Annotated in this window: 51 protein-coding genes (1 of these 51 cut by a window edge); 28 read left to right on the forward strand and 23 right to left on the reverse strand. The window is 66.5% G+C overall.

Going from position 1 to position 51462, the window contains the following annotated elements:
* From FM111_RS12505 to FM111_RS12520, 4 genes are all read left to right on the forward strand, one after another.
* A protein-coding gene (locus FM111_RS12505) for a glutathione S-transferase family protein (RefSeq protein WP_087141270.1) crosses the window boundary here: on the forward strand, positions 1–598 show its 3' portion. 17 nt of this gene lie to the left of the window's left edge; the window shows 598 of its 615 coding nt (coding positions 18–615); its start codon lies beyond the left edge, outside the window; the stop codon is at positions 596–598.
* Positions 595–2124, forward strand: a complete 1530-nt coding sequence (locus FM111_RS12510; protein WP_087141271.1) for a VOC family protein — start codon at positions 595–597, stop codon at positions 2122–2124. The genes FM111_RS12505 and FM111_RS12510 overlap by 4 nt, the downstream gene beginning before the upstream one ends.
* Positions 2125–2382: 258 nt before the next feature.
* Positions 2383–4176 carry an ABC transporter ATP-binding protein gene (locus FM111_RS12515; RefSeq protein ID WP_087141272.1) on the forward strand — a complete coding sequence of 598 codons (1794 nt, stop codon included), beginning with the start codon at positions 2383–2385 and terminating at the stop codon, positions 4174–4176.
* A gap of 219 nt (positions 4177–4395) precedes the next feature.
* Entirely contained in the window at positions 4396–7422 is a 3027-nt protein-coding gene (locus FM111_RS12520; RefSeq protein ID WP_179205099.1) for a DUF3857 domain-containing protein, read from the forward strand.
* Positions 7423–7438: 16 nt separating this feature from the next.
* Here FM111_RS12520 and FM111_RS12525 read toward each other — a convergent pair whose 3' ends face one another.
* Positions 7439–8611: a sensor histidine kinase gene (locus FM111_RS12525; RefSeq protein WP_087141274.1), complete on the reverse strand. Its 1173-nt coding sequence runs from the start codon at positions 8609–8611 to the stop codon at positions 7439–7441.
* Positions 8601–9908 carry a sigma-54-dependent transcriptional regulator gene (locus tag FM111_RS12530; protein ID WP_087141275.1) on the reverse strand — a complete coding sequence of 436 codons (1308 nt, stop codon included), beginning with the start codon at positions 9906–9908 and terminating at the stop codon, positions 8601–8603. Before FM111_RS12530 ends, FM111_RS12525 begins: the two co-directional genes overlap by 11 nt.
* Positions 9909–9953: 45 nt before the next feature.
* Here FM111_RS12530 and FM111_RS12535 point away from each other — a divergent pair, with 45 nt between their 5' ends.
* The 4 genes from FM111_RS12535 (at position 9954) to FM111_RS12550 (ending at position 15054) form a co-directional block, all read left to right on the forward strand.
* On the forward strand, positions 9954–11267 hold the full coding sequence (locus FM111_RS12535) for an efflux RND transporter periplasmic adaptor subunit (protein ID WP_256968262.1): 1314 nt from the start codon (positions 9954–9956) through the stop codon (positions 11265–11267).
* A complete protein-coding gene (locus FM111_RS12540; protein ID WP_087141277.1) occupies positions 11264–11944 on the forward strand; it encodes an ABC transporter ATP-binding protein in 681 nt (226 codons plus the stop codon). The genes FM111_RS12535 and FM111_RS12540 overlap by 4 nt, the downstream gene beginning before the upstream one ends.
* A 17-nt stretch (positions 11945–11961) precedes the next feature.
* On the forward strand, positions 11962–14376 hold the full coding sequence (locus FM111_RS12545) for an ABC transporter permease (RefSeq protein ID WP_087141278.1): 2415 nt from the start codon (positions 11962–11964) through the stop codon (positions 14374–14376).
* A gap of 315 nt (positions 14377–14691) precedes the next feature.
* Positions 14692–15054 (forward strand): hypothetical protein, encoded by a 363-nt coding sequence (locus tag FM111_RS12550; protein WP_143276116.1) that lies wholly within the window; start codon positions 14692–14694, stop codon positions 15052–15054.
* 52 nt (positions 15055–15106) lie between these two features.
* Here the strand turns inward: FM111_RS12550 and FM111_RS12555 are convergent, their stop codons facing one another.
* Positions 15107–15664, reverse strand: coding sequence for a TetR/AcrR family transcriptional regulator (locus FM111_RS12555; RefSeq protein ID WP_218779218.1), 558 nt, complete (start codon positions 15662–15664; stop codon positions 15107–15109).
* A 99-nt stretch (positions 15665–15763) separates the two neighbouring features.
* On the opposite strand from FM111_RS12555, the gene FM111_RS12560 reads away from it, so the two are divergent.
* Positions 15764–16351, forward strand: a complete 588-nt coding sequence (locus FM111_RS12560; RefSeq protein WP_087141280.1) for an NAD(P)H-dependent oxidoreductase — start codon at positions 15764–15766, stop codon at positions 16349–16351.
* Between the two features lie 87 nt (positions 16352–16438).
* Here the strand turns inward: FM111_RS12560 and FM111_RS16405 are convergent, their stop codons facing one another.
* The 7 genes from FM111_RS16405 to FM111_RS12590 form a co-directional block, all read right to left on the reverse strand.
* Entirely contained in the window at positions 16439–16603 is a 165-nt protein-coding gene (locus FM111_RS16405; protein ID WP_179205100.1) for a hypothetical protein, read from the reverse strand.
* 487 nt (positions 16604–17090) lie between these two features.
* On the reverse strand, positions 17091–18518 hold the full coding sequence (locus FM111_RS12565; protein WP_087141281.1) for a UdgX family uracil-DNA binding protein: 1428 nt from the start codon (positions 18516–18518) through the stop codon (positions 17091–17093).
* A complete protein-coding gene (locus FM111_RS12570; RefSeq protein ID WP_087141282.1) occupies positions 18518–19759 on the reverse strand; it encodes a putative DNA modification/repair radical SAM protein in 1242 nt (413 codons plus the stop codon). The genes FM111_RS12565 and FM111_RS12570 overlap by 1 nt, the downstream gene beginning before the upstream one ends.
* Positions 19760–19813: 54 nt before the next feature.
* The gene (locus FM111_RS12575) at positions 19814–20110 is read right to left on the reverse strand and encodes a hypothetical protein (protein WP_087141283.1); all 297 of its coding nucleotides are present in this window, start codon (positions 20108–20110) and stop codon (positions 19814–19816) included.
* Positions 20107–22653, reverse strand: a complete 2547-nt coding sequence (locus FM111_RS12580) for a cbb3-type cytochrome c oxidase subunit I (protein WP_087141284.1) — start codon at positions 22651–22653, stop codon at positions 20107–20109. The genes FM111_RS12575 and FM111_RS12580 overlap by 4 nt, the downstream gene beginning before the upstream one ends.
* Positions 22650–23600 (reverse strand): cytochrome c oxidase subunit II, encoded by a 951-nt coding sequence (gene coxB / locus FM111_RS12585; protein WP_087141285.1) that lies wholly within the window; start codon positions 23598–23600, stop codon positions 22650–22652. Before coxB ends, FM111_RS12580 begins: the two co-directional genes overlap by 4 nt.
* Complete coding sequence (locus FM111_RS12590; protein WP_256968264.1) at positions 23590–23949, reverse strand: c-type cytochrome; 360 nt, start codon at positions 23947–23949, stop codon at positions 23590–23592. Before FM111_RS12590 ends, coxB begins: the two co-directional genes overlap by 11 nt.
* A 128-nt stretch (positions 23950–24077) precedes the next feature.
* Between FM111_RS12590 and FM111_RS12595 the strand changes: the two genes are divergently transcribed.
* Positions 24078–24818: a c-type cytochrome gene (locus FM111_RS12595; protein WP_087141287.1), complete on the forward strand. Its 741-nt coding sequence runs from the start codon at positions 24078–24080 to the stop codon at positions 24816–24818.
* Between the two features lie 72 nt (positions 24819–24890).
* On the forward strand, positions 24891–25337 hold the full coding sequence (locus FM111_RS12600) for a DUF305 domain-containing protein (RefSeq protein WP_087141288.1): 447 nt from the start codon (positions 24891–24893) through the stop codon (positions 25335–25337).
* Here the strand turns inward: FM111_RS12600 and FM111_RS12605 are convergent.
* Positions 25334–26050, reverse strand: coding sequence for a cytochrome b (locus FM111_RS12605; RefSeq protein ID WP_087141289.1), 717 nt, complete (start codon positions 26048–26050; stop codon positions 25334–25336). The two genes, FM111_RS12600 and FM111_RS12605, sit on opposite strands and share 4 nt — an antisense overlap.
* Positions 26047–26769, reverse strand: coding sequence for a cytochrome c oxidase assembly protein (locus FM111_RS12610; RefSeq protein WP_087141290.1), 723 nt, complete (start codon positions 26767–26769; stop codon positions 26047–26049). The genes FM111_RS12605 and FM111_RS12610 overlap by 4 nt, the downstream gene beginning before the upstream one ends.
* Before the next feature lie 112 nt (positions 26770–26881).
* Here FM111_RS12610 and FM111_RS12615 point away from each other — a divergent pair, with 112 nt between their 5' ends.
* Together FM111_RS12615 and FM111_RS12620 are read left to right on the forward strand one after the other, a co-directional pair.
* Positions 26882–27661 carry a nucleotidyltransferase family protein gene (locus FM111_RS12615; RefSeq protein WP_087141291.1) on the forward strand — a complete coding sequence of 260 codons (780 nt, stop codon included), beginning with the start codon at positions 26882–26884 and terminating at the stop codon, positions 27659–27661.
* Positions 27645–28436, forward strand: a complete 792-nt coding sequence (locus tag FM111_RS12620; RefSeq protein ID WP_218779219.1) for a metallophosphoesterase family protein — start codon at positions 27645–27647, stop codon at positions 28434–28436. Before FM111_RS12615 ends, FM111_RS12620 begins: the two co-directional genes overlap by 17 nt.
* Positions 28437–28440: 4 nt before the next feature.
* On the opposite strand, the gene FM111_RS12625 is transcribed toward FM111_RS12620, so the two are convergent.
* Positions 28441–29334, reverse strand: a complete 894-nt coding sequence (locus tag FM111_RS12625; protein ID WP_087141292.1) for an SDR family oxidoreductase — start codon at positions 29332–29334, stop codon at positions 28441–28443.
* Between the two features lie 129 nt (positions 29335–29463).
* On the opposite strand from FM111_RS12625, the gene FM111_RS12630 reads away from it, so the two are divergent.
* The 4 genes from FM111_RS12630 to FM111_RS12645 all read left to right on the forward strand — a co-directional run bounded on the left by FM111_RS12630 (position 29464) and on the right by FM111_RS12645 (position 31815).
* Positions 29464–30567 (forward strand): flavodoxin family protein, encoded by a 1104-nt coding sequence (locus FM111_RS12630; protein ID WP_179205101.1) that lies wholly within the window; start codon positions 29464–29466, stop codon positions 30565–30567.
* A 73-nt stretch (positions 30568–30640) separates the two neighbouring features.
* The gene (locus FM111_RS12635; protein ID WP_087141294.1) at positions 30641–30835 is read left to right on the forward strand and encodes a hypothetical protein; all 195 of its coding nucleotides are present in this window, start codon (positions 30641–30643) and stop codon (positions 30833–30835) included.
* A gap of 232 nt (positions 30836–31067) precedes the next feature.
* Positions 31068–31202: a hypothetical protein gene (locus tag FM111_RS16570; RefSeq protein WP_256968266.1), complete on the forward strand. Its 135-nt coding sequence runs from the start codon at positions 31068–31070 to the stop codon at positions 31200–31202.
* A 22-nt stretch (positions 31203–31224) separates the two neighbouring features.
* On the forward strand, positions 31225–31815 hold the full coding sequence (locus FM111_RS12645) for a DUF4142 domain-containing protein (RefSeq protein WP_256968267.1): 591 nt from the start codon (positions 31225–31227) through the stop codon (positions 31813–31815).
* A gap of 56 nt (positions 31816–31871) precedes the next feature.
* Here the strand turns inward: FM111_RS12645 and FM111_RS12650 are convergent, their stop codons facing one another.
* Complete coding sequence (locus FM111_RS12650) at positions 31872–32291, reverse strand: DUF6766 family protein (RefSeq protein ID WP_087141317.1); 420 nt, start codon at positions 32289–32291, stop codon at positions 31872–31874.
* A gap of 146 nt (positions 32292–32437) precedes the next feature.
* Between FM111_RS12650 and FM111_RS12655 the strand changes: the two genes are divergently transcribed.
* Complete coding sequence (locus FM111_RS12655) at positions 32438–32938, forward strand: YciE/YciF ferroxidase family protein (RefSeq protein ID WP_087141296.1); 501 nt, start codon at positions 32438–32440, stop codon at positions 32936–32938.
* Positions 32939–32987: 49 nt separating this feature from the next.
* On the opposite strand, the gene FM111_RS12660 is transcribed toward FM111_RS12655, so the two are convergent.
* Positions 32988–33716 carry a Crp/Fnr family transcriptional regulator gene (locus FM111_RS12660; protein WP_087141297.1) on the reverse strand — a complete coding sequence of 243 codons (729 nt, stop codon included), beginning with the start codon at positions 33714–33716 and terminating at the stop codon, positions 32988–32990.
* 156 nt (positions 33717–33872) lie between these two features.
* Here FM111_RS12660 and FM111_RS12665 point away from each other — a divergent pair, with 156 nt between their 5' ends.
* From FM111_RS12665 to FM111_RS12680, 4 genes are all read left to right on the forward strand, one after another.
* A complete protein-coding gene (locus FM111_RS12665) occupies positions 33873–34061 on the forward strand; it encodes a hypothetical protein (RefSeq protein WP_087141298.1) in 189 nt (62 codons plus the stop codon).
* Positions 34062–34215: 154 nt separating this feature from the next.
* A complete protein-coding gene (locus tag FM111_RS12670; RefSeq protein WP_256968268.1) occupies positions 34216–34920 on the forward strand; it encodes a Crp/Fnr family transcriptional regulator in 705 nt (234 codons plus the stop codon).
* 56 nt (positions 34921–34976) lie between these two features.
* A complete protein-coding gene (locus tag FM111_RS12675; RefSeq protein WP_087141300.1) occupies positions 34977–35681 on the forward strand; it encodes a Crp/Fnr family transcriptional regulator in 705 nt (234 codons plus the stop codon).
* Between the two features lie 78 nt (positions 35682–35759).
* Positions 35760–36773: a DNA topoisomerase IB gene (locus FM111_RS12680; RefSeq protein ID WP_087141301.1), complete on the forward strand. Its 1014-nt coding sequence runs from the start codon at positions 35760–35762 to the stop codon at positions 36771–36773.
* Here the strand turns inward: FM111_RS12680 and FM111_RS12685 are convergent.
* Positions 36770–37375 carry a cysteine hydrolase family protein gene (locus FM111_RS12685; RefSeq protein ID WP_087141302.1) on the reverse strand — a complete coding sequence of 202 codons (606 nt, stop codon included), beginning with the start codon at positions 37373–37375 and terminating at the stop codon, positions 36770–36772. The two genes, FM111_RS12680 and FM111_RS12685, sit on opposite strands and share 4 nt — an antisense overlap.
* 93 nt (positions 37376–37468) lie before the next feature.
* Complete coding sequence (locus FM111_RS12690) at positions 37469–37672, reverse strand: helix-turn-helix domain-containing protein (RefSeq protein WP_256968270.1); 204 nt, start codon at positions 37670–37672, stop codon at positions 37469–37471.
* A 545-nt stretch (positions 37673–38217) separates the two neighbouring features.
* Here FM111_RS12690 and FM111_RS12695 point away from each other — a divergent pair.
* The gene (locus FM111_RS12695) at positions 38218–38940 is read left to right on the forward strand and encodes a hypothetical protein (RefSeq protein ID WP_143276117.1); all 723 of its coding nucleotides are present in this window, start codon (positions 38218–38220) and stop codon (positions 38938–38940) included.
* A gap of 38 nt (positions 38941–38978) precedes the next feature.
* Here the strand turns inward: FM111_RS12695 and FM111_RS12700 are convergent, their stop codons facing one another.
* Positions 38979–39353 (reverse strand): hypothetical protein, encoded by a 375-nt coding sequence (locus FM111_RS12700; RefSeq protein ID WP_087141305.1) that lies wholly within the window; start codon positions 39351–39353, stop codon positions 38979–38981.
* Between the two features lie 172 nt (positions 39354–39525).
* Here FM111_RS12700 and FM111_RS12705 point away from each other — a divergent pair, with 172 nt between their 5' ends.
* Genes FM111_RS12705 through FM111_RS12715 form a run of 3 tightly spaced genes read left to right on the forward strand, consistent with a single transcriptional unit; the run spans position 39526 to position 45150 of the window.
* On the forward strand, positions 39526–40314 hold the full coding sequence (locus FM111_RS12705; RefSeq protein ID WP_087141306.1) for an ImuA family protein: 789 nt from the start codon (positions 39526–39528) through the stop codon (positions 40312–40314).
* Positions 40205–41764 (forward strand): Y-family DNA polymerase, encoded by a 1560-nt coding sequence (locus FM111_RS12710; protein WP_143276118.1) that lies wholly within the window; start codon positions 40205–40207, stop codon positions 41762–41764. The genes FM111_RS12705 and FM111_RS12710 overlap by 110 nt, the downstream gene beginning before the upstream one ends.
* Positions 41761–45150 (forward strand): error-prone DNA polymerase, encoded by a 3390-nt coding sequence (locus tag FM111_RS12715; protein WP_087141307.1) that lies wholly within the window; start codon positions 41761–41763, stop codon positions 45148–45150. The genes FM111_RS12710 and FM111_RS12715 overlap by 4 nt, the downstream gene beginning before the upstream one ends.
* A 57-nt stretch (positions 45151–45207) precedes the next feature.
* Here the strand turns inward: FM111_RS12715 and FM111_RS12720 are convergent, their stop codons facing one another.
* From FM111_RS12720 to FM111_RS12740, 5 genes are all read right to left on the reverse strand, one after another.
* Positions 45208–46002: a DUF3313 family protein gene (locus FM111_RS12720; protein ID WP_087141308.1), complete on the reverse strand. Its 795-nt coding sequence runs from the start codon at positions 46000–46002 to the stop codon at positions 45208–45210.
* Positions 46003–46053: 51 nt separating this feature from the next.
* Positions 46054–46617 (reverse strand): lipocalin family protein, encoded by a 564-nt coding sequence (locus FM111_RS12725; RefSeq protein WP_087141319.1) that lies wholly within the window; start codon positions 46615–46617, stop codon positions 46054–46056.
* Positions 46618–46662: 45 nt separating this feature from the next.
* Positions 46663–47847 carry an SAM-dependent methyltransferase gene (locus FM111_RS12730; RefSeq protein ID WP_256968273.1) on the reverse strand — a complete coding sequence of 395 codons (1185 nt, stop codon included), beginning with the start codon at positions 47845–47847 and terminating at the stop codon, positions 46663–46665.
* A gap of 76 nt (positions 47848–47923) precedes the next feature.
* The gene (locus FM111_RS12735; protein WP_087141310.1) at positions 47924–48727 is read right to left on the reverse strand and encodes a DUF1365 domain-containing protein; all 804 of its coding nucleotides are present in this window, start codon (positions 48725–48727) and stop codon (positions 47924–47926) included.
* On the reverse strand, positions 48724–50061 hold the full coding sequence (locus FM111_RS12740; protein WP_087141311.1) for an NAD(P)/FAD-dependent oxidoreductase: 1338 nt from the start codon (positions 50059–50061) through the stop codon (positions 48724–48726). Before FM111_RS12740 ends, FM111_RS12735 begins: the two co-directional genes overlap by 4 nt.
* Before the next feature lie 163 nt (positions 50062–50224).
* On the opposite strand from FM111_RS12740, the gene FM111_RS12745 reads away from it, so the two are divergent.
* Both FM111_RS12745 and chrR read left to right on the forward strand, forming a co-directional pair.
* A complete protein-coding gene (locus tag FM111_RS12745) occupies positions 50225–50803 on the forward strand; it encodes a sigma-70 family RNA polymerase sigma factor (RefSeq protein ID WP_256968271.1) in 579 nt (192 codons plus the stop codon).
* On the forward strand, positions 50800–51438 hold the full coding sequence (gene chrR, locus FM111_RS12750; protein ID WP_087141313.1) for a cadmium/peroxide/UV radiation responsive anti-sigma factor ChrR: 639 nt from the start codon (positions 50800–50802) through the stop codon (positions 51436–51438). The genes FM111_RS12745 and chrR overlap by 4 nt, the downstream gene beginning before the upstream one ends.
* Positions 51439–51462 lie beyond the last annotated feature (24 nt).

Below are 51462 nucleotides of genomic sequence, written 5' to 3' on the forward strand. Positions count from 1 at the left end.
CGCTCCAGGCGCCTGCTCGCTGGCTCCGCATATCGTTCTGGAATGGATAGGCGCGCCCTATTCGGCGGTGAAAGTGGGCTATGGCTCGCCCGAACTGCTGGCCGTGAACCCGGCCGGCGCGGTGCCGACGCTGATCGAGGACGATGGCTGGCTGCTGACCCAGGCTGGAGCCGTTCTGGACTACCTCGCCGCCAAGCACCCCGAGGCGGACCTGGCCGGCGGCCACAGCCTGCGCGAAGTCGCTGAATCCCACCGCTGGTCGTCCTTCTTCACGGGCGACCTTCACCCGGCCTTCTTCCCGGTCTTCATGCCCTACCGCTACACCACCGGCGGCGAGGCTGAACGCGCGCAAGCGGTAGAGGCCGGCCACGCCCTGGTGCGCAAGCAACTGACGATCCTGAACAACCACCTGACCGATAAGGAATGGGTGCTGGGCCGCCGTTCGGTGATCGACGCCTATGCCTTCCCGATGATCCGCTGGGCCATCGCGCGCGTCCCAGGCGGATTGGCCGACTTCCCACACGTCCAGGCTCTGCACGATCGCCTGGCCGCCGACCCCGCCGTTCAGAAGGTTCTGGCCGACGAGGCCGCTGCGTGACCACGGGCCTGCACCACGTCACCGCCATCACCGCGTGCGTCCAGGCCAATGTCGACTTCTATGTCGGCTTTCTGGGGTTGAAACTGATCAAGCGAACCGGCGGCTATGAAGACGCTGAACAGCTTCACCTCTTCTATGGCGACGCCGTCGGCAGCCCCGGCAGCGTCGTCACCTTCCTGGTCTGGGAAGCCGGCGCTTCGGGCCGCGTCGGCCATGGCCTGGCGGCCGAGATCGCCTTCGCCGTGCCGGCCGCCAGCATCGGCGACTGGCTGACTCGCGCCATGAGCGCCCGCATCCCTGTCGAAGGCCCGACGCGCGAGTTCGGCGAGCCGGTGCTGAGGCTGAAAGACCCGGACGGCGTCATCATCAAGCTAGTGGGCGCCGCCCTGCCCGCCGCCGCGCCCCTGGCCGATCCGATCGCGCCGACGCGTCTGCGCGCCGTTACCCTGTTCACCGAAAAACCGGAAGAGACCGCCGACTTCGTGGCCCGTTTCGGCTACCGCCGCGGCCCGGTCGAGGGCGCCGTCCAGCGCATGATCTCGGACACGGATGTCGTCGATGTGCGCGCCGTCACCGGCTATGTGCCGGGCGTTCCGGGCGCTGGAACCATCGACCACACCGCCTTCCGCGCGCCGGACGTGGACGCCGTTCGCGCCATGCGCCTGTCGCTGGGCAAGGCCAACGGCGTCACCAACGTCCATGACCGGCAGTATTTCCTCTCGCTATATGTCCGCGACCCGGCCGGTCTGTTGATGGAATACGCCACCGACGCCCCCGGCTACACGGCCGACGAACCGCTGGAGACTTTGGGCGAGGCCCTGCTCATGCCGCCCGGCGACGCCGCGCGCGCCGAAGACCTGAAGGTCATGCTGCCGCAGTTCGCCTTGCCGGGAGAACCGCGCCCGCCGCACCGAGACCTGCCCTTCGTACACCGCTTTCACACGCCCGAAGATCCCGACGGTTCGGTGATCGTCCTGCTGCATGGCACGGGCGGCAATGAAGCGGACTTGATGCCGCTGGCCCATCGGCTGAACCCGCGCGCCACCCTTCTGGGCGTGCGCGGCCGCGCGACCGAGGAAGGCGTCAACCGCTGGTTCCGGCGCTTCGAGCCGACTCGCTACGACCAGGCTGACATCCGCGCGGAGGCCGGAGCCTTTGTCGCCTTCGTCGACGGCGCCGTCAGCGGCTATGGCCTGGATGCCGACCGCCTGACGTTCCTCGGCTTCTCCAACGGGGCCAACCTGCTGGGCGCCATCCTGCAACTGCACCCCGGCCTCGTTCGCCGCGCCATTCTGATCCGCGCCATTCAGGTGTTGGAGGCGGCCCCGGCGGCGGACCTGGCCGGAGCCCGTGTGCTGCTGTTGACCGGCGCGCGCGATCCCTTCGCCGAAATGGCCGCGGGGCTGGAGACCGCCTTGCGCCAGGATGGAGCCGAACTCGACGCCCGCATCATCGAAGCCAATCATGCTCTGGCTCCAGATGACCTCGTCGCCGCGCGGGATTGGCTTTCGACCTTCGCGCCCTGATGACGGCCCTCGGGCCAGACAAAAGGCCAGAGCGTCGGAAAGCATTGTCGTCGAAATCTGGACCTGCTACTTGTGAAGCGTCCAGTTGTTCTTGGGAAAAGGAGGGCATGATGATCGACAAGACCACGCCCGCCTGCGGGTTCCCGATGGTCTTCGGCCGCCGCGGCCGCTGACGCCCCCCTTGCGGCTCTGTGTTGAGCTGCTCCCCTGATCGTTGCTGACACAAGGACCGCGCGGATCTGCGCGGTTGTTCTTTTCATGACCGACTATGATGACGCCGACGCGCGCCTGCGCGCGTCCGTGCTGCGCAAGGTGCTCGCCTTCACCTTCCGCCTGTGGCGCCGAACCCCATTGCTGGCCGTCGCCTGCGCCGGGACGATGTTGCTGGCGACCCTCACGGAAGTCTTCGCCCCGCTATACGCCGGGCGCATCATCGACGCAGCGGGACGCGGCGACGTCGGCGCCGCCTGGGCGGCCTTCGCCGTCATCACCGCCCTGGGCGCCGCGATGGTCGTGCTGCGCCACCTCGGCTGGTGGGCGATCACGCCCCTGACCCTGAAGATGATGCAAGACGTGACGCAGGAAGGCTTCGCCCGCGTCCAGCGACTGTCGACCGACTGGCACGCCAACGCCTTCTCGGGCTCGACCGTCCGTCGGATCACGCGGGGCATGTGGGCGCTCGACACGCTGAACGACGTGTTGCTGCTCTCGCTTCTGCCGTCGCTGACGGTGCTGGCGGGGACGGTCATCCTGCTGGCGCTGCACTGGCCGATCCTGGGCCTCGTGATGGGCGTCGGCGCGATCGCCTATATCGCCCTGACCGTCGGCCTGGCGACGCAGGTGCTCGCGCCGACCGCGCGGCTGTCGAACCAGTGGGACACCCGGATCGGAGGCGTATTGGCCGATGCGATCGGCGCCAACGCCGTGGTCAAGGCTTTCGGCGGCGAGGCGCGCGAAGAGGCCCTGCTGGCGAAGACCGTGGCCAAATGGCGCAAGCGAACGCATCGGACCTGGATGGCCTTCACCTGGGCCGGCTCGGGACAGATCGCGCTTCTGTGGTTGATCCGGCTGGCGGTCACGGGCGTGGCGCTGTGGCTGTGGATGCGCGGTCAGGCCAGCGCCGGCGACATGGCCTATGTCATCACCAGCTATCTGGTCCTGAACGGCTATCTGCGCGACATCGGCATGCACATTCACCAGCTTCAGCGTTCGGTGAACGAGATGGAGGAGTTGGTTCAGCTTCATCAGGAGCCGCTGGGCGTCCCCGACCAGACCGATGCGCAGCCGATCCAGGTCAGAGACGGCGCCATCCGTTTCGACGGCGTCACCTTCCACTACGCCGGACAGGAAAGGCCGCTGTTCCGAAATCTCGACGTCGCCGTTCCTGCGGGACAGCGCGTCGGACTGGTGGGACGCTCGGGCTCCGGCAAAACCAGCTTCGTCAAGCTGGTCCAGCGGCTCTATGACGTCGATGAAGGCCGAGTGACGATCGACGGACAGGACGTGGCCCACGCGACCCAGGCGTCCCTGCGCCGTCAGGTCGCGATCGTGCCGCAGGAGCCGATCCTCTTCCATCGGTCGATCGCCGACAACATCGGCTATGGCCGCCCCGGCGCCACGCCCGAAGACATCGAACGGGCCGCGCGCCTCGCCAATGCGCACGACTTCATCGCCCGCCTGCCGAAGGGGTATCAGACCCTGGTGGGCGAGCGGGGGGTCAAGCTGTCCGGCGGCGAACGCCAGCGCGTGGCTATCGCGCGGGCCTTCCTGGCGGACGCGCCGATCCTGATCCTGGACGAAGCGACGTCCAGCCTCGATTCCGAGAGCGAGGCGGCGATCCAGGAGGCGATGGAGCGGCTGCTGCTCGGCCGCACCGCCATCGTCATCGCCCACCGGCTGTCGACCGTCCGGGCGCTGGACCGCATCCTTGTCTTCTCAGGCGGCGAGATCGTCGAAGATGGAACCCATGACGCCCTGCTCCAGACCGGCCACGGCCACTATCGGCGACTGTTCGAGCGCCAGTCAGGAAAGACGCCCGAGATCATGGAGTAGGACAAGGCGACGAGGGCGAGATTTCACCAGACGCCCGACGTTTGTCGGAGAGCATCAGGCCCCGCAGTCTCGGCTGTGGGGCCGCACCTACCCAAAGACTCTCTGTTCCCTTCCCGCTCCGCCTGCTACATAGATTTCGACGGTATGCGGAAGGAATGAAACGCGTTGAAAAACAAGCTAATGCTGACCACTTTGGCCTGGTTTTTGAGCACCTCCGCCATGGCTGGCGACACGATCTTGCGCGGCCCAGCGCCCGACTGGATTCCGGCCGTAACCCCGCATTTGTCCAACAGGCCGGACAACCCCTCTCAACATGTCCGCTATGAAGTGGTCGAGCGCCATGTGCGCGCCTTCGGCGATCATACCGAAACCTATGTCCGCATGCGGCTGCGGGTGCTGTCGCCCCTGGGTCTGCAACAGGCTTCGCAGTTGGGGGTGGAATGGAACCCGGCCTTGCAGACGCCGACCGTCCACCACGCCCGCATCATCCGCGCAGGCGAAACCACCGACATTCTGGACAAGGCCGACTTCACCATACTCCGTCGCGAAACGGCGCTGGAGCAATCGCTACAGATCAATGGCGTCCTGACGGGCGTCCTGGTGAACCCCGACATCCGCGTCGGCGACACCATCGACTTTGCCTATTCCTTCCGCACGCAGTTCGACGTCTTCAACAACCCGCTCGAAACGCTGGCCTATTCCCACTCCCCGCTTCCTCTGGATCTGGGCGCGACGACGATCAGTTGGCCGGCGTCAATGAACGTGCAGACCCGCGCCGGGCGCCACGCCGTCCTTCCTCCGATCACCGAAGAGGGCGACTTCAAAGTCCTGAGCAATCGCGTGACCGACGCTGAGGGAGAAATCTATCCAGACACCCTCGCCCCCCGCTCCTATCCCAACTACGGCTGGCAGATCAGCAGCATCCCACAATGGGGGATGATCGCGGACCACATTCGCGCCTCCTTTGATCAAGCTAGCGCCCTACCCGATGCCGCCGATATGGCCGCGCACGTTGCGCGAATAAAATCCGAGCACGTCACCCCGGAAGCCCGCGCTTTAGCGGCGCTGCGGCTGGTTCAGGACGAGGTGCGCTACATGGCCCTGACGCTCGGCGAGGGCGGTTGGCTGCCGGTCTCAGCCGGCGAAGTCTGGGCAAAGCGGCAAGGCGACTGCAAGGGCAAGACCGTGCTTCTGGTCGCCCTGCTGAGAGAGTTGGGGATCGACGCGGTCCCGGTGCTGGTGTCTTCGGAAAACCTGCCCCTCGATAGATATCTGCCAATGGTCAGTGCATTCGACCATGTGATCGTGAAGGCCCGCATCAATGGGGAGACCTATCTGATGGATGGGGCGCGTATCGGCGATCGTAGCCTGACGCCGGACCGTCCTCTGGTTCACGAATATGTTCTGCCCATCGTGGAGCGCGCCCGCCTGGAGCAGATCCCACTCAAACTGCCCCCCCGTCCGACCGGCGCGCTGCATGTTGAGATCGACTTTTCCGACGGCGTCTACGGCCCTGCAAGGGTGACGCTGACCGATATCGAGCGTGGCCACAGCGCCACTGAAATGCAGGCTGGCGTAGCTCAGGTTCCCGCCGCCGAACTGACCCGCCTGTATGACCAACGCTGGAACAACTTCCTGAAGGATTACGGCCAGGTTTCGGACATCAAGAGCCGGTGGGAGTACCGCGAGGACACCCACGAGTTTGTCGCCAGTGCGACAGCTCGCGTCGCCTTCGACTGGAGCGGCGGCCCCGTCGAAATCCCCTTGGCTCACGTCACCTGGAAAGGTTTTGAGCTGCATAAGGACGAGAGATTCAAGGACGCCGATTACGGCAAGAAATTCCCCAGTTCGTCCTCATTCCGCACCACCGTCATCGTGCCTGAAGGCGAGGATGTCCTTGACCTGTCGGTCCAGCCCTATGAGGTCGAGGCTGGCGCGACCCGCTACTTCCGCACCGTCCAACGCGACGGCAATCGGCTGGAGACCGATCGTGGCTCGATCACTCTTCGCCCCTACGCCACAGCGGCGGAGGTCCAGGCCGAACAGGCGGGCATGGACAGCTTCAAAGACCTGAAGGCCACCATGCAGGTGAAGCGAGGCTACACCCTGACGGCAGCTGACCGACAGACGCTGACGACAGCCCCCGAGGGCGATCCCGAGGTGGCTTTGCGTCGCGCCTACTCTCTTTACGACGAAGGCGATCATGTCGGCGCCATCGCCCAGTTCGACGCCGCCATCGCGAGCTTTCCTTCGCCCCATGCCAACGCCCTATCTAATCGCGCTCTAGCCTATCTGGCGCTGGGCGACCTGGAAAAAGCCCGCGCCGACATCGCCGCTGGGGAAGCCGTCGATCCGAACGAAACGATACTGTTCCACGCAAAGGGGCGTCTGGCTGAAATCGAAGAAGATGATCTGGAGGCCGTTCTAGCCTTCACCGGCGCGCTTCGGTCGTGGCCCGAGAACAGCCACGCCCTTTACCGCCGCGCCGCCGCCTATGAACGCATGGGCCAGTCCGCTCGCGCCCTCGCCGATCTGGAGCGGATCGTCACATTGGAGCCGCAGGAAATTGAAGCCAAGGGCGCCTTGGCGACCCAGCTGCTCCGAATGGGCCGCACCGAACAGGCCTATGAACAGGCTGGCCTGATGGCGCAGACCGCCGGCTATCCCGACGCCAAGGTCCAAATTTTCATCGGTATGGCACAGGCTCTGGCGTCCAATCTCAAGGCGTCAGATCCCGCCAAAGCCGAGACAGCGCTGACCAACGCCCTGTCGATGGAAAGCGACTTCCCCGCCCTGCTGATCGATCGTGCAGGCATCCGCGCGATGCAGGGCGACAGTCAGGGCGCCGCCGCCGATATGGCGCGCTTCAAGCAACTGACCCGCATCAACCTTGATGACCCCGCGCAGGCCTGCGTCTCGCAGTCCCTATTCCGGCACAGCCGCGATGCCGCACTGGCCATGTGCGACAAAGCCATTGAGCGAAAAGAGAACGACGCTGTCCTGCACATACGACGCGGCTATCTGCTGCATGCCCTGGACCGCGAGAATGAGGCCGTCGCCGCCTATCGCACAGCGACGGAACTGGCCCCTTCCAACCCGAAGGCCAAATACGGTCTCGGTAAAATGCTCAAGGGCGCCGGCCAAGCCGCAGAGGGCGATGCCCTCATGGCTGAAGCATTGAGCTCCGATCCAAGGGCCAACGAAGATTTTGACACGCCTCTATATGAGGTCAGCGGCAGCGCGTAGGCTAGCATACAGCGTGCTAACGGACCGATGCTGACGAATGAGAGGCATGCGACGGCAAGCTCAACCGGAACGCGGTCGCCGGAGTCTGCTCAAGGGTCAGGGCGCCGCCGTGGGCGTGGGCGATCTGGCGGGCCAGGCTGAGGCCGATGCCCGAACCGTTCGGCTTGGTGGTCACGAAGGGGCGGAAGATGCGTTCGGCGTCTGCTGGCGATACGCCGGGGCCGTCGTCGGCGACCTCGATCACCAGCGCCTCGTCAGCCCGCTTGACCGATAGCCGAACCGTGCCGGACGGCGCGCCATCGATCTGCTTCGCCTCGGCGGCGTTCTGAAGCAGCGCCCACACAGCCTGATGCATCTGATCCCGATCCAGGGACCAGGATAGGTCTTCCTTCGCGTCCACATGCAACCTCGCCGTTGGCCAGCGGCTGGCGAACAGGCGCGCCAGATCATCCGCCATCTCTCTCACCGGCACGAGCCGCCGGACCGGCTCCGGCAGGCGAGCCAGCGTACGATAGGCCTCGGCGAACCGCTGCAGGCCGTCGGCGCGGCGCGCCAGGACGCCCAGAATTTCGCGCAGAAGGGCCGGATCATCATGCGCCCCGTCCAGAACGTCGAGAGCGCTTTCCGAGAGGGAGGCGATCGGCGCCAGGCCGTTGAGCAGTTCGTGGCCCAGCACCTCGACCAGTTCGGCCGTCACACGCGCTTCAGCAGCGCGTTCTTCCTGCTCCACGTCGATCAAGGCCGCCAAAGACGACATGCCTACCCCGGACGTCAGCTCGACGCGATCCAGGCGCCAACGTCGACCGGATTGGCGGAAATGGGCGACCTCGCGATCGAACAGAGCCGGCGGCGGCGGAAGGATGCGGTCCTCGGCGCCGAAAAGGTCGCGCGCCGCACGGTTCAAGGCCCTGGCCGTCGCCCCCTCGACGCCGACCAGCGGCGTCGGCGCGGCGTCCAGCAACACCCGCAGCGCCATCGCCTCCGCCTCTTCGGGAGACGCCGCCGCAACGGGCGAAGGCGGGCGCCTGTCCCACATCCGCGCGTTCCACACGCTGAGCCAGACCGCCACCAGCGCCGCGCCGGTCAGCGCGCCCCACATGCCGGATCGCCCGGCCAGCACGCCCGCCGCGCCGCTGGCCGCCAGGCCGAACGCGCAAGCGACAGCTGACGCCGCCCGCCTAGAGACCATGACGCGCCATGCGCCGATAGAGCGCCCCCCGGCTCAGTCCCAGGGCCGCCGCGGCCTGCGAGATGTTGTGCCGATGCTCACGCAACGCCGCCGCGATGATCGCCTTCTCAGCGTCGCCGAGATCGAAGGCATTTTCCGCGGGCGCGTCCGGCGTATCCAGTGCGGGCGACGGCGGAGCAACGACGGCCGCCGCCTCGATCTTACCGTCCTCCGACAACAGCACCGCACGCTCGACCGCCAGGGCCAGACCTCGCGCCTCGTCCGGCCACGAGGCTGCGCGGATCGCCGCCTCCGCCCCAGGGGTCAGTTGCGCGGTCGGGCGGCCGAACCGTTCGGACGCCTCGCGCGCGAAGTGGCGGGCGAGGATGACGGCGTCGTCCTGGCGCTCGGCCAGTGGAGGAATGACCGCCTCGACCGTCGCCAGCCGCCGCCGCAAGGCCGCAGACAAACCAGCGGCTCCCCCCAGCAAGGTAAAGCAGCGCAGCGTCGCGGGCAGATGATCCAGCAACCGCGACTGCGCCACGTCATCCAGCGCCTCCACATGACGCAGGATGACCGCCCCCTCTTCAGGATCGAAGCGCCAAGCGGCCGGATCACGCAGGTCGATCTTTCGCAGCGGCTGATCGGCCAGAGGAGAGGCCGCGTGGATCGCGTTGGCCGTCAAGGTGCGGCCCGCCCCCGACGGCCCCACCACCGCGACGCTGGCCGATGTCGGACCGATGCGGCGGATCAGATCGCGTAATCGTTGAACGGCGGCGCTGTCGCCCAGAAGCCGAGCGGGAGCGGCCTCGCCCACGACGAACGACGCCGACGGCGCTTCAACAGGCGCGCGGCGGGCGATGGCGGCCTCGACCTTGGCGATCAGGTCGCGATTTCGCCAGGGCTTCATGACGAAATCGCGCGCCCCCGCCTGCATGGCCGCCACCGCGATGCCGACGCCGCTGTGGGCGGTGATCACCACGACGCAGGCCGCCGGGTCATCCGCCACGACCCGCCGCAGACAGGCCAAGCCCTCTTCGCCGCTGGTCTCCCCAGGACTGAAATTCATGTCCAGCAGCACGGCGTCGTATCGCGCGGACGCCAGACGCGACAGCGCCTCCTGCGGTCCCGACGCGAACTCCAGGCGATGCCCCGCCACCTGAAAAGCGATCTCCATCGCCCGAGCCACCACCGTATTGTCGTCCACCAGCAGGACAGCCGCGCCGCTTGACGCGCTCTGCGACTGTCCATTGCCGGACACTGTGGCCGGACGCGGACGCACGTCGCCCTGCTGATCCTCAAAAACATCTTTGATCATAAGAGCTTAGGCTTCTCCGCTGCGTCGGGCGAGACTGAAACCATAATGTCCGAACACGCAAAGCACGCAACCTCGTCAATCGGCCCCGCAGGCGGCGCCGCCATGGACCGCCGCCTGGAGCGACAACGCCCGCCGTGGTGGCGACGGCGCGCTGTGCTGGCCGTCCTGGCCCTGATCGTCGTCGGCGGCGCGGCCTGGCGCCTGGCGCCCTCGAGCGGCTCGACCAATATCGCCGCCGCCGATGTCGAGACGGGCGTGATCCAGCGCGCCGCCTTCGACGACTACATCCCCGTGCGGGCCGTCGCCGCGCCGCGCCTCAGCACCCTGGTCGGCGCCCTGACCGGCGGACAGGTCGAGCGCCTGCTGGTCGAAGACGGCGTGATGGTCGCCGAGGGCCAACCCCTCGCCGTCCTGTCCAATCCCGAGCTGAAGCTGGAGGTCCTGACCCGCGAGGCCCAGATCGTCGGTCAACTGGGTGACGCCTCGGCGCAGGATCTGGGCCTCCAGCGCAACCGTCTGGACCGCGAGGCCCAGATCGATCAGGCCAGCTATGACCTTCTGCGAGCGCGCCGCGAACACGACATCCGCCGCCAGTTGTACGAACGGGGCTTCCTGTCCGAGGCCGGCGTCCGCTCCTTCGCCGAAGAGGCGGGGTATCAGGAGAACCGGCTGAAACAGCTTCAGGCCGGACAGGCGACGGAATCCCGCATCACCGCCGCCCAGGCGAACCGCTTGGCGGAGGTGCGCCAACGACTGGCAGGCAATCTGGAAGCGGTGCGAGCCGGCCTCGACGCCCTGGTGATCCGCGCGCCGGTGGAAGGGCGGTTGACCAACTTCAGCCTTCAACCCGGCCAGGCCCTGAAGGCCGGCGATCCGGCCGGCCAGATCGACAGCGAAGGCGCCTGGAAACTGGAAGCCGACGTCGATGAATACTACCTGGGCCGCATCGCCGTAGGCCAGAAGGCCCGAACGTCAGAGGGAGCGACGTTGACGGTCTCTCGGGTTCTGCCCGCCGTGTCCGAAGGTCGTTTCAAGGTCGAGCTGACCTTTGACGGGCGCACGCCGAACGGGCTGCACCGCGGCCAGACGCTGGACCTGCGCATTACGCTCGGCGCCGCACGTTCGGCCCTCGTCGCCCCGGTCGGCGGCTGGCTGGAAGGCGCTGGCGACGCAGCCAACGTCTTCGTGGTGGACAAGGACGGCCGCCACGCCCGCCGCCGCCCGATCGAATTGGGCCGCCGCAACCCGACGCAGGTAGAGATCCTGTCCGGCCTGTCGCCCGGCGACCGTATCGTCACCTCCAACACCGCCTCCGTCAGGGGCGACAAGCTGAACATCCGTGGAAAGGGCCACCTGTGATCCGTCTCGAGAACATCCAGCGCCGCTACGTCTCCGACGATGTCGAAACCACCGCGCTTCACGACATCGATCTCGAGGTCGCCCAGGGCGAATTCCTCGCCATCATGGGGCCGTCGGGATGCGGCAAGTCCACCCTGCTGAACACCCTGGGCGCCGTCGATCGGCCCAGCGGCGGGCGCTACCTGTTCGGTGAGCGCGACCTGGCGACCTTGAGTGAATCGGCCCTGGCCCGCTTCCGCGGCGAGACCTTGGGTTTCGTCTTTCAGAGCTTCAACCTGATCGACGAACTGACCATCGCCGAGAACATCGAACTGGGCCTGATCTACCGCAAGGAGCGCCAGACCGATCGGCGCGCCCGCGTCGCCGCCGCCATGGACAAGGTCGGCATCGCCCACCGCGCCCAGCACTATCCGCATCAGCTGTCCGGCGGTCAGCAGCAGCGCGCGGCCATCGCCCGCGCCATCGTCGGCGCCCCCAGACTGATCCTGGCGGACGAACCCACCGGCAACCTCGACACCCAGAACGGCCAGCAGGTGATGGACATCCTGAGCGGGCTGAACGCCGAAGGGGCCACCATCGTCATGGTCACCCACTCGCCCAGCCATGCGGACATGGCCAAGCGCCGCATCGACATGCTGGACGGCCGGATCGTCGCCTCCGCCTCGCGCGCCATCTGAACTCGAGAGACACGCTGATGAACCGTTTCGCGCTTGTGTCGCTCTATCGCAGCCTGATCCGCCACCCGCTGTATACGGCGGTGAATGTCGGCGGACTCGCGATGGGCATCGCCGTCTTCATCCTGCTCGGCCTCTATGTGCGGTTCGAGACCAGCTTCGAGACCTGGCTGCCCGAGCACCAGAGCATCTATCAGGTCCAGAGCGAATGGAACCTGCCCGGCAGCCCATTCAACGGCGTCATGCAAAACACGCCCGGCGGATTGCTGGACATGATGCAGGAGGACTTCCCCGAACTGAAAGGGACGCGGATCCTGACCAGCGGGAAGATCATCCATAACGGCGTCGCCATGTCCGAGAACATCGCCCACGTCGATCCCGACTTCCTGGACATCTTCCGCCTGGAGATGGTGCGCGGCGATGCGCGCACGGCGATGCGCGATCCGGCCAACCTGGTGCTCAGCGAAACGGCCGCCTCGCGCTATTTCGGATCAGCGGACCCGATCGGCCGCACCCTGACGCTGTCCGACGGCGAGAACGCCGATCTGCGCAAGGTCGTCGGCGTGTTCCGTGACCTGCCCGCCAACACCGATTTCAACTTCACTGCCGTGACGCCGATGAAGCCGCCCGCGCCTGACGACATGAAGATGTGGCGCAACCTCGGCGCACTTAGCGTGTCGACCTATCTGCGTTTCGACACCCCCGGCCAGGCCCGCGCCTTCATCGACAAACTGCCCGCCTTCGTCGAGCGTCACGGCGCCGACCTGGGCGAGAAGCCGGCGGAAACGCTGCGCTATCCGCTGACGCCGATCGCCGACCTGCGCCTCGCCTCGGGCGACAAGGGCTCGGACAACCGTCGCCTGACCATCGCCATGCTCGGGCTGGTCGGTCTGCTGGCCCTGGTCATCGCCATCGTCAACTATGTGAACCTCGCTGTGGCCCGCGCCGGACTGCGAGCACGTGAAGTGGCGATGCGCAAGGTGGTCGGCGCCTCGCGCGGAGCCCTCATCCAACAGTTCCTGGGCGAGGCGATAGTGCTGGTCGCCCTGGCCGCCCTGGTCGGGCTGATCCTGGCGGAGCTGGGACTGCCGCTGATCAACGCCGCCGCGGACCTGTCCCTGACCCTGCCCTACGGCGTGGTTCTGCCCGTTCTGGCGCTTTTGATCGTCGTCATCGGCGCAGTGGCGGGCTTTTACCCGGCCGTCCTGCTGTCGCGCTATCCGGCCGCCCTGGTGCTGGCCTCAGCCCGTTCGCCCGGCGGCGGACGCGCAGGAGCCCGCGTCCGAGAAGCCCTGGTCGTCCTGCAGTTCACCCTGGCCACCGGCTTCATCATCGCCGCCGGCGTGCTGTTCGCCCAGATGCAGCACGTCCGCAGCGTCGACCTGGGCTTCCAGCGCGAGGGCCTGCTGATCGTGCCCGCCATGACGGATTCCAGTCTAACGGAGAGCCAGCGCCTGGCCCTTCTGGCCGCTCTGCGCGACGTGCGCGGCGTCACCCATGTGACCACGGCCACCCTCGCCGCCGGCGGCTCCAACAGCCATGCGGCCGAGAACATGCCCGTGCCCGGCACGCCTGGCGACGGCCCGACCCTGCGCAAGATCTCCGTCGGACCGGATTTCTTCGCGACCTACGGCATGACGCCGGTCGCCGGCCGGGTGTTCGACCCGAACTACCGGAGCGATGATTCCACCGAGACCGAACGGGCCGGCGGCTTCAACATCGTCATCAACCGCAAGGCAGCCGAAGCCCTCGGCTTCGCCTTACCCCAGGACGCGATCGGCAAGACGGTCGGCGGCCACCGCGCCCGCACCATCGTCGGCGTGGTCGAGGACGCTCGCTTCTTTTCGCCCCGCACGCCCATCGATCCGGCGGTCTACGTCTACAAGGCGCGCATTCCCGACTGGCCGATGGTGACCATGCGCTATCAGGGCGATCCCCGTCAGGTGATGGAGCAGACTCGCACCGTCTGGCGGCGCATCGCGCCCAGCGCGCCTTTCAACGGCGCCCACGCCGACCGACGCCTGACCGAGCTCTACGCCGCCGACGACCGCGCCGCGCGCCTGTTCGGCATGGGCGCCGGGCTGGCGATCCTGATCGGCTGCGTCGGCCTGTGGGGGCTCGCCTCCTTCAGCACCCAGCAGCGGGTGAAGGAGATCGGCATCCGCAAGACGCTGGGCGCTTCCTCTTCGGACATCGTCAAGCTGCTGGTGGCCCAGTTCCTGCGGCCGGTGCTGATCGCCAACCTGTTCGCCTGGCCGCTGGCCTTCTTCGCGGCGCGCACCTGGCTGGCGGGCTTTGACGACCGCATCGCCCTTTCGCCGCTCTACTTCATCGGCGCCAGCGTCGTGGCCGTCCTCATCGCCGTGCTGACCGTGCTCAGTCAGTCCATTCGGGCCAGCCGCGCGGCCCCAGCCTGGGCGCTGCGCCATGACTAGAGCGCGCCTCGCCACGTCACGCGGGTTGGCGGACGACCAGTCAATCGTCCGAGCATTACCCGATCTCCAAACTTGGAACGTATGACAAAGTCTCCTGATCGGCACAGCCCGCAGGCGCTCCATCACACTATTGCTTCCAGCCTGGCCTTTGCTGAACGCCGCGCGAGTTCGAACGGCGATGTCTTCGTCATGTCCTCAAATGTCGTCGCCGTTCAACCCGGCTCAACCTTCGCATAGGAACCTCATGCTACCGCGTCGCAGGCTTGCCTGGCCATCGCCCCGACGCCCGCTTACTCGACAACCGGAGAGCCGATTTTGACATACGCGGTGCTGGCGTCGATTTTCGATATCGGCTTCAGTCTCTTTCACTTGATGTTCTGGCGACTGTTCGGCTGGCCGTCGACGCTTGCGTCATCCGGAAAGATCAACACAGCCGTCACTCAAACGCTCAATGTGATGCTGACCTATTGCTTCTTCGCGTACGGCGCCGCTCTGTTCTGGTGGCGAGAAGATGAGAATTCGGGCGCCCTGGCCCTGGCCGGCGCGGGATTCTGGTTGCTCAGGGCCATCCTGCAACCGGTCCTGTTCTCCGCCCGGCACCGCCTCTCCGTCGTGCTGACCATAGCCTTCCTCGTCGGCGCCGCCTTGCACGCAGCCGCCGTCTTGGTTCATCCGTAGTCTCGCGAGAACGGCTAGGTTTCTGGCCCCGTAAGCAAAGCCAACGCTTGCCTCAACCCCGTTTCACCACGTCGATGATGACGCCGGTCAATGCGCCGCACGCCTCCTCGCGGGAGAGCCGATACTGAACCGCCGCGCTGGACAAGGCATCCGCAGCGCCTTGAAGGGCGAGCAGGCCAGCGGCGGACACGGGGGCGCTTGAGAAAGGCGCCAGGAGTTCGCGGCAACGCGCCTGCCAGGCCTCGTCGTACTGCTGCTTCTGCGTTTCAAGCTCGGGCGCGCCGGACAGGGCGGCGCCGACACCTGGGATTTCGACGCCCTGCCCCAGAACGCAATCGACATAGGTTTCCGCAATCGCAGAAGAGACGGCCTGGAGCGTCGCAGGCGCGGCGGCGAAGATCTGCTCCATCCTTAGCGCCTGCTGCTCATCATATTGGGCGTAGAGCGCCAACAGCAGGGCGTTCCGATCATCGAAATGGCTGTAGACGACCGGCTTCGTGACGCCCGCCTCCTCCGCCAGTCTCCCCAGCGTCAGGGCGTTCACGCCCGAGGCGCGGATCATGCGCCTGGCGGTCTCCAGCAACTGCCCGCCACGCGCGCCGCGCTCCATTCTCTGTCGAGACGCCTTCGCGGAAACGGAAGAGATTGACGACATCAAAGCTATATACCACTAGTAACTTACTATAAGTATATAGAGAAAGTCCTCCCCATGAAAGCGCTCGTCGTCGCGGTCCACCCGGACCCTTCATCCCTTACCCACGCAGCCGCCGCCGCCATTGCGCGCGGGATCGACAGATCCGGAGGAACCAGCGAGATCGCCGATCTCGTCAAGGAAGGCTTTGACCCGCGCTATCGCCTGGACGACAGGGCCGTTCACCACCGCCGATCGGCGCCGCCGCCGGACGTGGTGCGCGAGCAACAAAGGCTCGAGAACGCGAACGCCCTGGTGCTGGTCTACCCGGTCTTCTGGTGGAGCATGCCCGCCTATCTGAAGGGTTGGATCGAACGGGTCTTTTCGAACGGCTGGGCCTTTGAAGACGGCCCCGGCGGAAAGGGGCTGATCAAGAAGCTCGACTGGCTTCCGGTTCATCTCCTTGGTCTCGCCGGAGCAGATCAGGCCGTTTACGAACGGCGTGGATACCGTGACGCGATGATCACCCAGGCCGAACTGGGCGTCTTCAACTACTGCGGCGCGCCGGTTCGTTCTTCCGAGATCCTGTACGCCTCTGAGACGAGCAGCGCCTCGATTGCACTGGAGGCCGCAGAACGCTTCGGAGAGCGCATCTTCCAACCCTGACCGTAGGCGCTCTGTGTCGGCGCCCCAGCAGACCGGGAGACGTCAGCGGCCGAAGAGGCTTCCGTCTTCCGGCCGCTGCGCTTGATGTCAGGCTGAGGCTCTAAAACGGCGCGGCATCAGGGTGACGAGACCGAACAGCGCCAGCGCGACCCCGATCCACAAGGGGGACCGCAAGCCATAGCCGGCCATGATTCCTGCACCGCCGAACCAGGCGCCGGCCGCCAGGCCGACATTGATGACCGAGGTGTGCACCGTATTGACCAGGCGACCAGGATGGGAATGGCGTACCGATCGGCGAAGCGGCCGACCACCATGTTGCCGACTGTTTTTTGATCGGGCGCCGCTTGAGCGCGAACTGACTGAGATCGAGCGCAAACTGAAGATGATCAGCGCGCCGCTGGAGGCCCGCCGGAGCGAGATCCAGGCCCGACTTGTGGTCGCAGCCGCCCCGTCAGTGATCCAGTTGCACCAGGCGATCGAGGATCGAGAACGGCGAGGAGGCGCGCACGTAAACTACGCAAACTGATCGACCGCGTGGATTTCATCCCGATGGATGGGCTTGGGCAAGTTCCGGTTGGAAGTGCACGGCAGCCTGGCCGCGCTGCTGGCGGCGGGCTAGGTCCAGACAGCAGAAAGCCCCGCGGCGTAGGCCATCGGGGCTTTGTAAGCTTGGGTGCGGGAGCTGGATTTGGGCGATACCTCACACTTAACTTCCTCGCCTGAGCTTCGCCGACAGACTCTAAAACTGGGCCGATGCGGCCGCGAGGTCCGCCAGGAATCTGGCGCGTTCGCTATCCCTCCTAGCCGGATCAGGCAGGCGCAGCAGATATGCGGGATGCACCGTAAGAAGCACACGCGCGCCGTCTGCCGTCGTCATGACCCGACCGCGCTCGGCCTGCACGGCAGGCTTCCGGCCAAGCACCGCCAGACCCGCCGTCGCGCCCAGCGCCAGGATCAACCGGGGCTTCACCAGGCGCCGCTCGTGATCCAGCCACCAGCGGCAGGCCTGGACCTCGCCCGCATTGGGCGTCTTGTGCAAGCGGCGCTTGCCGCGCGGCTCGTGCTTGAAGTGCTTCACCGCATTGGTGAGGTAAAGATCGCGTCGGTTCAGTCCCACCTCTTCAAACGCCGCGCCCAGAAGACGGCCCGCTGGTCCAACGAACGGTCGCCCGACCAGATCCTCCTGATCCCCCGGCTGCTCGCCCACCACCATCAAAGCGGCGCGCTTCGGCCCCTCGCCGCAAACGCCCTGGGTGGCGTCACGCCATAGCGGACAGCGGCGGCACCCCTGAACGCCGCGCGCCAATTCATCCAGGCTTTCGGGAGCCAGATCGTCGGTCGCCGCGCGATCGACCACCGGCGCGCGGACGCGCCGGAACCTGTCGTTGGGTCGAGACGTGGGGCGGGTCACCATGGCTTCGGTGCGAACCGACGCGGCGGCCATCAGTTCCGGGATCAGCGCCGCCTCAGGCAGGTTCTTCCAATAGCGCTTAGGCATTTCCGACTGCATCGCCTGAGGCCGCAGCCGCGCCGGATTGAAGGTCGAGGCGTAGTAGGTGCGCCAGAGATCCTCCATGGCGTCCTCGGTCGGGGCCTGCGCCAGCTCGGCGGCGGGGCGGTAGGCCAACGCCTGGCCGTTCCAATGAGCTGAGCCGTCCGGCGTCAGGATCGTCCATCGCATGGCGCTGAATCGACGGACAAAGAAAGGAGCCGTCGCCTGCAACACGCGATGCGCCGGCTCGAACCAGGCGATCCAGTGTTCGCCTGCCTCATCCTCGGCCTGTCGGAAGCGGACGAAGGCCTTCATCTTGTGGGCGGCGCGGCGCACCGCCTTCACCCGATCAGCCGCCTCGGCCACGTCCCGATCAGACAGGACGTTCAGCAGGTCAGGCTGATCCTTCAAGCGCCACAGCAGGCGATACATCAGACCAAAACGATCCTCGGATCGATGCTGTATCAACTGCGCCGCCGTCTCCATGAAGGCGCGCGGGGCGTTGAATGCGCCCTCGACTTCGGGAAGAGCCGCCGCCTCGTCGAACAGGTCGCCGCGCGAATGGGCCACGACGAACCGCACCTGTGCCGGCTCAACGCCCGCCAACCGCAAACGCCGCGCCGCCTCGCGCCAGCCGTCGAAATCAAGCGGATCGGCCAGGACAAAACTCCGCATCAGAACAGACTCAACTGTTCGGCCTTGCGCCGGGGGGCCAGGCGCGCACGCAGGTCCGCCGCATCGGTCAGGCCGCCGGGCGTCCAATCCAGCGCCGTGATCCACGGCCGTACCGCCTCGATAGAGCGCGTCAGCCGCCCCACGTCCTCCAACCGCAAGGTCCGATGGCGTCGCACAGATAGGATGCGGTCAACCGCCTTCACGCCTAGGCCCGGCACCCGCAGCAGCGTCTCACGCGCTGCACGGTTCACGTCGACGGGAAAGCCCTCGCGCCGCCGCAGCGCCCAGGCCAGTTTGGGATCGACGGCCAGATCCAGCATTCCATCGTCCGCCCCCTCCCCGATCTCGGGCGCGGTGAAGCCGTAGAATCGCATCAGCCAATCGGCCTGATAAAGTCGGTGTTCGCGCATCAGCGGCGGCTTGGTGGGCGGCAACAGGCTGGAGCCGTCGGGAATGGGGCTGAAGGCGGAATAATAGACCCGACGCAGGCCGTAACCGCCATACAGGGCGGCGCTGCGCGCCATGATCTCCGTGTCCGGCGCCCCGTCGGCGCCGACGATCAATTGGGTTGACTGTCCCGCTGGGGCGAAGGCGGGCGGGCGTTTTCGGTCGTTCTTTTCGGGCCGGGCTGCTTCCAGCTTCAGCCGCACCTGCCCCATGGCCTTGCGGATTGTCCGCGCGTCCTTTTCGGGCGCCAGTCGGCCCAGGGCCTCGTCGCGTGGCAGTTCGATGTTGGCGGACAAGCGATCGGCATAGAGGCCCGCCAGCTCGACCAGCCGCGCGTCCGCCTCCGGGATCAGCTTCAGATGGATGTAACCGCGAAAGTGGTGGTCTTCGCGCAATCGCCGCGCGACCTCGACCAATTGCTCCATGGTGTAGTCGCCGTTGCGGATCACCCCCGACGACAGGAACAAGCCCTCGACATAGTTGCGCTTGTAGAAGGCCAGGGTCAGGTCCACGACCTCCTGCACCGTGAAACGCGCCCGCTCGACGTTCGATGACACCCGGTTGATGCAATAGGCGCAGTCGTAGATGCAGAAGTTGGTCAGCAGGATTTTCAGCAGGCTGACGCACCGGCCGTCCGGCGTATAGGCGTGACAGATGCCCATGCCCTCGGTCGAGCCGATCCCGCGACCTCCCAAGGAATCTCGTTTGGCCGAACCCGATGAGGCGCATGAAGCGTCATACTTCGCCGCATCCGCCAGCACCGCCAGCTTTCGTCTCAAATCAATCTGCGCCATTTGTTCATGATATGTTCCGGCCGTGGGATGATCCAGCTTGGCTGGAGCGATTTCTCAGAACGCCAGCGGTGCGGTCTGCCAGGTCACGCCGACGGCGGCGACCAGAGCGCCGGTCAGGGCGACACGCCGCTCCCAAAGAGCCGGCTCATCCGGCGCCGGACGCCGCGCCATGGCGAAGGACGCGACGGCGATCAGCGTCAGACACAGAAGGCTGAAACCCAATCCGATCCAGCGACCAGCGGCCGCCTCGGTCGAGGACGACACGTCTGCGGCGCTGGCCAACAGGTAAAGCCCCAGAAAATGCGCGGCCCAGATCAGCAGCCCCGCCGTCATCGCCAGCCAGCGCCTCATGCGCCGGAGCTCGGAAACAGTCGGATCAGCAGCACCACGATCACCGCCTGCGCCGCCGTATAGGTCATGAAGAGGCCGATCAGGTCTACCGTCGACGGCCGCTCGGCCGACAGCCGCCTGAACGCCCGTCGCAGCAAGATGTAGAGTCCCATTAACATCCCGATCCCGGCAAACGTCGCCGACCACCCGAGCAGGGCGAAGACCGCGGCGCCCTGGCTGGTAGCGTCAGGCTTGAGCCCAGCGGTCCACCAGGCCTGGAGCTCAAGCCCTATCGCCGTCGCGGCGGCGATGGCGCTGATGACCAGAAGAACCGTAGCGAGCGTCTCCGCTCCCTTCCCGGTCCGTCGCAAAACGTGCGGCGCCGCTGCGGCGCAAAGCCCCCCCAGGGCCAGAACGCCGAGGTGCAGCATCATCGACGCCGTCTCCGGCGGCGCCTGCCACAGATCCGGCCGCCGGCTCCACAGAAAGACATAGGAGAAGCCCGCCAGCAGGCAGACCATGCCGCCGACAATCAGCACGATCACAATGGCCCACCAGCCGTGGCTGGACGGACCCGAAACATAGTTGGGTACGCGGACACCCGCTCCGATGTCGGTCGTCCTGCGACTGTGCGGCGCATCCAGGAACCAGCACCAGCGCATGATGCAGTAGATCGCCAGCACGCCGCTGACCACGGCGGCGACATAGGCCTGGATGGTCAGGATCAGGAAGAAGCCTGCCGTGAAGAGGGCGCCGAACACGTGCCAGGGTGACGGACGCGGGAGGCGCAAGACATACTGCGGCTCAGCGTTCAGAGGGCCGGTGACCAGGGTCTGGCGCTCGCCTCCCGCCGCGCCGGGCAGGAACCAGCGCCCCTCCTCCACCTCCTTCGCCAAGCTCTTCTGTTCCCACAGCGGATAGAGGCTCTTCACCACGGGGACGGAGCGCAGAGAATAATAGCCGCTGGGCAGCCACTCTAGTCCTGGGCCGTCGTGGATGTTGCCCGCCTCGCGCGGGCCGAAGGGGCGGAAGTTGCGGATCATGTCGACGACCCACAGCAGGACCGCCAGGCCGAACAGGAAGGCCCCGACGGTGGAGATGAAGTTGGGTAGATCCCAGCCCCGCCCCGGCAGATAGGTGTAGACCCGACGCGGCATCCCCATCAGCCCCGTCAGATGCATCGGCATGAAAGCGATGTTGTGCCCAGCGAACATCAGCCAGAAGATCCATCTGCCCATGCGTTCGCTCAGCGGCCGGACGCTGGACATCGGCAGCCAATAGTAGATGGCCGCGAACATCGGAAAGACCATGCCGCCGATCAGGACATAGTGCAGGTGGGCGACGATGAAATAGCTGTCGTGGGCCTGCCAGTCGAAGGGCACCATGGCGACCATCACCCCGGTCAGCCCGCCCATGACGAAGATGACCAGGCCGCCCACGGCGAACAGGCCGGGCGTGGTGAAGCGCATCTTTCCGGCCGCTATGGTGGCGATCCAGGCGAAGACCTGCACGCCCGCAGGGACACTGACCGCCATGGAGGCGGCGCTGAAGTAGTTGATGCTGATCTGCGGCATGCCGGTGGTGAACATGTGGTGCGCCCACACGCCAAAGCTGATGAAGCCGGTCGCCAGCATGGCCATGACCACCAGGGGATGCCCGACCAGCTTGGTCCGCGCCATGGCGGGTATGATGGTCGACATGGCGCCCGCCGCCGGCAGGAAGATGATGTAGACCTCCGGGTGGCCGAAGAACCAGAACAGGTGCTGCCACAGCATGGGATCGCCGCCCTTCAGCGGATCGAAGAAGGGCCAGCCCAGCGCCCGTTCCAGCTCCAGCAGCAAGGTCGCCAGGATCACCGATGGAAAGGCGATGATGATCATGCAGGCGAAGATCAGCATCGCCCAGGCGAAAACCGGCAGCTTGTCCAGCGTCATGCCGGGCGCGCGCGTCTTCAGCACCCCGACGATGATCTCGATCGCTCCGGCGATGGCCGAGATCTCGATAAAGCCGATACCCAGCAGCCAGAAGTCGGCGTTGATCCCCGGCGAATAGGTCATGCCCGTCAGCGGTGGGTACATGAACCATCCCCCGTCCGGTGCCAGGCCGAAGAACAGAGAGCAGAAGAAGGCCAGGCCGCCGATCAGATAGGCCCAGAAGGCGTAGGCCCCGAGGCGCGGAAACGGCAGGTCGCGCGCCCCCAGCATCTGCGGCAGCAGCAGCACGCCCAGCGCCTCGACCGCTGGCACGGCGAACAGGAACATCATCACCGTACCGTGCATGGTGAAGATCTGGTTGTAGGTTTCCTGCGGCAGGAAGCCCGTCATCGGTAGGGCCAGCTGGGTGCGCATCAGCAGCGCCAGCACCCCCGCAAGCACGAAGAACAGCATGGCCGCGCCGACGTAATAGACGCCGATGATGTTGTTGTTGATCGCCGTGATCCACTCGCCGGGACGGCGCGGACCGCACCAGGCGGCTTCCAGCTGCTCCAGCTCGCCGTCCGGACGCGGCTCCTCGGTGGGAAAGCGATCGTATTTGCGGACGTCGAAGCCGGTTTCCGACGTCATTTCAGACTGTCCAGATAGGCGGCCAGATCCCGCAGCTCGCGCCCGGTCAGCACCGGATAGGACGGCATCCGATTGCCCGGCTTGATCCCCTGGCTGTCGGCGATCCATCCCGCCATCGTCCCCTGATTGTTGGGCAGGATGCCCGCGCCCAGCGTCTGGCGCGAACCGACATGGGTCAGGTCCGGCCCGGCCAGGCCGTTGGCCTCGGTTCCGCGTAGGGTATGGCAGGCGCCGCAGCCCGAGACGCTGAACACCCCCGCGCCGGGCAGGGCGGACGGCGCGGCGGGCGCGGCTTGCCTGGCCCGCCAGGCTTCGAAGTCGGCCTCCGCATGGGCGACGACGACGAAGCCCATCAGGGCGTGAGGGCCGCCGCAGTATTCGGCGCACTGTCCCGCATAAACGCCCGGCTTGTCAGCCTGCAGGCGCATGAAGTTGCGGCGGCCTGGGATCATGTCCGTCTTGCCGCCCAGGCGCGGCACCCACAAGCTATGGATGACGTCGGCGCTCTCCAGTTCGACCACCACCGGACGGCCGACGGGGATGTGAACCTCATTGGCGTCCTGGACCGTTTCGCGGCCCTGGTCGTCCAGATAGGCCACGCGCCACCACCACATCTCGCCGGTGACGCGCACGCGCATCTCGCCGTCACGCGGCGCATCCGACACGCGCGCGGTGACGTTGAGGCCGTAGATCAGCAGGCCCGTCAGCACGACCACCGGAAAGGCCAGGCCGCCGATCCAGACCAGGCGCTCGCCGCCAACGCGACGTTTCCACGTCCTCGGCCCGAACAAGGCCACGCCCAGGGCGATCAGGACAACGGCCAGCACGACCGCGCCCATGACAAACAGCACCCAGGCAACCACCGTCACCGGCCCGGCGAACGGTCCGGCCGGGTCCAGAACCGGCGGCGGCCAGCCGCCCAGCATGTCCGGCGTCTCAGTCGTCATCGAGCGTATAGAGATAGGCCGCTATGTCGCGGGCTTCGGCTTCGCTCAGGGGCATGGGCGGCATGCCGGCGTCGGGCAGCAACGACGGCGCGTCGCGCACGAAGGCTGCCATGACCACGGGCTGGTTCGGCAGCCTCCCGGCGATCATCGGCCGCGCCCCCACGCCCGCCAGCGATCCGCCGGTCCGCCCCTCGGGCCAGGCCACGCCGGGAATGACGTGGCAGGCGCCGCAGCCCTGGGTCCGGATCAGGCGCAGCCCCACGGCCGCGTCGGCGCCCGCCAGGTCGCGCGGCGCTCTGGCATTGTCCGCGCAGGCGGCCAGGCCCAGCAGGCCGGCGGCCGAAACCACAGCGCCTATCTTCCCCATCGTCGCGACATGACGGCATACGGCCCCTTTCCGCTTCGCCAGAACCAATCCGCCGGGCGGCCAGGGGTTCCGAGGCGGAACCGGCACCGCAAAGCCGGTGTTGGATCGGGGTGCGCGCCCTGCTCCTCGCTTTTCTGGGACTGACCCTCGCCGCCTGCGACGCGACGCCAGGCGCGACCGACCGCGCCTTTCAGGCGTCCGGCGAGGTGATCGCCATGAGCGGGGGCGCGGGCGGCGCGGCCAACGCCTGCTTCACCTGTCACGGCCTGAAGGGCGAAGGCGACGGCGTCTCGACGCCGCGCCTCGCCGGTCTGGACCAGGGCTATCTGCAGAAACAGATGGAGGATTACGCCAGCGGCCTGCGTCCCGACGACGTGATGACCCGCGTGGCCAAGGGCCTGAATCAGGACGCGCGCAGGGCCGTCGCGGCCTGGTACGCCGAACTGCCCCCGCCCGCCGTTCAGACTTCAACCGCCTCTCCGCCCCAGATCTGGTTGACCGGCGACACGGCGCGCGGAATCACGGCCTGCGCCGCCTGTCATGGCGTTGAAGGCCAAGGTGCGGGCGAAGGGCAGCCGATCGTCGCCGGGCAGCCCGCGGCCTATACGCTGGAACAGATTTACCGCTGGAAGTCCGGCGAGCGGCGAAACGACCCGCGTGGCGTCATGGCCGCCGCCGTACAACGGCTGACGGACGACGAAGCCCGCGCCATCGCCGCCTGGCTATCGACCCAGCCGCCCTCCCCGGTCCGCGCCGAAGCGTCGGTCGCCAGCGCCGCCTCGGTCGCCGCTGCGGCGCGCCCGGCCGCGTCGCGCGAAATCCGCCGCCCCGCTCGTTCCGACGGCGACTGAACTCCTCGGGAACAGGCCACGCGCACAGCGATTGGTTGTCTCACGACTAGAACAACCCGGTGGAGGCCGTTGATGCACGCCCACAGCTATCGCAATCTCGCAATCGAACTGCTGATCGACTTCGTCATCATGTATCTGGTGATGTTCACCATGATCGCGACGCTCGATCATTTCCGCTTCAACCTGAACAACGTCTATATGACGCTGATGATGGTCGCGCCCATGGCCGTGGTGATGCTGCTGTCGATGCGTTCGATGTTCCAGAACAGGCGCAACAACTGGATCATCATCGGAATCGCCGCCGTCGTATTCGCCACTAGCTTCTACGCCATGCGCACCCAGGCGGCCATTAACGACCAGGAGCTGATCCGCGGCATGATCCCCCATCATTCCGGGGCGATCCTGATGTGCGGAAAGGCCAAGCTGACCGACCCTGAGCTCATCGCCCTGTGCGACGAAATCATCGTCGCTCAAGAGCGGGAGATCGCCCAGATGCAGGCGATCCTGGACCGACTCTAGACCTGGAAGCGGGTGCGGCCGCGCCGCAGCCTCCGAACAGTCGTCACGACCCTTTTCTCCAACGCCCGCCATCGCCGCTGCCATCGCGTGCGTCGGGGCCGTAGCTGGGGAACAACCGGCAGCATGGCGTGGAAGACGTCGTCGCGGTCAATCAGATGGTGCTTCAGCGCGGCCCCCGCATGGATCGGGATCATCAGCAGAAGGGCGATGACGAGGCCCCAGTGCATCCACTCGGCCGCCGCCTCGACCGCCCAGAGCTGACGATTCGACAGATCCTGCATCGGCAGCATCGGCCAGGGAATGAAGCCCGCCGCCGCCAGTTGGGCGTCTCGCGCTGTGGCCGATATCATCGCCCAACCCGACAACGGCAGGCCGAACAGGCAGAGATAGAAGACATAGTGGGTGACGTGGGCGGCCGTGCTTTCCCATCCCGGCTTGTCCGCGTCATTGATCAGATCCGGCGCGACCAGCCGCCAGGTCAGACGGCCGATCACCAGCAACAACATCAGCACGCCGACGGCGAAATGGACCTCATAGGCCGCGACCTTCTCGCCGCCGACCGGCAGCCGACCCATCCACCAGCCCCACCCCAACTGGAACACGACCAGACCTGCCATGATCCAGTGAAACCAGATGGCCACGGGGGAATAGCGCCCCTCGTCATGATGACCGGCGGCCCACTCCAGCGCCTGGGCGATCAGCCGGTCGATCATGCCGCCGCCTCGCCCGCCGGCTTCAGCAGACCGTGAATCCGCCATAGAGCGGCCAGGAGGTAGGCCGCCGCCGCCGGCGCCCACATGATGAGCCCGGCCGCCTGCTGGTCCTCCAGCGGCGTCATGTTCCAGGCCATGGTGCTGGCGAAATGCGGCGCATAGAGCGGCTGGCCCGCGAACACGATCAAAGCGCCCAGAAGCCCCATCAACAGCATGGCCGCCAGCAGGGCCGCGACGGCCGCATGCCCCCTTGCGCTGCGAACCGCCGCCCAGAACCAGACGGCGCTTCCCAGGATGCTGATCTGCATCAGCCAATAGATTCCGTCATGCGACAGAGCCTGAGCGTAGGGCTCCGGCGCATGCCAGGCCCAAAAGACCACCGCCTGCACCGCCGTCGCCGCCGCCAGACGCGGCGATTTCAGCCGAGGCAGGCACAAGGCCAGCAGGGGCGCCGCCGCCAAAACCAACAGCAGGTGATGCAGGGTCCGCGCCATGAACAGGGCGGAGCTCAAGGCGCACAGCGGCGAGATGAAGCCGACCGCCAGCACCGCCATCGCCGCGCTGAAGCGTCCCCTCTGCTGTTCACGCAGCAGGATCAATCCGGCCGTCGTCGCCACCGCCATCACAGACAACAGGATTAGATCGCCGTTCCACCGCCCGAGCGCCTCGGCGGGATCGGGCGCAGGCCCGCAATAGGGTGTCCAGGCGACGTCGACCATCCTAGGCCAACGCCTCCACGCCGCGACGGTTCACCGGCATTCGGTCGCGCACAGAAACGGAACCGCGTTTCTCCGCACGCCGTTTCTCTGCCCTGTTCAGGAACTTGATCCCATGTCCGACACGGTCGCCTATCCCTCCTTTGAACCACCGCCCGAGGCCCGCGCCTTCTATGAGGAGGCCCTGCGCCTGCTCAAGGAGTCCGGCGTGCCCTTCCTGCTATCGGGCACCTACGCCGTCACGGCCTATACAGGCATCCGGCGCCCCACCAAGGATCTGGACGTCTTCTGCAAGCCCGGCGACTATCCCCGGATTCTGGCCTTCTTCCAGGCGCGCGGCTATCGCACCGACGTCGAGGACGAGCGCTGGATCGCCAAGGTCTGGCAGGACGACAGGCACTTCTTCGACGTCATCTTCGCCATGTCGAACGGCACCATCGCCGTGTCCGACAGCTGGTTCGGGCCGGATCGCATCACCGTGTACGGGCATGAGGTGACGATCACGCCGCCGACCGCCCTGATCCTGTCCAAGGCCTTCATCCAGGACCGCTATCGCTACGACGGCGCCGATGTGAACCACGTCATCCTGAAGCAGGCCGAGGCCATCGACTGGAAGTCGCTGCTGGATCAGATGGATCTCTATTGGGAGGTGCTGATGGCGCATCTGCTCAACTTCCGCTTCGCCTATCCGACCGAGCGCGGCCTGGTGCCGGCGTGGCTGATGACGGAGTTGATCGGCCGCCTACAGGCCCAGGTCGATCTGCCGGCGCCGCGCGTGAAGGTCTGCCGGGGCCGCCTGTTCAGCCCGCGCGACTACATCGCCGACATCTCCGAATGGGGTTTCGGCGACGTGGTGGGCAAGGGCCTGGAGGAACGCCATGACCCCGTCGCCTGAAACCGCCGCCTCCGCCGCTGAAGGCCAGACGCCTCAACCGGGCATGGAAGCCGGACCGAAGAAGAAGCTGCGCGTCGCCGCCGTCGGCGACCTGCATGTCGGCGAGACCTCGCATCGCGCCTATCGCGACCTGTTCGACCGGGTGCATGAAGACGCGGACGTGCTGTGCCTGTGCGGCGACCTGGTCAATTTCGGGAAGACGGTCGAGGTGGAGAACCTGCTGGAGGATCTGCGCGCCTGCCGCATCCCCATGGTCGGCGTGCTCGGCAATCACGAGCATGAGTGCGGCCAACCGCAGGAAGTCATCCGCATGCTGAGCGAGGCCGGGGTCAAGATGCTGACCGGCGAGGCCTATGAGATCGACGGCGTCGGCTTCGCCGGAGGCAAGGGCTTCGTCGGCGGCTTCGGCCGCTACATGCTCAGCTCCTTCGGCGAGGCCTCTATCAAGACCTTCGTCAACGAGGCGGTTGAGGACGCCAATCTCATCGAAAATTCGATCCGAACGCTGCGGACCGAGAGGAGCGTGGTTCTGCTCCACTACGCCCCGGTGGTGGATACGGTGATCGGCGAGCCGCCGGAGATCCACGCCTTCCTCGGCTCGTCGCGCCTGGCCGAGGTCGTCGATCGCTATGAGAACGTCAAGCTGGTGCTGCACGGCCATGCGCATCGCGGCGCGCCGGAAGGCCGCACGGCGCGCGGCGTCCCGGTCTACAATGTCGCCCTGCCCGTGCTGCGGACGATGGGCGATACGCCCTATCGCGTGTTCGAGGTCTGAAAGCTCAGGCGATCCCGGCGCCGCCGGTGACGCCCCAGACCTCGCCCGTGACGAAGCTCGCCTCCTGCGAGGCCAGCAACACGTAGACCGGCGCGATCTCGACCGGCTGACCCGGACGTCCGAAGGCGCTGTGAGCTCCGAATTTCTCGACCTTCTCCTGCGGCTGGCCGCCGCTGGGCTGCAGAACCGTCCAGAAGGGGCCCGGCGCCACGACGTTCACCCGCACGCCCTTCTCGATCAGCTGCTTCGCCAGGGCCTTGGTGTAGGTGACGATCCCGCCCTTGGTGGTGGCGTAGTCCAACAGGATGTCCGACGGCTCATAGCCCTGGATCGAGGCGGTGGTGATGACCGCCGCGCCCGGCGGCAGATGGGGCGCCGCCGCCTGACACAGCCAGTGCAGGGCGTAGAGGTTGGTCTTCAGCGTAGCGTCGAAATCCTCGGTCCAGACTTCGCCCACGTCCTCGCGAAACTGCTGTCGGCCCGCGTTGACGACCAGGATGTCCAGACCGCCGAAGGCCTCGAGCGTGCGCGCCACCATGGTCGCATTCCACGCCTCGTCACGCACGTCGCCGGGCAAGGCCAGCGCCTTGACGCCTTCGGCCTCGACCAGGGCGATCACCTCGCGCGCGTCGGCCTCCTCTGAGGGAAGATAGGAAATCGCGACATCGGCGCCTTCGCGGGCGTAGGCGACAGCGATCGCGCGACCGATGCCGGAATCGGCCCCGGTTATCAGGGCGCGGCGCCCCTTCAACCGCCCATGGCCTCGATAACTTTCCTCGCCATGATCGGGCTTGGGCTCCATCTTCGCGACCAGACCCGGCGCCGGCTGCGGCTGCCGTGGAAACGGCGGACGCGGATACTGATGGCGAGGATCCTGCATTGTCAGGCGGTCGGACATGACGGCTCCTGTAGACGTGTGAAGGGCATGCCTTCCTAAGTCGCCCCCTGTCCGCGCGTTCCCCTCCTGCGGCGGAACGTCGTGTTCAGCCGCGACGTTTCCGACGCACCCGAGCCGGAAAGAAGCCGCATGCCAGATCCCGCTCCCCAAGCTCTAGCCGTTCCTGAGCCGCGCAAGGGCATGCCCAGCCCAGAACTGGACCGCACAACCTTTGAAACCCGCTTCCGCAGCCGGTTCGCGGACCCCGCCTTCGATCCTCTGCGCGACGAGATCGACCGCTTGGCCGCCGCAGCCTGGGACGGCTACATCGGGGGTCGAAAATCGCCGCTGACGCGCCCCGCCGGTCCGAGCTTCGCCGAGCCGGACTATGAGCTGGCGCTGGACTGGCTGGACGCGCACGCGGCCCTCCGCGCCGCCGAGGCGCAACATGACGACGCCGCCGGGCCCGCGCGCATCCTGATCATCAACGCCTCCAGCCGTTCCGAGCACACCTGTCCCGGTGAAATGTCCAAGAGTTGGCGCCTCGTCCAGATCGCCCGCGAGGTGGTGGAGAGGCGCGCGGGCATGGCGGCAGAAATCCTCGACCTGTCGCGGTTGGCGTCGGAATACGGCCGGGAAATTCATCCCTGCAAGGCCTGCTTCTCCACCGCAGCGGCCCTCTGCCATTGGCCGTGCAGCTGCTATCCCAACTACAGCCTGGGCCAGGTCCACGACTGGATGAACGACATCTATCCGATGTGGGTCCGCGCGCATGGCGTCCTGATCGTCACCCCGGTCAACTGGTATCACGCCTCCAGCCCTTTCAAGCTGATGATGGACCGGCTGGTCTGCGCCGACGGCGGCAATCCAGATCCCACGACGACGCATGGCAAGACCGTCGCCCTGGCCAAGGCGCTTGAACTGGCCGACTGGCCCTATCCCCGTCACCTGGCGGGCCGGCGTTTCGCCCTGGTCGTCCATGGCGATGTAGAAGGCGCGGAAAACGTGCGCCGCTCCCTGTCCGACTGGCTGGTCTCGATGAAGCTGTCGCCCGCCGGCGCCGACGCGGAGATCGACCGCTACATCGGCTATTGGGAGCCCTACGCCACCAGCCACGACGCCCTCGACCGCGACCGGGCCGTTCAGGATGAGGTGCGGCTGGCGGCGGAAGAGCTGGCGAAGGCTGTTCTGGCCCAGCGCAACGACGCCTCAAAGCCTCCTGAGCCAGCCCACGAGCCCCCGCGCCAGAAATAAAGAGCCGACCGGAGCCGTATGGAACAGGCCCCGCTCCCTTTCCTTCTGCTTCGAGTACGAAAGGAGTTCGCTCTTGCCCCTCGCGAACAAGGAAAAGCCCCCGATCCTGCGACGCCCCAGACGGCTGCTGATCCTTGTCGGCGTCCTCCTGGTCCTGTTGTTCATCGTCTATCTAGCCGCGGCGGCGACCGGTTTTCTCCGCACCGAAACCAAGGTTCCCGATCCACGAATGACGGGAGCCGAGGCGCCGCTGGAGCGTGTCATGTAACGGCGTGTTCAGGCTTGAGCGTTTGGAACACCGCCTCGCCCCGCCGCTTAACTTCCTGTCACAGGGAGGAAAAGACATGACCGATTGCCCTCGCCGCCCACCGCACGTCCCTACCCTGGGAGGCCGCCATGCGTTTCTATGAAGTCGTGGTCGGCAGCGACAGCGGCCCTCAGCGACGTCTGCGAGTCGCTTCGCCCACCGATGTCCAGGCCGCCGACGCCGCCGCCCCCTGATGCGCACGCAGGAGGCCATTCTATCAATCCGCGAAACGCCGGATGACGGCCTGCAACAGGTCGATGCGCCTCCGCCTCAGACCCAGGCGCAAGAATTGGCGCCCGTCACCCCCGGCGTGGCCGCCAAGCCCTGATCATACCCAAGGAGTTCAAGTGATGATGAAGCAAACCGTCGCCGTCCTGGCCGTATCAGCCGCCGCCCTCACCCTCGCCGCCTGCAACCAGCAGCAAGGTTCCAAAGCCGTCGATAAGGCGCAGGACGCCGTTTCCGAACCGGTCGGTCAGACCTCGGCCGCGACCATGGGCGCCAATATGGTCAGCGCCTATGTGCCCAACGCCGCCATGGGCGACATGTACGAGATCCAGGCCGCCGACATCGCCATGGAGAGATCGAAAAACGCCCAGGTCAAAGAACTGGCCCAGATGATCAAGACCGACCACACGGCCGCCTCCACCGGCCTGAGGGCCGCCGCCGGACAGGCTGCGCCCGACACGACCTTGCCGACCGAGCTCGATCAACGCCGCAAGGGGCTGATCGACAACCTGCGCTCAGCCTCGACTGCGGACTTCGATAAGGTCTACGTCGATCAGCAGGTCGCCGCCCATGAGGAGGCCGTCACCCTTCACCGCGGCTTCTCCGACAAGGCGGACGTTCCCGCCTTGGCGGAACATGCGCGCAACGTCCTGCCCAAGATCGAAGCCCATCTTGAGCGGGCCAAGCAGTTGCAAGCCAGCTTGGGCGCCTGACGCCGGGCCTTGGTGCACGGCGCTATCAGGGGCGGACGACAGTCCGCCCCTTCTTCCTATTCGGCAGCGGGCTTCCGCACCGCATAAGGCGGGTCCAGATGAATGCTCGCGTGGCCGTGACGACGCAGATGGCTGGCGTCGATCTCCTCGATCAGGGCCGCGCCGCTTTCACGCCCCACCAATTCTAGCAAGGCGTCGATCTTGGCCTCCATCCGGTCGTCGTTCTCCTTGGACGACGGCGAGCCGACATAAAGAAAGTAGGCCAGCCCCACGACCTGCCAGATCAGTTGCAGGAACTCGGACTGCCAGTTCTCGAAGGTGTCCCTCCCCATCTCCATCAAATAGGGCGTCAGTTGCGCCGCCTGTCCGTGGTCGCGGGCCTCGTTCACATAGGCAGCCCAGCCGAAGCCCCAATGCAAGACGATGGAAATGGTGAAGAAGGCCAGAGTGATCCAGCCATAGGCGTACTCCTTCATGTCGCGCTCCAACACTCTGAAATCGGCAGAAGAGTTCGTGGGCCTGTGCGTTCCGTGGCGCCCAGCCCTGTCCATATCCGAACACTAGGAACGCGCTTGTGCGCCCGCCGCTTCGCAGGCTCCCCCATTCTTTTCAGGAGAGTCCCATGGCCGAGAAAACGCTGCAAACCCTCTTCCACGAGACCTTGCGCGACATCTATTACGCCGAGCGCAAGATCCTGAAGTCCCTGCCGAAGATGGCGCGCGCCGCCCAGTCGCCCGACCTCAAGGCGGCCTTCGAAAAGCACCGCGAGCAGACTGAAGGCCAGATCGAACGCCTGCAGCAGGTGTTCGAGATCATCGGTAAGCCCGCACGCGGCAAGACCTGCGACGCCATCGAAGGCATCCTGGCCGAAGGCGACGAAATCGCCGAGGAGTACAAGGACACGGCAGCGCTCGACGCCGGTCTGCTGGCCGCCGCCCAGGCGGTCGAGCACTATGAGATCACCCGCTATGGCACGCTCAAGCGCTGGGCCGAGGTGATGGGACTGAAGGACGCCGTCAAACTGCTGGACGAGACCCTTCAGGAAGAAAGCCAGACGGATGAGGATCTGACGGCCATCGCCGACGCCGTAATCAACGCCGAGGCGTTGCAGCCCGCCGCCTGAGCTCCATCCGGCCCTGCCGCCTGATCAGCGGCGGGGCCGTAACCCTGCGCTAAACCGGCAGTCGTTCCAGCCGCAGATAGGAGGGATTGAACTCGGCCGCGCTCGCCAGACGATCCCACGCGAGAATACGAACTTCCGATCCTGTCCACTCCAGCCAGCCCGCCTCGCGCATGACCTTCAGCGTACGGTTCACATGCACGGCGGACATGCCGAGCAGATCCGCAATCTCCGCCTGGATAATGGGAAAATGAAAGACGCCGTCGCGCGCCAGGCCCACGGCTTTCAAGCGCGCGTAGATTTCGCAGACCAACAAGGCGGTCCGCTCCAGCGCCTCCTGTCGACCTAGGGCCAGCAGCCATTCACGGTGCATGGCGGCGTCCACCACCGTCTCCAGCCATAACAAGCGCGTCAAATGCGGGTGCTCTTCCGTCAGTTTGCGCAGGCGTTCATGCGGCGCCTCGGCGATGAGACAGTCGGACAGCGCGCGCACGCCATGGTCGACGCGCTTCAGAACAAAGCCGTGCAGGTCGATGAAGTCTCCGGGAAGATTGATCTGGGTGTACTGCCGCCGTCCGTCGCTCAGATCGCGATAGCGCGCGCAGAAGCCGTCGATGACGAGGCTGGAATGATCGACCAACGCATCCTGAGTGACGATGTCGCTGCCGGCGGGCTTCAACACGACATGGGTCAGCACGCTCCTGAGCGCCTGCCTTTCGCCATCCGTAATGACGTCGCGTCGTTGCAGCTTGTTTTCCAGCAAACGGCTGTGGTCGTGCATTGTGGTTCCCTGAGGCTTGGCGCGACCACAACGCCGGATCTTCGCGAATGGTGCCATCGGCTCGAACAGCCAAGGTTCCACAGCGCCTCAAAGGCGACACAATGAACCCATCAGGGCGCAACCGCATTGCCTTCCCGTAACAGGGGATTTTGTACCATGAATAGAACACCAGTCATCGAGCGGGCCTTCGAACTCGCGCGCAGCGGCCGCTTCCGCATACCCAGCGAAGTCCGCAAGGCCTTGATCTCGGATCGTTATACCCAGGCCGAACTTTTCCAGCTCGAGGGCAAGGCCACGTGGCGCCAACTGCGCACCCTCTGCTCAGATTCCTATTACCGCGCCTGACGGCTTCCGCTCCCGGCGCCGCAAGCATCACCGTCAAGCCCTTGGACTAACCTATGTAAAGAACGAAACACCCTCGGCCGTGCTGTTGGTCAGAGGGATGAAGAATCAGTCTTATCAAGATGATGTAGACATAGCCGCGGCGTCGCTGGAGCGGATGCTGTTCAGCTTCGCCGTGCTGTCGCCTGGCGACATCGAATGCATCCGTAGCTGGTTTCACGGTCCTGCCATGGTTCACCCGCCCGGCGGCGCCGTTTCCCTTCATCCGGAACGCAAAGACGCCCGTGTGGTGGCGCGCGGCTGGATCGCCCGCGGCGCGATGTTGGAAGACGGCCGTCGCCAGATCGTCGGTCTCAGCCTGCCCGGCGACGTCATCCTGGCCGCCGACGTCGTGGACGCCGACATGGCGGTCTGGGCCCTGACCGACGCCTCTACCCTTGACGCCTCCCTGCTGTGGGCGGCGATTTCCGAAGGCGTAGACGTCAGCCCGCGTCTTCTGGAAGCCTGGCGGCATTTTCGCTCGGCAGAGCGCCTGCGGCTGGCGCGGCATGTCATTCGGCTGGGTCGGCTCAGCGCCTATGAGCGAACGGCGCACCTTCTGTTGGAGCTGTACGAGCGGCAAAGCCGTCTCGGCGCAGCCGAACCCGGCGTCCTTCACCTGCCTCTCACCCAGGACATGCTCGCAGACATCCTGGGCCTCAGCGCCGTGCACATGAACCGGACGCTACAGCAACTTCGGCGAGCAGGCCTGGTCGACTACCGGACGGGACGGGCCGTCCTGCCTGACCTGCAGGGCCTGGCCTTGGCCGCAGGCCTCAGCATCGCCGACGATCTCGCGGATGCGCCGCCCAGCCGCGACTAACCCATGTGAGTGGCGATCTGCGGCAGCCATGGCAGGGCTTCTGGTTAGGAGGCCCCATGTCTGCAGATTCCGCCGCCATTCTATCCCCGTCCGCCCCTCCTCACGGCCGCCCCCCGCCCAGCATCCGTGATCACCCGGTCTATCGCGTCCTGCCGCCGGATGCGCAGCAGCGCCTGACCGCCGAGGGAACAGAGGTTGATCTCCCAGGCGACGCGCAGGCTCCTCTGGACAGGGAGCATCTCTGGTTCGTCCTGTCCGGGGTTCTCGGCGCCTTTCCAACCGGAAGTGAAGTCTGTGTCGCACCTATCGTATCGGGCGCCGTCTACGGTTGGGATCACGCTCTGGGCTCTAGCGGCAGCCGCGCCGACGTGCGGCCGCTGCTGGATGTTCGGCTGTTCCGCGTTCCCGCCGCCGCCGCCCGCGAGGCGCTCGGTCATGATTGGCTATCGCGCTTCATCGCCCTTCAGGCGGTTCAACGCCTGACGCTTCTGGAACAGGAAGCCGCCTGCAACGCCTCCCATCGCGTGTCGGAGCGTCTGGCCAAGTGGCTGCTTCGTCTGCACCATGGCGGCAACGGCGCGCCGCTTCGCTTGAAGCAGGCCCAGCTAGCCGCCATGCTCGGCGTCCAGAGAACCAGCATCAACGCCGCCGCCAGCAACCTGCAAGCGATAGGCGCGGTGCGCTTCAGCCGCGGCAAGGCGTCGATTCTGGACGCGGGTAGTCTCTCCGACCTTTCATGCCGGTGCGGCGCGATGAACTGAGAGCACGGCCGCGCGCAGAAGGGAGCCGGAGGCAGGACCTGGTGTTGCCTAGACTTAGACCCAGCAAGGGCCGTGACGATGTCGACAAACGTGATCAATCCGCCGCCTTCCGGCGGACTCGTCTGGTCCAGCAACGAGAGCCCAGGCCTTACGCGCCGCCGGAGCGGGAGGGGCTTTTGCTATCTTGATCCAAAGGGGTGCCTGATCCGTGAGCGGAACATCCTGATGCGGATCGACGCCCTAGCCATTCCGCCGGCGTGGCAGGACGTCTGGATTTGTCCCGACCCAAACGGCCATATCCAGGCGACCGGGCGCGATGCGCGCGGTCGCAAGCAGTACCGCTATCATGCCGATTGGACGGCCCGCGCCGCCTCGCACAAATTTGCGCGTTTGCCAGATTTCGCCCGACGCCTGCCGCGACTGCACGACCGGGTGGAGAACGACCTTTCGCGACGTGGCCCGTGCAAGGAAAAGGTGCTGGCCTCGGCGGTTCGTTTGCTGGAAGTCACCCTCATCCGCGTCGGCAACGCCGCCTATGCCCGCCAGAACCGCAGTTTCGGCCTGACGACCCTGCGCAAGCGGCACTTGGAGGTCGACGGCTCGGCCCTAACCTTTGAGTTCAGGGGCAAGAGCGGCAAGGAACACCGGGTCAAGGTCAGCGACCGTCGACTGGCGCGCGTCATGCGCGGCCTTGAAGGCCTGCCGGGCCAGCATCTGTTCAAATACCGCGACGCAGAGGGCGAGCTGTGGGCGATCAGTTCAGACGACGTGAACGCCTATATCCGCGAGGCCATGGGCGATGAGTTCTCCGCCAAGGACTTCCGCACCTGGGCGGCCACCGTCGCCGCCGCCCGCGCCTTCTACGAAATGGCCCCGCCCACGTCCCAGACCGAGGCGCGGCGAAACATCTCGACCTGCATGAAGGCGGTCGCGAGCCTGCTGGGCAACACGCCGACGGTCTGTCGGGCGTCCTATGTCCATCCGCGCGTGATTGAGCTTTATGAATCCGGAACCATCACGACCTGTCTGCCGGATCCAAACGCCCAGAGTTTCGATTCAAGGCTGTCGCGACTGCTGAGCGAACCTTCCTAGGCCCACATCTCGAGCACCTCGTCGCACTCCGCCGTCTCGATCTGCTGGCCGAAGCGGTCATGATAGAGAGCCAACAAGGCGTCGTGCGACTGGTCCGAGGAACTGCACAGGGCGTCCGAAACCACCACCACGCGAAAGCCCATATCCACGGCGCCGAGGACAGTCGCCAGCACGCACATATCGGTCTCGGCGCCCGTCACCACCAGGGTGTCGACCCGGCTGGCCATCAGAGCCGACGCCAGACCCGTGTTGAGCCAGGGGGAATAGCGGGACTTGTCCAACACCCTGGCGGGCGGGGTGAAGACCTGCAGTTCGGGCAGAAGCTCCACACGTCCTTCACCCAGATTCTCAAGCGTCATCGACGCCCATCGCCGCCAGTACCGCCTCCACGTCCCCTCCCCCTCTCTCGGCGAACGGGCGGGGATGAACCGGGTGAAACAGGTGCGTTCGGCCTTGCGCTCGCACAGACGCACGACGACTGGCAGGACACGCGCCATCCACGGCGTGCGCCATGCCGTGTCCTCCGCGAATAGTCTTTGCATGTCCACGCACAGATGGACGGCGTTTGCGGCTATGGGGCCGAAATGGATACCGGAAACCATACCGCCCCAAAGCCCAGGCCTCTGGCAGGTTCCCAGTCTTAGGGCCAGACTTCCTGCCTATCTCCGCCATGCCCCCTGCCGCGACCGAGCAGGTTAGTCATGCATCAGCAAATGAATCGGCTCCACCTTCAAGATATCTGCGATCCGCTCGACAACCTCCAGCGTTGGGTTCCTTTGCCCACGCTCTAACTGCCCCATATAGCTGTAGGAGAGGCCCACATCATGAGCGAGCGTTTCCAGGGTCACTCCCCGCTCGCGCCGGATACGCCGTACATTTTCGCCGAGAACTTGGGCCATTCGCATCGCCCCAAGCGCAAGGAAATCTTCACCTTCATCCAGTCACTATAATAACCATTCAGGGAGAGCGTGATGGATGTCGTGTTGACGGTTGGTGTTGTCGTCATTGCAGGAGCATGCTGGCAGTTGTTCCAGCGACTGCTAGCCATTGAGAGAGAGACTGTCGATCTGCGCCAAGAGGTCTACCGCTTAGCCGAAATGCGCCTGGCGGATCCCGAAAAGCCATTCGGACGCAGGTCGCACCCGCCAAAATGAAAATACAATGGCCTCCAACCGGCGCACCTAGAATGCGACGAGGCTGAGACGAGGTTCCGTCCTCGTTTAGAAGGTGTGGCTTTCAGCGCAGCGTTGGTCTTGTGGCGTCGAATTCGGCTTCGCTAGACGGCGCATTCCCCTTGGCCGGTTCGGCTGCTGGAATGGAACGAGTTACGGGACAGCTAGGGAGGGGGGTGATGAGGATAATCGGCGGATGGAGTTTAGGCGTCCTGGCGCTTGTGCTGTGCGCTCCAACAGCGGCCAGGGCGGAAGGCCGGGAGTGCGGGGACGTGGCGGCGATCGTACGCCAAGCCTACCCCGACGCCGTCGTGCAGGGTGGGCGCGCGGTGCGGGTCCGCGACCGCACCCTTACCCTCCCATCCGAAACCTCCATCGATCCTCACGCCATGGTCTGTCGGCGCTGGCGAGGCCGACCAGGGCTCCTGCTGGTCGCGGTTCCCCTCATCGCCCAAGTCCGTTCGGACGGAACTTCAGGCGATCTGGATGTTCTCGTCGTCGATGAAACCACGGGGACCCCACGCCAACGCCTCCGCCTGCCCCACGCCATGGACGACGACGCCATAGGCGTGTCCGACGTTTCATTCGACACCGCCGCCTATCAGTTGGGGCCTGAACGGCTCGCGTTCGGAGTGCGGCAAACGCGGATGGGGAGCTCGCGTCCCAATCCCCTCCTGGAGACCACGCTGTCTCTCTACGAAGTGCGGGACGGCGCCCTGGCGCCCGTCCTGGAAAATCTGGTGGTCTCTCGAAGCCGGGGCGAATGGGATCTATCCTGCCCAGGCGAAACCCTCTCGACCGAACGTATCCTGCGGATGACCCCAGGCCGACGCGGTCAGGACATTTCGCTCCTGGAGCGTCGGACTCGACGCGTCTCCAAGACGGATAAGAGCGGGGAGTGCCTGACGACGGATCGCACCGAACCGCCAAGAACGGTCCTCATCCCCTTCGACGGCGAACGATACGCCCTTCCCCCATCTCTCAGGCGAGACTGATGTCGGCGGCGCCGGCAGCGAATGTTGGAGCGGCTCCATCATCGTGCTGAGATGCGCAAGGACATCAGAAACGCGGCCGTGAACCCCAGGTGGACGCCGAGGAAGAGCCTCGCCAATTCTCGCGCCTCACCGGTCGTGACGCCCCAGACGTCATTTAGCGCGACGACACCGAAACCGACGGCGTTGGCGACAAGGACGTTTCGTAGCGAGCCGCCGAGAGGCGCGCCGCGCGAAAGCCAGTTCAACACGGCTATACCTAGAAACGGCCCTCCCAAAAGCCTGAGCAGAGCGATGAGTTCTGTCGAAGCGTCAGCGGGAACGGCCCCCACGCCGAACTGAAGCGGCACGAACAGAAGCGCCAATCCCACGACCGCGAGATAGACGGACGAAAGCGTCAAGGTCAGGCGGATCATAGATTCCCTCCCTCCTCGAGAACGAAGCTGCCGTTGTGCGTGACAACGACGCATGAGGCCAATTCGCTCCTTTGGTGAGCCGCTCGATGATCGGAGATAGCCACCATTGCTTGGCAGCAGCTTTACCATCCCGCTTGACTCCCTCCCTGGGTCAGGGCGCATATAAGAACATATGCGGAACATTCATTCTCAGCCTGACGCTCTGGCGGCGCTGAAGACTCGCCTGGAGGCCCTGGATCGGGCCGGCGGTCGTCGCATCGGCGCGGGCGTGCGCGCGGGAAGCGACGACGCTTTTGCGCCGCTGGCCACGGGCGTTCTGCATGATCTCTACGCCGCCGCCCCCGCCGACGCGGTGGCGGTCAACGCCTTTGGCCTGGGGCTGGCGTTGCGGGCGACGGCGGGACGGCCCATCGTCTGGGGCCTGCATGAAATGATGGCCCAGGAGGCGGGACGGCCGCATGGGCCCGGCCTGCATGAAATGGGCTTGTCGCCGCGCGACCTGCTGCTGGTGCGGACGCGCGACGTGCAGACCCTGTTGGCCGTCGGCGAAGAAGCCCTGCGCAGTCCCGCCGTGGGCGCCGTGCTGTTGAGCGCCTGGGGCGAGGCCAAGGCCTTCAGCCTGACGGCCAGCCGGCGACTGGCTCTGGCGGCCGAGACGGACGGCGCGACCCTGTTCCTGGCGCGGGCGGGCGCCCTGCCCTGCCCCAGCGCGGCCGAGACCCGCTGGTCGGTGACGTCCTGGGCTTCGGAACCTCTGGAAGGCGGGGCGCCGGGGCGGCCGTCTTTTTCCGCGACCCTGCTGCGGCGGCGCGGCGGCGGGGCGCCCGGGACCTGGATCATGGAGTGGGATCGTGAACAGCGAACCTTCCGTCCGCCCGCGCCGCTATCTGGCGGTCTGGTTCCCCTGGCTGCCCAGCGACCGGCTGCGACGCCAGGAGCGGCGGGACGGCGCGCCGCCTGAGGATGCGCCGCCGGTCGTCCTGGCCGAGAAGATCAAGGGCGCGTTGCGGCTGGCGGCCGTCGATCCGGCGGCGACGCGGGCGGGGCTGACCCCCGGCCTGGCCCTGGCCGACGCGCGGGCGCGGACCCCCGCCCTGCGCGTCGTCGCCCATCGACCGGACCTCGACGACGCCTTGCTGGGACGGGTGCTGGAGGATTTCGGCCGATTCACCCCGATGATCGCGCTGGACCCGCCGCACGGCCTGATGCTGGACGTGACCGGCTGCGCCCACCTGTTCGGCGGAGAGACAGGCCTGATGCGGACGGTCCAGGCGCGGGCCGAACGCGCCGGACTCAAAATCCGGTGCGCCCTGGCCGGCACGCCCCAGGTCGCGCGCGCCCTGGCCCGCTTTGGCCCCAACGGCCGGTTCGAGCCCGGCCAGGAGCGCGCCGCCGCGCGTCGCCTGCCGGTCGCCGCCTTGGAGCTTTCGGACAGGGAGGACGAGGCCCTGCGTCGTCTGGGCCTGAAGCGGCTGGGCGACTTGGACGACCGGCCTCGCGCGCCCCTGGCTGCCCGTTTCGGCGCCGACTTCCCGACCCGACTGGCGAGGGTTCTGGGCGACGAGGACATGCGCATCACCCCGCATCGTCCGCCCGCGCCCGTAGTCGTCGACCGCGTCTTCTTCGAGCCCATCTCCGCGCCCGAGGACGTGGAGCGGGTTCTGTCCGACTTGCTGGTCGAAACCATGGACCGGCTGGATCAGACGGGCTTGGGCGGCCGCGCCTTCGAGGCCGGCTTCTATCGCGTGGACGGCGAGACGCGCCGCGTCGTCGTTCGCACCGGCCGCCCGACCCGCGACGCCCCCGCGACCCTGCGGCTGTTCCGCGAGCGGATGGCGGCCCTGGCCGCCCCGCTGGACCCCGGCTTCGGCTTCGACCAGATGCGGATGTCCGTGCCCTGGACCCAGGTTCTGGCGCCGACCCAGCAAGGCCTGGAGCGCGAGACGCCTGGCGAGGAGGCCTTCAGCCGTCTGGTTGATCGGCTGACCGCGCGTCTGGGGCCGGAGGCCGTGCTGCGCTTCGAGCCCTTCGCCTCGCACATTCCCGAACGCGCGACGCGACTGGTCCCGGCCGCCGCCCGTCATGGCGACGAGACCTGGCCCGACCTCGACCCCGACGATCCGCCCTTGCGGCCGCTGCAGATGTTCGACCCGCCCCAGCCGGTCGAAACCCTGGCGGAGGTGCCCGACGGCTATCCCCTGAAGTTCCGCTGGCGCCGCGTCCTGCACGAGGTGACGCGCGCCGAGGGGCCCGAGCGGATCAGCGGCGAATGGTGGCGCGCGCCGAACCAGCGCACCCGCGACTATTACCGGGTCGAGGACCGGGACGGCCGCCGCTTCTGGCTGTTCCGCCAGGGCCTCTATGGCGAGACGCTCGAGCCGCGCTGGTTCATCCACGGCCTGTTCGCATGAAGAGGCTCGACCCTTGCGGCGCCTACGCCGAACTGGCGACGGCCAGCAACTTCTCCTTCCTGCGCGGCGCCTCGCATCCCAAGGACCTGGTGCTGACGGCAATCCTGCGCGGCCACGCTGGACTGGGGCTGGCCGATCGCAACACCGTGGCGGGCGTGGTGCGGGCCTGGAGCGCGCTGAAGGAGATACGCATCGAGGGCTTGGCCCCGCCGGACAGGATGCGCGACGGCGGCAGTCCCGGCGAGGTCGCCTTCATCGAGAACCCGTTGAACGATCCGGCCCTGTCCGAAGAGGTGAAGCGCCGTGCGGCGAACTTCCGCCTGCTGACCGGGACGCGGCTGATCTTCAACGACGGGACGCCGGACGTCATCGCCTATCCGGAGACGCGGGCGGGTTGGGGTCGGCTGACGCGTCTGCTGACCCTGGGCAATCGCCGCGCGAAGAAGGGCGAATGCGAGATCGGCCTGCGCGACCTGCTGGCCGATCCGGAGGACCTGCTGCTGATCCTCGTCCCGCCGGACCGGCTGACAGGGCTGGAAGAGGTGCTGGCACGCATGAACGCGGCGGCGCCGGGCGCAGTCTGGCTGGGCGCCGCCCTGCACAAGCGCGGCGACGACCGGCGCCGGCTGGCCCGGCTCAAGGGCATGGCGGATCGGGTGAAGGTTCCTCTGCTGGCGCTCAACGACGTCCTCTACGCCGGCCCCGAAGACCGCGACCTGCAGGACCTCCTGACCTGCATCCGCGAAGGCGCGACCATCGAAACCGCCGGCCGCCGACTGGAGGCCAACGCCGAACGCTGGCTGAAGCCCGCAGACGAAATGGCGCGGCTGTTCAAGGACGCGCCCGAGGCGGTAACCGAGGCGACCGCCTTCCTGTCGCGGGCGACCTTCGATCTGAGCGACCTGAAGTATGAATACCCCGAGGAGCCCGTACCGCCGGGCGAAACACCTCAGGGCTGGCTGGAAGAACTAGTGCGTCGCCGCACCCTGGTCCGTTATCCGGACGGCGCGCCGCCCAAGGTCACGGCCCTGCTTGCGAAGGAGTTGGCCTTCATCGCCGAGCGCAGCCTGGCCCCCTATTTCCTGACCATCCACGACATCGTCCGCACGGCCGAGGACAAGGGCATCCTGTGCCAGGGGCGCGGATCGGCCGCCAACTCGGCCGTCTGCTACGTCCTGGGGATCACCAGCGTCGATCCGGCCCGCCACGACCTGTTGTTCGAGCGCTTCCTGTCCTCCAACCGCGACGAGCCGCCCGACATCGACGTGGACTTCGAGCATGAGCGGCGCGAGGAGATCATCCAGTACGTCTATGATCGCTATGGCCGCCATCGCGCCGGCATCGCCGCCACCCTCATCCGCTATCGTCCCCGCAGCGCCATCCGCGAGGTCGGCAAGGTCCTGGGTCTGACCGAGGACGTCACCGCGCGCCTGGCCTCGACCCAGTGGGGCAGTTGGGGATCGGAGATCAGCGGCCGCCAGATCGAGCAGGCCGGGCTGGACGCCGCCAATCCCATGGTCGATCGCGCCGTGCGCATGGCGACGCGCCTGCTCGGTTTTCCGCGCCACCTGTCCCAGCACGTCGGCGGCTTCGTCCTGACCCAGGGACGGCTGGACGAGACCGTCCCCATCGGCAACGCCGCCATGCCGGACCGCACCTTCATCGAATGGGACAAGGACGACATCGACGCCCTGGGCCTGATGAAGGTCGACGTCCTGGCCCTGGGCATGCTGACCTGCATCCGAAAGGCGCTCGACCTGATGAAGGCCCATTCGGGCGTCGAGCATGACCTCGCCTCCGTCCCGCCGGAGGAGGCGGAGGTCTACGACATGCTGTGCCGGGGCCAGTCCATCGGCGTCTTCCAGGTCGAGAGCCGCGCCCAGATCAACATGCTGCCCCGGCTGAAGCCGCGCGAGTTCTACGATCTGGTGATCCAGGTCGCCATCGTGCGTCCCGGCCCGATCCAGGGCGACATGGTCCATCCCTACCTGCGTCGTCGCAACGGCGTGGAGAAGGTTCACTATCCCCCGCCCGGCCGCCTCTATGGTCCGCCTGACGAACTGAAGCAGGTGCTGCACCGAACCCTGGGCGTGCCCCTGTTCCAGGAACAGGCCATGAAGGTCGCCATGGTCGCCGCCCGGTTCACGGACGCCGAGGCCAACGGCCTGCGCAAGGCCATGGGCACGTTCCGGGGCGACGGAACCCTGCACACCTATGAAGACCGCATGGTCGGGCGGATGATCGCGCGGGGCTATGATCCTGATTTCGCGCGGCGCTGCTTCGAACAGATCAAGGGCTTCGGCTCCTACGGCTTTCCCGAAAGCCACGCCGCCAGTTTCGCCCGGCTGGTCTACGTCTCTTCCTGGATCAAGCACCGCCACCCGGCGGCCTTCGCCTGCGCCCTGCTGAACAGCCAGCCGATGGGCTTTTACGCCCCCGCCCAGATCGTGCGCGAGGCGCAGGAGGTCGGCGGGGTCGAGGTGCGCCCCATCGACGTCTCGCACAGCGACTGGGACAACAGTCTGGAGGGGCCAACGGACGCCCCCGTCCTGCGGCTCGGTCTGCGTCAGATCGACGGCTTCAAGGAGGACTGGGCCAAGGCCCTGTCGACGGCGCGAGCCGAGGCGCCCTTCGCCGATGTCGAAACCCTGGCCCGGCGCGCCGAACTGCCCGCCGCCGCCATGCGCAAGCTGGCCGACGCCGACGCCTTCCGCTCCCTGGGCCAGGATCGTCGCGAGGCCCTGTGGGCGGTGCGCCGTCTGCCCGACGACGATCCCTTGCCCCTGTTCGCCGCCGCCGAAGCGCGCGAGCGCGGCGCCCGCGAACTGGGGGCGGAGCCCGACGCCCATCTGCCCCTGATGCCTTTGGGCGAGCACGTCGCCGCCGACTACCAGACCGCGCGCCTTTCGCTGAAGGCCCACCCCATGGCCATCCTGCGCCCCGTCTTCGCCGCGGAGCGGGTGCTGACCTGCGCCGCCACCGAGGCCAAGCGCGGCGGCTCCCTGGTGCAGGTCGCCGGCGTGGTCCTCGTGCGTCAGCGACCGGGCAAGGGCAACGCCGTCTTCGTCACCCTGGAGGACGAGACCGGCATCACCAACGTGGTCCTCTGGGCCCGGATGCTCGACCAGTACCGACGCGAGATCATGGGAGCCCGCCTGATGCAGATCGAAGGCCTGGTCGAGAAGAGTCCCGAAGGCGTCGTCCACGTCGTCGCCCGCCGCGTCATCGACCGCAGCGCCGAGCTGTCCCGCCTGTCAGAAGACCATGAGACCAATGTGCAGTTGGCCCGCGCCGACATCATCGCCCACCCGCAACCGCCGCGCCACCCGCCGCACCGGCACCCGCGCGACGTGCGCATCCTGCCGGGATCGCGAGATTTCCACTGAGCGCCAGGAGCCGTCGTTGGCTCCTTGCCTGAAATCGGACCTTGTGGGCGATCAAAATCATTCCGGTTCGGTTTCGGTGTTCGCCCGTCCTCCGCTCAATCCCGGCTCATACAGGCCTGTGGCGATGCCCGCGAGAACGCCCTCTACCCTGACGCGCGGACCAAAGCGCCGACAGGGATCAGGATCGGGTATGGACCTCACCGCCCGATCGCTAGCGGCCAGCGCATCGCCAATCATGTCGCCCAGAGGCTCGGCCAACTGGTGGGCGTCGCCAATGCGCGACAGCGACGGCTTGTCCGTTCCCACCACCATGGCGTCGCGGCGCCAGACTATGGCGGCGGCCTGACGACCGTCTGGCGTCAGGAGTTCCGCCTCCGCGCCAAGGCCGCCCGTGCCTCCCGGCGTCCTGATCTTGATCGGCCCGGGGATGAAGAAGTTGGCGACGGCTGCGGCCGCCGAACCGGCCTGATGCGTCGGCCGGATGTAGGTGACCCCCACCCTCACGGTCCCGGCCAGGGGCTCAGGCTGCTCGGCGATGTCGAAACGTTCGCTCAGTTCATAGCAGACTTGACGATCCACCTCGGCCAGGACCGCTTGCCGGTCGCTGTCGGACAGGATGGGTTCCGAAACGCCGAATACCTCGGCCGGCGCCACCCAGAGCCGGGTAATGGTCGAGGCCAGCGCCTGGTCGCGGCGCTGTGCAACCGCGGCGCGCACCACGTCCGTTCGCGGCGTAAGCCCCTCGTAGCTAGTCAGAAAACCGGCGTTGGACGGCGGGCCTCCGCTGGCGCAAGCCCCTGAAGCCAGCGCCAGGGTCACCGCCCCTAGCCCCCTAAACATCTTGCCCGCCATGGCGTCTCTCCCTCTTTTGACAGGAGATACGCACGACGGCAGCCAGCAGATTTACGGACGATGCCGAGTTTGATGCAACAGCGCGAGATCATAACCCAGCTCTGCCGCCCGGTTCAGGATGGTGGCGCGAACCTCTTGGGAAGGTTTCGCCGTCCGGCTCATCAGCCAGAGATATCGGCCGGAGGGTTCGCCGACGATGGACCAGGAATAGTCGTCGGCATGGTCCAGCACCCAGTAGTCGCCGAGGTAGAAGGGTCCGAAGAAGGAGACTTTCAGCCGTGCATCGCCGCTGTCGGGCACCACCCGGGCCCTGCCCTCGACCGTCTTCACCGGGCCGTCGACGCCGCCCTGACGACAGGTGTTGAGCACGCCGACAAGACCATCGTCGCGTCTTGTGTATTCCGCCGTCACCCCCTCGCATCCCCGCTCGAACCCGTTTTCGTAGCGGCCGATCTCGTACCAGAGCCCGGCATATCGGCTCAGGTCGACCGTCCTGGTCGGCAAGTGAACATTCGGATTGCCGATTGGGCCACGCTCAAACGTGGCGCAGGCCGACAGTCCAAGGACGCAGGTGGCTGCGGCGATAAAAATGACTGAAGGGCGCTTCAGGCTCATCGGCATATCCGTCATCAACAGGTCAGGGTCAGCAAGGCGCGTTCGTTAGTCGCGGCTTAGGCTCATCTGGATCACATCGGTCCGGCCCGACCGGAAGCCCGCCTCGCAGTAGGCGAGATAGAAGCGCCAGAGACGGCGGAAGCGCTCGTCGAAGCCTGCGTTCCTTCGAGCGATATCGGTCCAGGCGCTCTCGAAACCTCGCGCCCATTCAGCCAGGGTGTCGGCGTAATTGTCGCCGAAACGCTCGACACCCGTTTTTTTCAGGCCGGTCTGCGCCAGCACGGGCGCCAGCCTCGCCTCGGAAGGCAGGCTCCCACCGGGAAAAACATACTTCTGGATGAAGTCGGTACGCGCGTCATATTCGTCGAACAGGTCGTCCTGGATGGTGATGATCTGCAGGCCCGCACGTCCTCCCGCCTCCAGGACGTCGTGGACCTTCTGGAAGTATACGGGCCAGTATTCGCGCCCCACCGCCTCGAGCATCTCGATCGAGGCGACGCGGTCGAAGCGGCCCTCCACGTCTCGGTAGTCGACCAGCTGGATATCCGCTCGCTCCGCCAGCCCCGCCTCGAACAGGCGGCGACGCGCATAGTCGTGCTGTTCGCGAGAGATGGTGACACCCGTGACCACGGCCCCGACCTCTCGCGCCGCGAACTCGGCGAACCCGCCCCAGCCGCAGCCGATCTCCAGCACGCTATGTCCCGGCTGAAGGTCCATCATCCGCACCAGAGCGGCGTACTTGGCGCGCTGGGCGTCCTGCAGCAGCTGTCCCGGCGCCTCGAAACGCGCCGAGGAATAGGTCATCGAGGGGTCCAGCCAGGCGCAATAGAAGGCGTTGCCCAGGTCATAGTGGGCGTGGATATTGCGGCGCGATCCTCGGCGGCTGTTGCGGTTCAGCCGGTGCCCGATCCCGTTGACCAACTTCATCAGAGGGTTGCCGTCGAACAGGCGACGAATGTGGTCGTAGTTGTTGACCAGGGTCTCCAACAGGACCGCCAGGTCAGGCGTGTCCCACTCCCCCGCCATATAGCCTTCCGCAAAGCCGATATCCCCGTTCTTCAGCACACGGGCTGCGCAGCGAGGATCCCGGATGGTCAGGACGGCGGCGTGGCCGGATGTCCGGCCCGTCAGCTGATGACGGGCGCCGTCCGGTAGAACGAGGGTGAGCCGCCCCCAGGTCCAGTTGGCGGACAGCAGGTGCACAAGCAGGCCCAGAACCGGAGCCCCCATCCGCTGATCGTTTCGCTCGCCATAGAAGGTGGTGGTCATGTCGTCAGGCGGCCTTTTATTCGGGGACGGCGGATGTTCAACGCGCGACACGGCTCTCTCGAGCCCGCCGCTGGACTGTGACTGCCTCACGGGCCGGCAGCGGCTGGCGCGTCAGGCGAACGCCCTTGAGCCAGAGTTTCAGGGCCTCCCAGTGGATGGCGGCCACGACCTTGAGGGTCATCAGCGGCAGGGCCAGCGCCGCGGTCCACAAGGCCCTGTCGTCTAGCGGTCGGCGCTCGCCACACATGACGGCGGTGATCAAGAGCCCCTGGGCGTCCACGCCGTCGATGGTGATGTCCAGCCGGGCGCCCGGCGCGTGACCGCGAAAAATGTAGTCCATCTCCATCCCCATGAAGGGCGAGACATAGAGGGCCTTGGCCGCACTCTGATGGATCAGGCCCGCCGTCTGGTCCGTTTCCGGCACCGGAATGACATAGGCGTGGCGCACGCCGAAGGTGCTGGTCACCTCATAGACCATGGCCGCCAGCCGACCGTCACCGTGATGGCAGTAGTAGAGGCTGATCGGATTGAAGACGTAACCGAGCACACGCGGCATGGTCAGCAAGCGCACCGCCCCTTCGCCGATGTCGATCCCTGCACGACCGAGGAAGGCCTCGATCTGGGGGCGCAACGCCGCGCCGGAGCCGTCGCCGTGATCTCGATCGTGAAAGGACAGCAGGTTGAAACGGTTGCGCGAAAACCAGCTCAGGCTGCGGTCCAGTTCGTCGATCTCCGCCAGATCCAGCAGCAGCCAGAAGACGCGATAGTAAAACCGATGCGCCCTTGGCCGCAGCCGCCGATGCATGACGTCTCCGCGATAGAGGGCGGAGGCCTGGGTCACGCCGCCCTCTCCAGGACAGTGGCCGAAGACGGCGACACGTGGATGCGGCCGCTCTCGTTCTCTACCGACCAGGGGCGTCGCACGCCGCCCAATTGCTCGGCCACGGCCAGACCCGACTGAAGGCCGTCCTCGTGGAAACCCGCGCCGAAGTGAGCGCCGCAGAACCAGACTCCGCCCTGCCCCTGCAGGCTCCACAACTGTTTCTGGGCCTGAAGGGCGGCGGGGTTGAAGACCGGGTGCTCATAGAGCTCGCTGCGCAACAAGGTGTCGGGCTTTGGCGGACGCGGCGGGTTCAGGGTGACGAAAAGGTCCTGCCCTGGCAGGCCCTGAAGCTTGTTCATCCAGTAGGTGACGCACAGGTCGTCGTCAGCGCCGATATAGTTCCAACTGGCCCACGCGCGGCGGCGACGCGGCATCAGGCCAGCGTCGGTGTGCAGCACGGTCAGGTTGCGGCTGTAGCGGAAGGCGCCCAGCACCTCCTTTTCCTGCGCGGTCGGCTCGTCCAGCATGGCCAGGGCCTGATCGGCATGGGCGCCGATGACGACCTGGTCGAAGCGCTCGACGCCGCCCTGGCTGTCATGGATCATGACGCCCTGGCCTGTGCGCCGCACCGCCGTCACGCCGTGGTTCAGCCGTACGTCGCCTATGGCCCGGGCCAGCCGTTCGACATAGGTCCGGCTTCCACCCTCAACCGTCCGCCACAGCGGTCGGCCGATCAGCTTGAGCAGGCCATGGTTGCCGCAGAAGCGGATGAAGGCCTCTGCCGGATAGTCCAGCAGCGTGTGGGCTGGCGAGGACCAAATCGCCGCCGCCATCGGCAGCAGATGGTCGTCACGGAAGGCCTCGCTGAAGCCTTCGCGCTTCAGATAGTCGCCCAGCGTCAGGTTTGGGTCGCTCAACCCGCCCAGATCAATCGGCGCCTCACGATAGAAGCGCAGGATCTCGCCCAGCATTGACCAGAAGCGCGGGCGAAGGACATTGCGGCGCTGGGCGAACAGACCGGGCGCCGCGTATTCAAACCGGCCGTCGTCCAGCGACACGGCGAAGGACATGTCGGTCGCGCGGGCCGGCACGCCCAGGTGCTCGAACAGGGCGATCAGATTGGGATAGGTGGCGTCGTTGAAGCAGATGAAGCCGGTGTCGACCGCGACATCTCCGGTCGCCGCCCCTGCGGTCACGGTATGGGAATGCCCGCCCAGACGATCCGCTTTTTCATAGAGCGTCACCCTGTGGCGCTGCGACAGCAACCAGGCCGACGACAGGGCGGCCACACCCGATCCGACCACGGCGATCTTGAGCGGGCCATCGGAAGGACGAGCGGACGAATGCGACATGACGGCTCCGAAACGCGCCCGCGCAATCGCTGCAGGCCTGATCGGATTACGCAGCGGCGTCGCAATCGGATTACGAATGATCCAGACATTTTGCCGAAGCGTATTAGGCTGCATGCATGTCGAGGCCGCCTCTTTCAAATCGTCTGACAGGACCCTGCGGCGCATGAGCGCGGACGGGTCCTCGCCGGACGCCTTTGCGCATGACCGCCTGATCGAGGCGGTGGCGTTGCGGCGGGATCGCGAAGCCTTCGCTCAACTGTTCAGCCATTATGCGCCGCGCCTGAAGGCCTGGCTGATCAAGTCAGGCGCGCCCCCTGCCGCCGCAGAAGACTTCGCCCAGGACGCCATGCTGACGGTCTGGCGCAAGGCGGACCTGTTCGACGCGCGCAAGGCCCGGGCCGCGACCTGGATCTTCACCATCGCTCGCAACCGCCGGCTCGACATGCTGCGCCGCGACGCCCGCCCCCTGCCGACGCCCGAAATCGATCTGGCCGAGACCGAGGTGCAACAACCGGATGACATCCTGTCCGCTTCACAGGACGCCGAACGCATTCGCGACGCCTTGTCGCGCCTCAAGCCCGATCAGGTCGAGGTTCTGCGCCTCGCCTTCTTCCTGGACAGCCCTCATCCCGAAATCGCCCGGCGGCTCGACCTGCCTCTGGGCACCGTCAAATCCCGCATCCGCAACGCCATGATCAAACTTCGCCTCATCCTCGAACCGTCCGAGGAGGCGCCCCGATGAACCCCAACCGCAACCCGTCCGAAGAACGGCTGCTCGCCTATGCCGCCGGATCGCTCAGCCCGCCCGAGGCCGTGGTCGTCGCCGCCCATCTGGCCATGCGCCCCGCCAATGACGCCTGGGTTCGCCGCCTTCAGGCCGTGGGCGGTGAGTTTCTGGAGGAGGCCGCGCCGGTGGCCCTGTCCCACCACGCCCTGGCGCACGCCATGGCGCTCATCGAAACCGATGCCGGCGAAGCCAGGCCGCCGGCGCCGCTCAACGATATGCCCGAACTGCCCGAGCCGCTGCGGCGCTACGCCCTCGGGCCCTGGCGCTGGATCGGCCCCGGCATCCGCGCCCGCCACGTCCACGCCCCGCGCGACGGCGCCTGCCGGGTCATCCTGCTGAAGATCGATCCGGGTCGCGAGACGCCGCGTCACACCCATGGCGGGGTCGAACTGACCTGCGTCCTATCCGGCGCCTACGCCACCGAGACCGAACGCTTCGAGGTCGGCGATCTGGAGGAAGCCGACCACGACGTGCTGCATCAGCCGCGCGTGGTGTCGGACATTCCCTGCCTCTGCGTCGTCGCCCTGGATGGAGAAATCCAGCTCGACGGCTGGCTGGGGCGGCTGATGCAGCCCTTCGTACGGCTGTGATCGCCCTGCTGCCGCTCTGGTTTG

The sequence above is a fragment of the Brevundimonas diminuta 3F5N genome (assembly GCF_900163625.1).
Taxonomy (GTDB): Bacteria; Pseudomonadota; Alphaproteobacteria; order Caulobacterales; family Caulobacteraceae; genus Brevundimonas; species Brevundimonas diminuta_A.

Bases quoted from the DNA above. Each gene is read 5' to 3' on its own strand.
- FM111_RS12515 (WP_087141272.1), top strand. From the start codon at position 2,383: ATGACCGACTATGATGACGCCGACGCGCGCCTGCGCGCGTCCGTGCTG.
- FM111_RS12520 (WP_179205099.1), top strand. From the start codon at position 4,396: ATGGCTGGCGACACGATCTTGCGCGGCCCAGCGCCCGACTGGATTCCG.
- FM111_RS12525 (WP_087141274.1), bottom strand. From the start codon at position 8,611: ATGGTCTCTAGGCGGGCGGCGTCAGCTGTCGCTTGCGCGTTCGGCCTG.
- FM111_RS12530 (WP_087141275.1), bottom strand. From the start codon at position 9,908: ATGATCAAAGATGTTTTTGAGGATCAGCAGGGCGACGTGCGTCCGCGT.
- FM111_RS12535 (WP_256968262.1), top strand. From the start codon at position 9,954: ATGTCCGAACACGCAAAGCACGCAACCTCGTCAATCGGCCCCGCAGGC.
- FM111_RS12545 (WP_087141278.1), top strand. From the start codon at position 11,962: ATGAACCGTTTCGCGCTTGTGTCGCTCTATCGCAGCCTGATCCGCCAC.
- FM111_RS12555 (WP_218779218.1), bottom strand. From the start codon at position 15,664: ATGGAGCGCGGCGCGCGTGGCGGGCAGTTGCTGGAGACCGCCAGGCGC.
- FM111_RS12560 (WP_087141280.1), top strand. From the start codon at position 15,764: ATGAAAGCGCTCGTCGTCGCGGTCCACCCGGACCCTTCATCCCTTACC.
- FM111_RS12565 (WP_087141281.1), bottom strand. From the start codon at position 18,518: ATGCGGAGTTTTGTCCTGGCCGATCCGCTTGATTTCGACGGCTGGCGC.
- FM111_RS12570 (WP_087141282.1), bottom strand. From the start codon at position 19,759: ATGGCGCAGATTGATTTGAGACGAAAGCTGGCGGTGCTGGCGGATGCG.
- FM111_RS12575 (WP_087141283.1), bottom strand. From the start codon at position 20,110: ATGAGGCGCTGGCTGGCGATGACGGCGGGGCTGCTGATCTGGGCCGCG.
- FM111_RS12580 (WP_087141284.1), bottom strand. From the start codon at position 22,653: ATGACGTCGGAAACCGGCTTCGACGTCCGCAAATACGATCGCTTTCCC.
- coxB (WP_087141285.1), bottom strand. From the start codon at position 23,600: ATGACGACTGAGACGCCGGACATGCTGGGCGGCTGGCCGCCGCCGGTT.
- FM111_RS12600 (WP_087141288.1), top strand. From the start codon at position 24,891: ATGCACGCCCACAGCTATCGCAATCTCGCAATCGAACTGCTGATCGAC.
- FM111_RS12605 (WP_087141289.1), bottom strand. From the start codon at position 26,050: ATGATCGACCGGCTGATCGCCCAGGCGCTGGAGTGGGCCGCCGGTCAT.
- FM111_RS12610 (WP_087141290.1), bottom strand. From the start codon at position 26,769: ATGGTCGACGTCGCCTGGACACCCTATTGCGGGCCTGCGCCCGATCCC.
- FM111_RS12615 (WP_087141291.1), top strand. From the start codon at position 26,882: ATGTCCGACACGGTCGCCTATCCCTCCTTTGAACCACCGCCCGAGGCC.
- FM111_RS12620 (WP_218779219.1), top strand. From the start codon at position 27,645: ATGACCCCGTCGCCTGAAACCGCCGCCTCCGCCGCTGAAGGCCAGACG.
- FM111_RS12625 (WP_087141292.1), bottom strand. From the start codon at position 29,334: ATGTCCGACCGCCTGACAATGCAGGATCCTCGCCATCAGTATCCGCGT.
- FM111_RS12630 (WP_179205101.1), top strand. From the start codon at position 29,464: ATGCCAGATCCCGCTCCCCAAGCTCTAGCCGTTCCTGAGCCGCGCAAG.
- FM111_RS16570 (WP_256968266.1), top strand. From the start codon at position 31,068: ATGCGCACGCAGGAGGCCATTCTATCAATCCGCGAAACGCCGGATGAC.
- FM111_RS12645 (WP_256968267.1), top strand. From the start codon at position 31,225: ATGATGAAGCAAACCGTCGCCGTCCTGGCCGTATCAGCCGCCGCCCTC.
- FM111_RS12650 (WP_087141317.1), bottom strand. From the start codon at position 32,291: ATGAAGGAGTACGCCTATGGCTGGATCACTCTGGCCTTCTTCACCATT.
- FM111_RS12655 (WP_087141296.1), top strand. From the start codon at position 32,438: ATGGCCGAGAAAACGCTGCAAACCCTCTTCCACGAGACCTTGCGCGAC.
- FM111_RS12660 (WP_087141297.1), bottom strand. From the start codon at position 33,716: ATGCACGACCACAGCCGTTTGCTGGAAAACAAGCTGCAACGACGCGAC.
- FM111_RS12665 (WP_087141298.1), top strand. From the start codon at position 33,873: ATGAATAGAACACCAGTCATCGAGCGGGCCTTCGAACTCGCGCGCAGC.
- FM111_RS12670 (WP_256968268.1), top strand. From the start codon at position 34,216: ATGCTGTTCAGCTTCGCCGTGCTGTCGCCTGGCGACATCGAATGCATC.
- FM111_RS12675 (WP_087141300.1), top strand. From the start codon at position 34,977: ATGTCTGCAGATTCCGCCGCCATTCTATCCCCGTCCGCCCCTCCTCAC.
- FM111_RS12680 (WP_087141301.1), top strand. From the start codon at position 35,760: ATGTCGACAAACGTGATCAATCCGCCGCCTTCCGGCGGACTCGTCTGG.
- FM111_RS12685 (WP_087141302.1), bottom strand. From the start codon at position 37,375: ATGGTTTCCGGTATCCATTTCGGCCCCATAGCCGCAAACGCCGTCCAT.
- FM111_RS12690 (WP_256968270.1), bottom strand. From the start codon at position 37,672: ATGGCCCAAGTTCTCGGCGAAAATGTACGGCGTATCCGGCGCGAGCGG.
- FM111_RS12700 (WP_087141305.1), bottom strand. From the start codon at position 39,353: ATGATCCGCCTGACCTTGACGCTTTCGTCCGTCTATCTCGCGGTCGTG.
- FM111_RS12705 (WP_087141306.1), top strand. From the start codon at position 39,526: ATGCGGAACATTCATTCTCAGCCTGACGCTCTGGCGGCGCTGAAGACT.
- FM111_RS12715 (WP_087141307.1), top strand. From the start codon at position 41,761: ATGAAGAGGCTCGACCCTTGCGGCGCCTACGCCGAACTGGCGACGGCC.
- FM111_RS12720 (WP_087141308.1), bottom strand. From the start codon at position 46,002: ATGGCGGGCAAGATGTTTAGGGGGCTAGGGGCGGTGACCCTGGCGCTG.
- FM111_RS12725 (WP_087141319.1), bottom strand. From the start codon at position 46,617: ATGAGCCTGAAGCGCCCTTCAGTCATTTTTATCGCCGCAGCCACCTGC.
- FM111_RS12730 (WP_256968273.1), bottom strand. From the start codon at position 47,847: ATGGGGGCTCCGGTTCTGGGCCTGCTTGTGCACCTGCTGTCCGCCAAC.
- FM111_RS12740 (WP_087141311.1), bottom strand. From the start codon at position 50,061: ATGTCGCATTCGTCCGCTCGTCCTTCCGATGGCCCGCTCAAGATCGCC.
- FM111_RS12745 (WP_256968271.1), top strand. From the start codon at position 50,225: ATGAGCGCGGACGGGTCCTCGCCGGACGCCTTTGCGCATGACCGCCTG.
- chrR (WP_087141313.1), top strand. From the start codon at position 50,800: ATGAACCCCAACCGCAACCCGTCCGAAGAACGGCTGCTCGCCTATGCC.